Raw genomic sequence first — 57,671 nt, 5'->3', positions numbered from 1 at the left:
TGACACAGCAGCCTTGGCCTTGCCTTTAGCGGTCGGAACCGGCGTTTCACCGCCGTCGTCGTCAGCAACGTCTTCCGCTGCTGCTTCCAAGCCTTCTTCGGCCTCGTCTTCGTCGCCTACTTCGAGGTCGTCGTTTTCCAGATCATCGTCGCTCATGTTCTACCTCATGACTTGCGAAAAGCAGATTAGTTATAGCCCAGCTTCGCCATCTGTCGAAGGCCGCCGGAAAAAAATCAACAGCCGCTGGCAACCAGCGGCTTATGCCCCTTCACCGTGCACGGTGGCGAGGACTTTACGGGCACCGCCAAAATCACGGTGCTCGCCCAGATAAACGCCTTGCCAGGTCCCCAACGCCAGTCGGCCCGCCGAAATCGGCAAACTGAGCTGACAGCCAAGCACGCTGGCCTTGAAGTGCGCCGGGAGGTCGTCCAGGCCTTCGTCGTTATGCTCATAGCCGTCTGTTCCTTGTGGGATCAGACGATTGAAAAATCGTTCGAAGTCGCGACGTACCGCCGGATCGGCGTTCTCGTTGATGGTCAACGACGCCGAGGTATGCTGCAGCCACAAATGCAACAGACCGACCCGACACGCCTTGAGTTCAGGCAAGCCGGCGAGTAACTCGTCCGTTACCAGATGAAAGCCCCGGGGCCTTGCCCGCAGGGTAATCAGAGTCTGTTGCCACATACAGTTCTCCGCACGTTCGGGGCGCATTCTAGCGCGCTCTGGGAAAAAACAAAGGCCCTAATATTCCTGCATTGCTGTAAGTTTTTCGCCCCAGAAAAACGCTCGTCGTAAACACGACTTAAGCCGTAGGAAAAAACCTTTCAGCTACCTCTTTAATGACAAATCCCGGACAAAAAAATGCCCGGCAAGCCGGGCAAGTTTTTTTCTGCGCGTCTTACAAGTTGTAGCCGCGTTCGTTGTGTTGTGCCAGATCGAGGCCGACCGCTTCTTCTTCGTCGGTCACACGCAGACCCATGACGGCGTCCAGGACCTTGAGGATGATGAAGGTGACGATCGCGGTGTAGATCACCGTGAAGCCCACGCCTTTGGTTTGAATCCAGACTTGTGCGGCGATGTCGGTGACGGTGCCGAAGCCACCCAGGGACGGTGCAGCGAACACACCGGTCAGGATCGCACCGAGAATACCGCCGATACCGTGCACGCCGAAGGCGTCCAGGGAATCGTCATAGCCGAGTTTGCGTTTCAGGGTGGTGGCGCAGAAGAAGCACACCACGCCAGCCGCCAGGCCGATGATCAGCGAGCCCATCGGGCCCACGGTGCCCGCAGCCGGGGTAATGGCGACCAGACCGGCAACCACACCCGAAGCGATACCCAGTGCACTGGGTTTGCCGTGGGTGATCCACTCGGCGAACATCCAGCCCAGTGCAGCGGCAGCAGTTGCGATCTGGGTGACCAGCATCGCCATACCGGCCGTGCCGTTGGCCGCTGCAGCGGAACCGGCGTTGAAGCCGAACCAGCCGACCCACAGCATGGCGGCGCCCATCAGGGTGTAACCGAGGTTATGCGGTGCCATCGGGGTGGTCGGGAAGCCTTTGCGCTTGCCCAACACCAGGCAGGCAATCAGGCCCGCCACACCAGCGTTGATGTGAACCACGGTGCCGCCCGCGAAGTCGAGCACGCCCCAGTCGCCCAACAGCGAACCCGGACCGCTCCAGACCATGTGCGCGATTGGCGCATAAACCAGGGTGAACCAGACGCCCATGAAGATCAGCATCGCGGAGAACTTCATCCGCTCGGCGAACGCACCGACGATCAGCGCCGGGGTGATGATCGCAAAGGTCATCTGGTAAGTAACGAATACTGCCTCAGGGAACAGCGCCGCCGGGCCGGTAATGCTGGCAGGCGTGATGCCCGCGAGGAAGGCCTTGGCAAAGCTGCCGACAAAGGAGTTGAGGTTGACGACGTTGGCTTCCATCCCCGTGGTATCGAACGCCATGCTGTAGCCATAAATGAACCACAGGATGGTGATCAGACCGGTAATGGCGAAGCACTGCATCATCACGGAAAGAATGTTTTTGGAGCGAACCATGCCGCCGTAGAACAGCGCAAGGCCCGGAATGGTCATGAACAGCACAAGGGCAGTCGAGGTCAACATCCAGGCGGTATCGCCGGAATTGAGGACTGGAGGCGCCACCGGATCTGCCGCCAAAGCCAGGCCGGGCATTACGATGGACAACAGGGCTCCTAGCCCTGCGAATTTACGCAGAGTCATATTGTTTTCTCCTGGGGCGTTGGGGTTTGTGGCGGCTTAGATTGCGTCGGTATCGGTTTCGCCGGTACGGATGCGAATCGCCTGTTCCAGATTGACCACGAAGATCTTGCCGTCACCGATCTTGCCGGTGTTGGCTGCCTTGGTTATCGCCTCGATAACCCGGTCAAGATCCTTGTCGTCAATGGCGACATCAATCTTCACCTTGGGCAGAAAATCGACCACGTACTCCGCGCCGCGATACAGCTCGGTGTGACCCTTCTGCCGACCGAAGCCTTTGACCTCAGTAACGGTAATGCCCTGCACGCCGATCTCGGACAACGACTCGCGTACATCGTCCAGTTTGAACGGCTTGATGATGGCAGTGACTAGCTTCATGAAAACTCTCTCCCGAATTGGTGGACTTGCCCCAGGAAAACAAACCCGTCTCAAGTCTAAGCGCAGTGCCTGGCTTTGTAACGCATCGTCGGCCCAACCTGCCCGTCCGACGCCAGCTAACCACTCCGTACGAAACTTCCCCGTTTCGTGTGGCGCACTGCATTCGTCACAGCGACTGCATCAGTGCATGGGTCAAGGGTGACTAAGCAGAAACCTTGCCATCTCGCCAAAACTCACTGAATTCAACCCCTTGGTCACTGCTGCAAGCTGCTTTCCACAAATGCCAATGGCATTACGCACAACAACAGTGCGCTGCCGTCCGTCCGCCTGCGCGAAAAGCGTGCATCCCTGCCTGCGGGATTGACTATAGACACTGCGTGATACACTGCCCGCCATTGTTTCCAGGACCTTTCCCATGCTCGCGCCCAAAGACTTCCTCGACGCCCTGAGCGGCACCGCCTCCCGCCTCTTCAGCGGCGACACCCCGCTGCCGAAAAGCGAAATCGAAAGCCAGTTCAAAGCCTTGTTGCAGAGCGGCTTCAGCAAACTGGATCTGGTGAGCCGGGAAGAGTTTGATAGCCAGATGGTGGTGTTGGCGCGCACTCGGGCACGATTGGAAAGCCTTGAGGCGAAGGTTGCTGAGCTGGAAGCCAAGCTCAACCCGCCAGCCGACGCGGAGTAACTGATAGTTCCCACGCTCTGCGTGGGAATGCCGCCAGGGACGCTCCGCGTTCCGCTCTATGTCCTGCAGGAGCTGCCGAAGGCTGCGATCTTTTGATCTTGCGCCTCGCAACAATCTCGGCAACGTCCTACAAAGATCACTACCGCCGTCCGATAGCGTCGCAAAGCGCCGGGTCCTAAGCTCATTCTCAGCTGACTTGTTCAGCACTGGGTTTGGCGACCTGGAACCAAGCTATGCACGCAACCACATCCGATTATGGGTATCTCTCCCAATTCGAAATATGGCGGCTGCGTGTGGGAGACCTTCGGGTCTGCCGGTATTCGCTTGGCCGGTTCGCCAACCCGCACGCAGCTGCCACCCTTATTGTTTGGCGACGATAAGTGGCAGTGATCTATCAAGCGAATTTGAGAACTGTTTATGGACGACAACTATCTAGTCCCCCACGTCTTCACCCGCCACAAACTCCACCTCCACGCCCTCCTCCTCCAAAACCAACCCTGGTTCAGCGCCCGCGACCTCGGCCGCCTCCTGCGCCTCTACCTCGACGAACGCGCCGTGCGCAAACTCGACCCCGACCAACACCAGACTCTGAAAATGCTCAGCCACGGCACCGTCGAAAACACCCTGCTCATCAGCGAATCCGGCGTTTACGCACTACTGATCTACCACTACTGCCCCGAATACCGAGGCCTGCGCGAATGGCTGACCCACGACGTCGTCCCAGCCCTCAGAGATGCCCAACAATCGACCACAACCGAACGCCCGATTTTGAGCCTGCTGAACTGGCCAGAGATGTCATTGAGCTTGCTGCACTGGAATAACCAGCCGTGGATTCGGTTACAGGATGTGCCGCATATGCTGTTGGAGGGTGAGCGGCCACGGCGTGCGGTGAATGCGCCTTGGTGGAAGCGTGCATCGCGAATGCTCCAGGCATTTTGAACGACACAAAAAACCCCACGTTTGTAGCGTGGGGTTCGTTCTAGAGCAGAGAATCAGGCGCAGTGCGCAAGACGCTCAACCTGATCCCGAATCGCAGCCCCTCGTTCAATCTCGGCTTTACGCAAATCGTAAGTCGATTGCAGGTTCAGCCAAAACTCGGGAGTCGTGTCCAGGCAGATAGAAAGCCTAATAGCCATATCAGCACTGACACCACGACGCTGAAGCACGATGTCATTCACCGTAGGCGTCGAAACGCTCAATGCCCTGGCCAACGCCGCTGCTGTAAGGCTCAGAGGCTCCAGGTATTCCTCTTTGAGGATCTCGCCGGGGTGAACCGGGCGCATACCGTTTTTAGTCATTACTCATATTGCCTCTGGCACCGACAACGAATATTCAGCGTTGAATGACGGAGCAAACTTGAAACATGTAGCTCTTAACTTTCATACAGATCGAAAAACCGCCCCAGCCGAAGCCAGGGCGGTTTCCACCGGGTCAATCCTTACTGCGGATCATCCCAGCGGTCCCGCAGAAACTCGTACAGGCGAAAAGCCCATAACGCGTTTCTAACGAGGCTCCACATATGTTTAAGAAACTTAGACATACTTTGGCCCTCCTTGCGTGAGGCCAAACCTCCAGTGCGCTTTCCGGTGTACGCGCACCTTTGGGAATACATGTGAGTGCATTCATTGAGGCGGCCGGGTGTGGGTTCCTCAAAACCTGCACCGGCACGACTCTCACACCGTGTCGAGGAACATGAAAATCTTTACGCTCCCAGCCACACTTCGCGACTCACTCACTCATCGAGCCTCATCGCGGCGAATGCTATCGCAGTTCTTTCAATGCGTACCTTTCAAATCTGTTAACGAGTTGTATCAAATCATGAAGTGGCGAAATCCTTTTCCGGTTCATCGCCGTTGTTAGTTCCTACCATCAGCAGATTGTTATCGACGCTTGCCTGGAGGAGAAAATTTGAATAGGCTTCCCACCGTGAGTGTGTTCATTGAGGAAGTGCAGGCCTCGGCCTCACCGAAGCCTGCAAATAAAAAACCGTCTACTCAAGGCGGTTTTTTTTCGCCTTCGATTCGGCTTTCACCGACGTCCTTCATCGATCCAGGCAACGTCCTACAACAACCTCATCCCACGACTGATTACGCCGGTACCCCTCGCTCGCTTACGCTTCATCACCAGATCACAGAGCATCTGGCCATGAGGTGTCCATGAAAGACAAAAAACGAAGGGCAAAGGCGTTATTGGTCGTCGAATATCATGTTCAGGCACGCCAGTTAGCCGGCCAAGTGTCAGCCAATCAGCGTCGATTTCTGGAAGTCGGCGCAACGCGTGGAAAGGAACGGGAACCTCCCGGTCTACAAGCGGGCGCACGCCTGATTTGTCCTTCAAAAGAAACGGTCAACCCATAGCTGCAACGGACTCGCAACATCCTGCGAAAGTTTGGCGCCTGCGCCGCCACACGACCCGGCTACCCTTCAAAAACCGCAGGAAGCGGTTCCCGTAAAAGCTCAAGGAACGACCATGTCCCTCTCCATCGTCCACAGCCGCGCCCAGATTGGTGTCGATGCCCCCGCCGTTACCGTAGAAGTCCATCTGGCCAACGGCTTGCCGTCGCTGACGATGGTTGGTTTGCCCGAGGCGGCCGTGAAGGAAAGCAAGGACCGGGTGCGCAGCGCGATCATCAATTCCGGCCTGCAATTTCCGGCGCGGCGCATCACGTTGAATCTCGCCCCGGCGGATTTGCCGAAGGATGGCGGGCGGTTTGATCTGGCGATTGCCTTGGGGATTCTGTCGGCCAGCGTGCAGGTGCCGACGTTGACGCTGGATGACGTGGAATGTCTCGGAGAATTAGCACTATCGGGCGCAGTGCGGGCGGTTCGCGGTGTGTTGCCGGCCGCGTTGGCAGCGCGCAAGGCCGGGCGGACGCTGGTGGTGCCGCGGGCGAATGCCGAAGAGGCTTGCCTGGCGTCGGGGTTGAAGGTGATTGCGGTGGATCATCTGCTTCAGGCAGTGGCGCATTTCAATGGTCATACGCCCGTTGAGCCCTACGTCTCCGATGGATTGCTATACGCCAGCAAACCCTATCCCGACCTGAATGAAGTGCAGGGGCAACTCTCTGCCAAGCGGGCGCTGCTGATCGCGGCGGCGGGCGCGCACAACTTGTTGTTCAGCGGTCCGCCAGGCACGGGGAAAACCTTGCTGGCGAGCCGCTTGCCAGGGCTGTTGCCACCCTTGGCCGAGACGGAAGCGCTGGAAGTCGCGGCGATTCAATCAGTGGTCAGTTGTATGCCGTTGAGTCATTGGCCGCAGCGACCGTTTCGCCAACCCCACCACTCCGCATCAGGCCCGGCGCTGGTCGGTGGCGGCTCAAAACCGCAACCCGGCGAAATCACCCTCGCCCACCATGGCGTGCTGTTCCTCGACGAACTCCCAGAGTTTGATCGCAAAGTCTTGGAGGTGTTGAGGGAGCCGCTGGAGTCCGGCCACATCGTGATATCCCGTGCCAAGGACCGAGTGCGCTTCCCGGCACGCTTCCAACTGGTGGCCGCAATGAACCCCTGCCCCTGTGGATATCTTGGCGAACCCAGCGGCAAATGCAGTTGCACACCGGACATGGTCCAGCGCTACCGCAACAAACTCTCCGGCCCGCTGCTGGATCGCATCGACCTGCACCTGACCGTCGCCCGGGAAGCCACGGCGTTGAATCCTTCGCCCAAACCCGGTGATGACACCGCCACCGCCGCAGCGCTGGTCGCCGCCGCACGGGAACGGCAACACAAACGCCAAGGCTGCGCCAACGCCTTCCTTGATCTGCCGGGCTTGCGTCGGCACTGCAAGTTATCCACAGCCGATGAAGCTTGGCTGGAATCCGCCTGCGAACGTCTGACGTTGTCACTGCGGGCGGCTCACAGACTGCTCAAAGTCGCCCGTACGTTGGCGGACCTTGAACAGGTTAACGGGATCAACCGCGAGCACTTGGCGGAAGCGTTGCAATATCGACCTGCCTCAACATAACCAATGGGCATCACCGCAAATAATTTATGCAGATCACTATTTACAGGGAGCATCAGAAATACATGGATCTACTAAAAAGTCATTGGATCAGATTTGTTTATTGCCTGTTAAGCATTGCTATCGTATGGGCGGCGCTCTTACAGCAGGAATTTGTTGTTGGCTCCCCGACCACCCTGAATAACTTTTCCTACATTGGCACTGTAATTACGATCGTCGCGCTCATCATTTCAATATCTGAAGTTTTGCACACTGTTCGTTACTCACGCAGTATCAGTGCAGAAGCCAACAGAATACTCAAGGACGCAAAAGCCGTAGAGGGCGCCTCAGCCGTCAGTGAATGCATTGCGACGCTCAATGAAACAGCAGGTTATGTTGACACCGAAAACTACCCATTGGCGCTGAAGTGCTATCAGCATTTCAGGATTCTGTTTGCCAAAATACCCGGTACAGGTCAGGAGTTCGAAAGGATTGACACTATCCTTGGAGAAACAGAAATCAGTATCAGAAAAGGAGTTTTCGCGACGGCAACCACCCCGCTCGAAAAGCCGGTCAGAATCCTTCTTCATCACAATCTTGAAAACATCAAAGAAAACCTAGAAAAAGTTAATCCAGCCAGAGGGCGCCAATATGCTACCGCCTAGATTTTTCGATTTCATCAAAGCACTCACCGCGAGAACGGAGCGGGGTGAATTCACCTGGAGTTACGACGACAACAATTCGTTTGTGAAACTCAAAGAAAAGGAATTTTCTCTTTCATTGCGTTACAGCTTCAACGCCGATGAGAAGTATGCGGAGTACGTCATTTATTACATCGATGAGATCAGAAATAAGGAACACCGGTTTTATACCAACCAAACCTGGAATGACTTCGATTTCATCCGGCGTCTGTTCGACGCTGCACAAGCCTCAGAAATGAGACTCCCCTTCTAGCCCTTTAATGAGCAGCGGAAACTGGTATCCACCGCTCATCTCGTAAGGCCGCTTATTCTTTGGACAAATCCACCAACGGCGCCTGCCTCACCTCAGTCGCCCGCCCACCCTGAATCTCATTCACCCGCGCCAATGCCTTATCCACAGCCCCTTTATCCGCCAACAAGCTATAGCGAATCTGAAACTGCTTCTGCTCTTTCACCCCAATCGTCGGCACCAAACCGAGCGGCCGTTGATACCGGCGGTTGTAGGAAAAACTTGTTCCCGGTTCCAGCCCGGTGACATAGCCCTGCCCTTGGGTATCGGTGTTTTTCCACAACGAGAACACCGGCAACTGCTGAGTATTGAAGCCCACCGAAATCCCAAGGCTGCCCGCCTTGTTGTGCAGCACGGTCAAGGTGTCGCCCTTGGCGTCGCCGTACGGCACGACGTTGTAAACCGTTTCGTCGTAATCCTTGGTCGGCGCACGGTAAGTCTGCCAGTCCGGCAAGTCACCCTTGGCCTTGTCGTTGAACGGCGAAACCTGTTTCACCGGTGCGACAAAACGGGCGCCTTGTTCAAGGAACGGAGTGCTGAAATTGCTGTGGTACAGCGCCTGATACTCCTTCGGATAGTCGCCGTTGTTGGTCAAGGTATCGTTGAGGGCAAACGCCACGCTGCCGGGCTCGGTGACCAGTTCGGTATGCACCGAGAAATCGACTTTCTTGAACGCCTGTTCCTTCAACTCGCCGCGCAGGCTGATGGCGTACGGCGGCTTTTCATCTATATGCAGGGTGACTGTGCTGGCCGGGATGTTGGCGGCGCGACCGTGCAGGGTCAGCAGTTCGCCGTTGTCCAGGCCGGGGTGGCCGACCCATTCGTAGCCGCAGCGGGCGACGAGTTCGTTGAAACCTTCCAGCCAGCCCAGGCCGCCGCGACCATTGAGTTCGATGAAGGAAGGATTGACCACGTCCTTGACCGGCGAATCCCAACCCATGCGCACATTGCCTACAGACGCTTGCAGGACGTTCATCCCGCGAGTCGGCACCACCGAGAGTTTCAGCGTGCCGTTGTCGATGTCGACGATGCTGACGCCCTCCTGCCGACCACCGTGCAAGGTTCGCAGGGTCACGGAGAAGGGTTTGTCGGTTTTCACCCCCAGTTGCTGGCTGGTGATTTGCCAGTTCTGGGCAGCTTTGTCGGTGTCGAGGAGGACGTAATCCCAGGCCATGGCGTGGGAAGCGGCGGACAGCGCGCCAAGGGTGATGACAAGTTTGAGCGGGGTCATGGGGGAAGCCTTTCTTGGATTTGTGTATTTTTTATAGCGCTGATGAAACGATTCAGCAAGGTTAAAAAATGCACACGTCCCGGCGCTCCCCAGCAAATACACATCAACCTCAAGCAGCCTCTTGATTCTTGCACTAGTCTCAAACGGTTTTGGACCATCGACTGATTGACGGCGACATCATAATGACATTAAGGTCGCCAGCTAAATGCAGGAGCAAGTACAGACATGTTTGTCTGTCATTTTGCGCAACGGATCATATGGAGTTTGGATGCGCGGGGCACTATTACGCAGCGGTAAGAGCGGGTCATTCACTGCCCTGGGCGAAACAGGTCAACCGGTCTACCGGGCAGCCCTGCAATTGCGCGAAGCCATTCGCCGCAAGAACCCTGAGCTGGTCGATCACCTGGCCATTCCTCAAAGCGATGAACTCGGTAACCAGATCGACTGGTACAGCGGCCTCGACGGCGATGTGATCCCGTGGAGCAGCGCCACCGAAGAGGAGCGCGCGCCTGCCCGTCGCCAACTGGAAGCCCTGAAGACGGCGCTCGACGAGTTGAGCCTGCGTTTCCTGGGCACTGACCCGGCCGAACAGCAGCAAGGCGATAAAGCCGTGTTCGGCAAGTTGCTCAAGCGCGTCATTCATTTCCCCGACGAAAACTTCGTTTACCTGGTGCAAGGCAAACCGGTGCTGACTTTCTGGGGTTTCGAGCATGCCGGTGCCGACCGCAATCGCGATCCATTGCACTGCCTCTATTCGGTTCCGCCCGTATTCACCCTGCCACCGGTGGTCGAAGCGCCGGTGGTTGCGCCTGTCGTGCCGGTGGTGATCGCTCGTCCGTGGTGGCGTCGCTGGTGGTGGCTATTACTGCTGCCCTTCTTGCTGCTGCTGTTGTGGCTGTTGCTCGGCTTGCGCGGTTGCGTGCCGATTCCGCTGGTGGCGGTTGATCTGCTGCCAACGGGCCTCGTCCCGGTAGATAACCAACGGGAAGAACCACAACTGACCGGCACAGCCACGACGCTGAATGGCGTTCCCGTGACCGGCACCGTCACAGGCTCTTCCACCGCTGCTGCCGTGGAAGGCACCCACGGTGTGGAAGCGCCAGCGGTCGAAGGCGACGAGGCGGACGCTGCGCCTGCCGACATCACCCAGGACCCGGCAGCCGAAGCCCCGGCCACGCCACCTGAAAACAAAACTGCGCCGCCCGCCGTCACACCGCCCGACGCGGAAAAAGCCGCTGCCGCCAAACCCGGCCCGGCGCTGAGCATTCCACCGGACGCCGCCGACGGTGCCGCCGACTTCCTCGATGGCCAGTACCGCGCGGGCGCCGGCATTCAGGACCGCCGCACCGGCAAGCCGCTGCGCCTGGAATACCAGTTCAAGGACGGTAAAGGCGAAGTCACCGTGCACCAGGCCGACGGCTCGAAATGCAGCGGCCCGGTCACCGCCGCCATGAAGGGGGGCAGTCTGGCCATCGACAGCCAGGGCCAGGCCGTGTGCGGCGATGGCAGCACCTACGACATGCCCAAGGTCAACTGTCGCAAAGGGGCGACTACGGTCGCGGACTGCACCGGCGGTTACGGAAAAGATCAATTCCCCATGTCCATGCGGCAAGCGGGCGAATAAATACGGAATAACCTGACATGTTGCCTGAAGTCACCCAATTCGAAGACACCGTCACCCTGGTCAGCGACACGGGTATCCAGTTCATGGATTTCGCCCTGCGCCTGGATCCTCGCAAGGAACCGGCGGGCGAGTTCGCGCCGATGATCAGCGGGCTGATCTGCCGGCTGATGTACAACGAAGAGAAAGACTTCTACTTCTACGAGCCCGAACCGGAAAAGGTCGAGAAGGCCAAACCGGCGTTCAGCGTCGACATGAAAAGCAGCCTGGAGCTGCTCGACGGTGTCTGGCTGCCGATCCCGTTTTTCCGCTTCATGCCGCCGTACCGCTTCGACGAAGGCCCGAGCAACTGGTCGCGCATGCGCCTGGTGAAACTGGCCACACCCGATATCGACGGCAACACCCACCGACTGACCATGGCCTTCGACAGCCGCGTCATGCCCAAGCGTGACGGCACCGCCTACCTGGCGCCGAACGAAGAAGACATCAGCTCCGGCGTGTCCTTCAAACTGGCGACCAAAGCCAGCGAAACCCGTTGGTTCCTGTCCCAGCCGTGGGTCAACGAATGGCTGCTCGAAGTGTTCAACGAAGGCAACGCCCACCGCTCCCGGGAAGAGCTGGACATCGACATCCGCGCCAACCATCACCTGGCGCACTACCTCAATTTGCTGAGCCTGTTGAGCAAACCGTCAGTGGCCGCGCAGTCGACGGCGCGGCCGAAGGTCGAAATCCCCGAACTGAAAGTGGTCGCCAACGACAGCAATGGCCTGGTCAAGCCGATCCTGGTGGACCTGGTACTGGACGTCGGCAACTCTCGCACCTGCGGCATCCTGATCGAAAACCACGGCCAGGCCGGCTCCGGGCTTAAGCAGAACTACGTGCTGGAACTACGTGACCTGATCACCCCCGAGCACACCTACAACCAACCGTTCGAAAGCCGTGTTGAATTCGCCCAGGCGAATTTCGGCAAGGACCATTGCTCGGTCAAGAGTGGCCGCCACGATGCGTTCCAGTGGGCAACCATCGCCCGGGTCGGTAATGAGGCTGGCCGCCTGGCCAGCCGCCGTCGCGGCACCGAAGGTTCCACCGGGCTGTCGAGCCCGAAACGTTACCTGTGGGACGAAAACGCCTACGGCCACGGCTGGCGTTTCAACTGCTCGTACATCAAGACCGACAACGAACCGTACGCCACGGCGGCGCCGTTCTCGCACCTGATCAATGAAACCGGCGAGGCGCTCTACAGCCTTGAAGAAGACGATCGCCTGCCGGTGTTCATGCCCCGTTACTCGCGCAGTTCGCTGATGACCTTCATGCTCGCCGAAGTCCTGGCCCAGGCGCTGTCGCAGATCAACAGCCCGGCCCAGCGCTCGCGCCAGGGTCACACCCGTTCGCCGCGCCAGCTCAATAGCATCACTCTGACCGTGCCGCCGGGGATGCCCCAGGCCGAGCGCAGCATCCTCAACGAACGCATGTTGCAAGCCATCGGCCTGGTGTGGAAAAGCCTCGGCTGGCATGCCGGCGAGGAAGATCCGCATCAGGACCCGGCCATCAGCACGCGCACGCCGATCCCGAGTATCCGCGTCGAATGGGACGAAGCCTCCTGCGGCCAATTGGTGTACCTGTACACCGAGGTCAACGAGAACTTCGCCGGTCACCCGGAAGAGTTTTTCGACACCATCGCGCGCCCCGACAAGTCCGACCGCGAGCGCATCACGCTGGCGACGATCGACATCGGCGGCGGCACCACCGACCTGGTGATCACCGACTACCGCCTCGACCGCGCCGGCAACACGGGCAGCGGCAGCAACGTGCACATCGTGCCGGAACAGCGTTTCCGCGACGGTTTCAAAGTCGCTGGCGACGACATCCTGCTGGACGTGATCCAGGACTTCATCCTGCCGAGCTTCGAGAAAGCCTTGCAGAACGCCGGGGTCAAGGCCCCGGATTCGCTGATGTCGCGCTTGTGCGGCGATGAATCGGTCAGCGCCCAGGACATGATCCTGCGCCAGCAATTGAACCTGCAGGTGTTCTCGCCGCTGGGTCTCGCATTGCTCAAGGCCTACGAGCATTACGACCCGCAAGTGCCGCAGGAAGTCAGCCCGCAAAGTTATCGCCAACTGCTGGGTGACAACGCGATCAGCCAGACCGTGCTCGATTACGTCAACGCCGCCGTACGCCGCGATGTTGGCGGCCAGAGCGGTTTCGACCTGTATGAAGCGTCGATCAGCTTCGACCTGCAAAAGCTCCACGCCGCGTTCCTCAACGATCAGATCAACATCACCAAGATCCTCGGCGCACTGTGTGAAGTGGTCGCGCATTACCCCTGCGACGTCCTGCTGCTGACCGGCCGCCCTTCGCGCCTGCCCGGCATCCAGGCCTTCATCCGCAAGGTGTTGCCGCTGCCACCGGGGCGCATTCTGGCGTTGCAGAACTACCGCACTGGCGGCTGGTATCCGTTCCACAAGAATGGCCGGATCGACGACCCGAAAAGCACCGCGTCGGTCGGCGCGATGCTGTGCCTGCTGTGCGCCAACCACAGCGTGCCGAACTTCTATTTCCGCTCCTCGGCGCTCAAACCGTATTCGACGGTCAAGCACATCGGCGTCATCGACCTGAACAACGTGATCAAGGATGCCGACGTGCTGTACCGCGACATCCAGTCCGAAGACTACAAAATCAAGCTGCCGGAAATCGGCACGGGCGACGACGCCGACACGCCGCAACTGGAAATGCGCGGCGACCTGCGCCTCGGTTTCCGCCAGTTGGCCGCCGACCGCTGGGCCGCCTCGCCGCTGTACACCTTGCGCTTTACCAAAGCCGGCCGGGAGAAGTTCTCCCGCGCGGTCGGTGAAAACGGCAGCGCGCCGCTGCTCAAGGTGCGCTTCGAGGTGAAACCGGCGGACAAGTACACCCGCAAGCAGGATCTGGTCAGCGACCGCCTCTCGGTACGCGACATCGAATCCAACAGTAACAACGTCAACTTCAACCCGCGCAGCGACCTCGAGCTGGAACTCAACACCATGCTCGACGCCGGCCTGAGCGAGACCAAGTACTGGCTCGACAGTGGAAGTGTGAAACGCAAATGAATGACCTGACCCCCGATCAACAAAAGCTCTCTGCCAGTTGGGCCGCTGTTTATGAAGGTGCCGGTCAGGCGCTGGAATGGATTGGCCAGACGCGCGTCAACGCGCCCCGCCTGGACAGCGAAGCCGACAACCTGAACATCCGCCTGCACCGCGCCCGCAACCTGGCCCACAGCCTGGGTCGCGTGGCCTGCACGCCGATGACCATTGGCTTCTTCGGTTTGTCCCAGGCAGGCAAGTCCTACCTGATCTCGGCCCTCGCGGCCGGGCAGAACGGCAAGCTGGAAACCCATTACGGCGGCCAGCGCCTGGACTTCATCAAGCACATCAACCCGGTGGGTGGCGGCAAGGAAGCCACCGGCCTGGTGACGCGCTTCAGCCGTCGTGCCACGCCGAGCACGGACGATCAGTTTCCGGTCGAGCTCACACTGTTCAAGGAAATCGAACTGGCGAAGATTCTCGCCAATTCCTGGTTCAAGGACTTCGATCTGGAGAGGATTTCCTACGAGATCGACGAAGAACGCATCCAGCGTGTGCTCAAGCCGTTCGAAGGTCGGGAAAACGGGCCGATCCAGCCCGGGGTCAACGCTGACGACCTGGTGTCGTTGTGGGATTACCTGCGGGACAACTTCCGCAACTCGGTGAAGAAACTCGAACACCTGTATTGGCCGAAGGCCTTGCAACTGGCACCCCGCCTGAATTTCCAGGAGCGCGCCGAACTGTTCGCCATCCTTTGGGGTGAACAGAGCGAGTTGACCCGGGTGTACCAGCAACTGGCCGGCGCCCTGCACAAGCTGGGCCTGCCCGAGACCGTGTTCGCACCGTTGAAGGCCTTGGTGAGTTTCGAAAACGACACCTACAGCCAGCGCGACAGCATCATGAACGTCGACATCCTCGAACGCTTCGGCAGCCCGCGGGACTTGCCGATCGACGTGCGGCCCCGGATCGACGGGCGCCTGCAAAACAGCCAGGGCATTCCCGTCGCGCAACTGGCGGCCTTGACCGCCGAAATGACCTTCTGCCTGATCGAAGCCCCGGCCGACGACATCGTCAACCAGGTCGATCTGCTGGACTTCCCCGGCTATCGCGGGCGCAAGAAGTTGCACGAAATCGCCGACTCCAACGACCCGGAATCCGCGACCAAGGACAATTCCGTCTCGCAGCTGATCCTGCGCGGCAAGGTCGCGTACCTGTTCGAACGCTACACCGACAACCAGGAAATGAACGCGCTGGTGGTGTGCACCGGTTCGACCAAGCAGAGCGACGTCAACGACGTGGGCCCGGTGCTGACGCGCTGGATCGAGAAAACCCAGGGCGCCGACGCCGCCGCGCGCAGCAAACGCAGCACCGGCCTGATCTGGGCGCTGACCATGCTCGACCTGCGCATCACCAACTCCCTGAGCCTGACACCGGATCAGTACGACGAGAGCTGGAACGGCATGGTCAAGCTGACCATGCTCGAGCGCTTCGGCAGCCTGAGCTGGATGAACGACTGGGCCGGCACGCCGTTCCAGAACACCTTCCTGGTGCGCAAACCGCGCATGGATGCGGCGTTCATCGGCCAGGACGCCAGCGGCGCCGAAACAGGGATCAATGCCGGCTATCAAGAACGCATCGATGCCCTGGGCAGCAGTTTTGCGAGCAACGCACTGGTGTGCAAACACATCAACGCCCCTGCCAACACCTGGAAGGAAATGCTGCGCAACGACGACGGTGGCATCAGCCACTTCAGCGGCAGTTTCAAGGGCGTGGCCAACATCGATTTCAAACTGCAACGCATCCGCGAGCAACTGGACGAGTGCCTCGAAGGTCTGACCACCCACGGCCTGAGCACCTGGTATCACGCTGACGGTGATGGCGCCGCCGCCGCCAAGAAAGCCCAGGCGCAGATGATTCTGTCAGGCCTGGGTCGTCGCCCGGCGGTACTGGGCGAGTTCATCGATCAACTCGACATGCCGAGCGAAGAGGTACGCGACCTGTACCTCAGCGGCGTGTACGAAACCGAGGACGAATCCGCCGCCAGCGATGAACCGGTCGCTCCGACCGCAAACCAGAGCCTGTACGGCAATGACGCCGGTTTCGACTTCGATTTCGGCGACGACCTGGGCCACGACACACCGCCCAGCAGCAAGACCGGCGCCCCGGCACCGGAACTGCAAAGCAACGAACACCGCTTTGCCAAAGCCGCGTTCAAGGCCTGGATCGCGCACCTGCGTGAACTGACCACCCGGCAAAGCCTGCTCAACCTGCTGGGCCTGGAAAAAGCCTTGCTCGAAGCGGTGGTCGACGAACTGATCACCGCCGGTTACCGCCAGGACCTGCCGGGGCAACTCAGCCGTGCCGTGCTCAAGCGTGCGCAAAGCGGCGCGCGAAGGGATCAACTGGTCGAGCGCCAGGTCCTGGAAGTGCAACGGGTCCTGCGGGATTTCGTGTCCTGGTTCGGCTACATCCAGAAACCGGTGAGCGAGCGGCCGATCAGCCGCGCCGGGGCCAAGGCACCGTTGTTTTCGTTCTACTCCGACATCGGCCCGGGCCAGGTGCCCGTGCTGCCGGCGCAACCGGCGAACCAGGCGCAGCGGTTCCTGGGCGACTGGCTCTCGGGTCTGGCCTACATCACGATGGACAACGCCGGCCATGGTGCCGGTCGCGAAATCACCCCTGAACAGAACGAACGGCTGGGCCATGTGCTCTCAGCCTTCGCAGCGAGATAAGCAATGCCAATTCGTGTCGACCTGCTCGCCTTAGAGCCCAATGTGCCTGGCCAGGCCAACCTCACTGTGAAGAAATGGCAGGGTGGCGAAGAACGGCTGGAGTTTTCCATCCAGCGTAATCAGGACGGCTTCTACCTCCAGGACAAAAAGGCCTGGAGCAACAATCCGTTCTGGTTCCAGGTCGCACGCTTCAACGTCGCGGCCAGTGGCGAAGCCCTCGAAACCCCGGTCGGTGCGGATGTGCTCGACCCGTTGCTGGAAGGCAGCGCCGGTTCGCAATTCCAGATCGAACTGCGTGAACAAGGACTCGGGCATTCCGACAAAGGCGTGGTGCGCCCTGGCGTCGGGCTGCTGCCGTCCACGGCTGGCGGCCAGACCCGCTCGACTTACGGCGGCGCAGAATTGACGGCGCCAAAGGAGCCGGAACCCGAGATCCCGGAACTGCCTGAACTGATCCTGCCAACGGCCGAGCCGGAAGCGGAGCCGGAACCGCTGGTTGCCGAACCCGTCTACACCCCGCCACCGGCCCCGGTGAAAAAGAGCAACAAAGGCCTGATCGCCCTGTTGATCGTGGTGCTATTGCTGCTGGCCGCGGGCGCCGGGTTCTGGTTCTACAAACGCACCCCGGCGACTGCCCCGGTGGTCGCAGCTGCCGCACCGGCCACGGCCAACGCCGAAGCCTGCACCCTCGACAGCATGAACAGCCTGCCCGAACTGACCTTCGTCCAGACCTGCATCAAGGCCGCGCCCGACAGCGCCAAGCTGCTGGAGATCATCAACCAGGCCAAGGCCGGCAAACACTGCGGCGTCGCCCAGCGCCTGTACGCCAACCGCGCCCAGGCCGGTGATCCGCTGATCGCCAATGCCTATGCCCGCGAGTACGACCCGAAATACCTGAAGGCCAGCGAGTGCTTCCCGGTCGCGGACAACGCCACTGCTGCCTATTGGTACGAAACCATCCTGACCCAGGACCCGAACAACGCCGAAGCCAAGCAGCGTTTCGAGGAGTTGCAGAAGTGATGCGTTCGCCCCTGAGTCGTTTCCTGTTGAGTGGCGCCGCGTTGCTGGCGCTGTGCATCAGCCCGTTGTCCCAGGCCGATGACAAGCCGCTGATCCAGGCCGGTAAAAAGACCTTGTTCCAGCGCGTACTGACCACCCCGGGCTGCAAAATCAGCCCGACGGCCGGTGGCGCGGCAGGTGATGCGCAACCGGTGTTCAGCCGTTTCTACGTCTACGAACGGGCCCAGGCCGCCAATGCCGAATGGCTGAAAGTCGGCCCCGACAGCTACGGCAAGACCATTGGCTGGCTGCCCGCCGCGTGCACCACCGACTGGAAGATGCAACTGACCCTGGCCTTCACCAACCCGGCCAACCGCGATCGTTTGTTGTTCTTCAAGGAACGCGCCACCGTCGAAGGCATCCTCGATGCGCCGGACCCGGTGAGCAAAGTCGCCCCGCTGCGGGCAACGCTGAAGAAGGGCCAACAAGCCCCCGGCGTGCTCGCCGAAGAACCGGAATACTTCGTCGACCTGCAAAAGCAGTTCTACCTGTTGCCGGTGCTCAGCGGCGAAGAAGTCATGACCGAGGGCGGTTTCCGCACGCGCCTGCTGAATGTGGCATCGGTGAGCAAGCCCGATGACAAGGATCCCAAGGGTGGTGCAGCCAAAAACGGCGCCACCGGTAGCAAAGAGGCTGATGAAAAAGCCGCCAGTCAACTGAAGGAATTCAGTGCGGCGGTGGTGTTTGTCATCGACTCGACGATTTCCATGGACCCGTACATCGACCGCACCCGCGAGGCGATCCGCAAGGTCTATCAACAGATCGAATCGCAGAACCTCGGCAAGCAGGTCAAGTTCGGCCTAGTGGCGTTCCGTTCCAGCACCCAGGCGGTGCCGGGCCTGGAATACACCACCAAGATGTACGCCGACCCGACCCAGGTGAAGGACAGCTCCGACTTCCTGGCCAAGGTCGCCGACCTCAAGCAAGCCAAGGTGTCGAGCAGCAGTTACGACGAAGACGCCTTCGCCGGGGTCATGCACAGCATCGACAAGATCGACTGGAGCCAGTTCGGTGCGCGCTACGTGGTGCTGATCACCGACGCCGGCGCCATCGAAGGCGACGACAAGCTCTCGCAGACCGGTTTGAGCGCTTCCCAGGTCCGCCTCGAAGCCGCCAATCCTGGCGTGGCGATTTACACCCTGCACCTGAAAACCCCGGCCGGGGTCAAGGATCACGCCAAGGCCGAGGCGCAGTACCAGAATCTGTCGACCTATCCGGGCACCAACACCTCGCTGTATTACCCGGTGAATGCCGGTGATGTGCAGGAGTTCGGACGCAAGGTCGATGCCCTGGCCACGGCCATCACCTCCCAGGTGAAAGCCGCCTACATGGGTGAAGACGCCATCGGCAGCGCGGCGAATGCCAAGCAGGATCCGGCCGAGAAGAAAATGCTCGAAGACGCCGCCCTGATCGGCCACGCCATGCAACTCGCTTATCTGGGCGAACGCACCAACAGCAAGGCCCCGCCGGTGTTCAAGGCGTGGATCACCGACCGTGACCTGATCAAGCAGAACATCCCGACCACCGATGTACGGGTGCTGCTGACCAAGTCCCAGCTCAGCGACTTGAGCGACGTGATGAAGCAGATTCTCGACGCCGCCAACGAAGGCCTGATCTCGCCAACCGAGATGTTCGATCGCCTGCGTGCGGTGGCCGCGACCATGGGTGCCGATCCGAACCAGCTCAAGCAGAACGGCAACGCCAAACTGGCGGACATGGGCGTACTCGGCGAGTACCTCGAAGACCTGCCGTACCAGAGCGAAGTGCTGAACCTGGATGAAGAGACCTGGAAGAGCTGGGATGGCCTGGCCCAGGAGAAATTCATCCGCACGCTCAACACCAAACTGCGGCACTACCAGCGCTACAACGCTGACGTCGACCGTTGGGTGGCTTTAGCCAAGGACAGCGACGCACGGGACAACGTTTACCCCGTGCCCCTGGAAATGATGCCTTAACGAGACACCGATGCTCGATATCAAGAACCTGCTGGTGCGCCGTGGTGAAGGCGCGCTGGCCCATCATGTGCGCCTGCCGCACTTGCAGGTGGGTGCCGGGGAAATCCTCGCCATCACCGGCGAGAGCGGCAGCGGCAAAAGCACGTTGCTCGAAGCCATCGGCCTGTTGCTGGCACCGGTCGAGCTCGAGCGCTTTCGCCTGGGTCCGGCGCGGGCGGGCGGGCACGAGGCGCAGGACATCGCCCGACTGCTGGCCAGCGACGACCAACCGGCCCTGGCGGCGGTGCGTTCGCGGCATTTGGGATTCATTTTGCAGAGCGGCGGTTTGCTGCCGTTTTTGAGCGTGCGCGACAACATCAGCCTGCCCCGGCGCTTGCTCGGGATGTCGACGCAGAGCGCGCACATCGACCACGCGGTCGAGGTGCTGCGCCTGCAAGGCTTGCTGGATAAACACCCCCAGGCGCTGTCGATTGGCGAACGCCAGCGGGTGGCCTGCGTGCGGGCGATTGCCCACGAACCATTGCTGTTGCTGGCCGACGAACCGACCGCCGCGCTCGATCCCCACAGTGCCCGGCGCTTGTTCGAGTTGCTGCTGAGCCTGGTGTCGAGCATGGGCCTGAGCGCGCTTGTTGTGTCCCACGACTGGGCCCTGCTGAAGGATTTCGGCTTGCCGCGACTCGGCGCTATCAGCCGTCAGGGAGAAACACTGTTTGAACCGATGGACTGATCGCCTGCGCCTGCTGGCCACCCTGGCCCTGCAAGATCTGTGGCACGACCGCAAGGTGTCGTTGTGCATCGCCGCCTCGCTGGTGGCGGTGATCGCGCCGCTGTTGCTGCTGTTCGGCCTCAAACACGGAGTGGTCAGCCAGTTGCAGGACGAACTGCTGCGCGACCCACGCAACCTCGAAGTGAAGATGCTCAGCAACGGCAATTACGACGGTGCCTGGATCGAGCGTTTGCGCCTGCGTCCCGAGACCGGGTTTGCCCTGGGCCAGACCCGCTCGCTCAACACCCAGGCCGACTTATTGATCGGCCTGACACGCTTTGTCGAAAGCGCGGAAATCATCGCCACCGAACCCGGCGATCCGCAGTTGAACCTGCCGCAATTCAATCCCGTCGGCCATCAAGTAATCCTCAGCGCCCGCGCCGCGCAACGCTTGCAGGCCAAGGTGGGCGACAGCGTGCAACTGCGAGTGCTGCGGCGCCTGGACGGTGCCAATGAGCGCGGCGAACTGACCTTGACCGTGCTCGCGGTGCTCGACGGTGCCCGTTTCGGCCGCGCGGCGGGGTTTGTCGCCCCGCCGCTGCTGCTGGAGCTGGAGCGTTTTCGCGACGGTTATCAGGTCGCCGCGTTCGGCATCGCCACCGGCAAACCGATTGGCGACCTGCCACCGCTGTATGCCCGGGCCCGGGTCTATGCGCGGGATATCGATCAAGTCGCGCCGCTGGAGCGCTGGCTCAACGAACAACACATCGAAACCTCGAGCCGACTGGCCGACATCGACAACGTCAAAGCCATCAACCATGTGCTGGGTCTGATCTTCGGCGTGATCGCACTCGCGGCGCTGATCGGCTGCGTGGCATCGATGGTCGGCGCGTTCCTGGCCAATATCGACCGCAAGCGCAAAAGCCTCGCGGTCCTGCGCCTGCTGGGCTTCAAACGCACGGCGGTCGGCGGTTTCGTGGTCCTGCAAGCGCTGCTGCTGAGCCTGGCCGGCTACCTCGGCGGGCTAGCGTTTTATGCAGTCGGCAGCCATTTGTTCGACTACCTGCTCGGCAGCAGCCAGGCCACCGGCACCTTCGTCTGTCACATCACTATCTGGCATGGCCTCGCCGCCCTGCTCCTGACCTTTCTGGTCGCTGCACTGGTGGCCGTGATCGGCGCCGTGCGAGCCATCAGCATCCAACCTGCGGAGAGTCTGCGTGAGCTATAAACGTTTTGGCTTGCTGTTGCCCCTGAGCCTGGGCTACGTGCTCGACGCCTCGGCGGCGGGCTGGGAAGAGAAGTATTACAACCCGATGCCCGAGGCCAGCGATGTGGTGCTGCCGATGCCATGCGAAGGCTCGATGGTGTTTCGCAAGGTGTTCATCCCGGTGGCCGGCCCCCTCGACGACTACCCGATCAACATCGGCCAGGACGGCGCGGAATACGGCTACGTGGAGCAAACCCGGCCGACGTTTATCGCCGGCAGCTTCACCGGCGCCAAGACCGACAAGTCCCGCTATTACCTGATGGCCAAGTACGAGATGAGTCAGCTGCAATACGCGGCCTTGACCGAAGACACCTGCCCCACCGCCGCCACCAAAATGCGCTTGCCGCAGGTGTCGGTGAGCTGGGTACAAGCCGTCGAAGCGTCCGACAAGTACAACCTGTGGCTGCGCAAAAACGCTGCCGACAAACTGCCGAAAGAAGATGGCGCGCTGGGCTTCCTGCGCTTGCCGACCGAAGTGGAGTGGGAGTTTGCGGCCCGTGGTGGCCTGGAAGTCGGTGCCGCGGAATTCCGTGATACGCGCTATCCGATGCCCGAAGGGATCAACGCTTACGAGTGGTTTGCCGGGGCGCAATCGTCCAACGGCAAATTGCAGTTGTCGGGCCTGCAAAAGCCCAATCCCCTGGGCCTGCACGACATGCTCGGCAACGTCGACGAGATGATGTTCGAGCCATTTCGCCTGAACAAACTCGACCGCCAGCACGGTCAGGCCGGCGGCTACGTGGTGCGTGGCGGCAACTACCTGACCGCCCAGGCCGACCTGCGTACCGCGTTGCGCAAGGAAGAGCCCTACTACAACGCCGACGGCCAGGTGAAGAACAAGACCACCGGCCTGCGCCTGGTGCTGGTCTCGCCGACCCTGACCTCCCGCGAACGCGTGGCCAGTCTCGAAAGCAGCTGGAAGAAACTCGGCACCGGCAGCAAGGAAACCGAGTCGGCGGACAAAGGCACGGTGCAGTCGCTGAACAACCTGGCCTCGGGCGTCGAGGACAAAGCCCTCAAGGAAAAACTCCAGGCCCTGGAAAACCAGTTGCGCGCCAGCAACCAGCAGCAGGAAGAAACCCGCGACCAGGCGATCCGCGCCAGCCTCAACCTGGGCGCGTTCCTGTGCACCAAGATGCTCGACGACGGCCAGTACGTGGATTTCCTGCAAAAGAACTACAAGCTCAATTGCGAATCCGCCGACAAGGACGCCAGTTGCGACATGCGCAAAGGCAAGCTCGACGAGCAGAAGGATCGCCTGCACAAACTCAGCCGCTACTACGCCAGCAGCCTGGTGGAATCGGCCACCTTGTACGGCCAGCCACTGCTGGAAGCGCAAGTGCCGGTGATGGAAGAAATCATCACCCGCAACAAACAACTGCAAGACCTCAAACCCTACTTGCGGACCCACTGGGCGAACCAGAAGACCTTCCTGCAAAAGCAGAAGATCGACACGGACGCCTGGCTGACCAGTTGCAAAACCGTGACTCAATAATTCTTCGAAAAACAACACGCCAACACCGCCACCAAGGAGTTTCACCATGTCGCGCAGCCTTTGGACTCGCTTCAAGCTACAGATCGCTTTCGTCCTCGCCGGCAGTTTGCTGCTGAGTGGTTGTGCCAACACCGGCAGTTCGATGCTCGGGGGCAGCGACGGAACCGACCCGCGCCTGACCCAAGGCAATGACGCCCAGTTCTTCAGCAAATCCGGTTACCAGGCCTGCGCCGTCGGCGCCGGTGTCGGCATCCTCGGTTGCGCCCTGTCCAACAGCAGCAACAAGGCCGTGTGCGCCATCGCCGCCGGAATCACCGCCTGTGGCGTGGCCATGGGCGCGAATTACTACCTGGATCAGCGTCGCAGCGAATACTCCGACACCACCACCCGCCTGGCGAAGATGAACAGCGACGTCGAGCAAGACACCCAGAACGTGATCGCCCGTACCGCGACCGCCCAGCAGGTGATCAACGACGATCAGGCGCGCATCGCCCAGATCAAGAAGGACATCGCCAGCAAAAAGGTCGACAAGACCAAGGCCCAGGCGCAAATCGCCGAGATCGACCAGAACATCGCGCGCCTGCGTAAAGACCTGGGCAACATGCGCACCAAAGTCACCGAGTACACCAAAGTGGCCAACGCCGAGCGGACCCAGGGCAGCAGTGCCGAAATGAAGCAAGTGGACGTGAGCATCCTGAAAATGAACGAGAAAGTCGCCGCCTTGCAAAAGGAAGTCGACGGTCTTTACAGCCAGCGCTCCGCGATCACCCTGGGCTAAGCACATGACTCTACGACAACTGGCGGTCCTCACCGCCGTTCTGGCCTTGAGCGGTTGCGCGACCAAGCCTGGCGAATGCGATGCGACCAATCGCGACAGCAGCATGCTGACCAAGATGAACTGCGACTACTCCGGTGGCTACAGCGACCAGGTCAAGCAAAAGGAACTGGCCCTGGCCGCGTCCCGTCAGGAAAACGCAATGTTCCGCCAGGTGTACGAGAACATTCAGGCCCAGCAACTGAGCACCAGGACCGACCTGGCCAGCCAGCAGAAATCCCAGGCGGCATTGAATCAGTCGCTGGGGCAATTGCTGAGCTCGCTGAAGTCCCGGCACGGCAATGAAAGCCAGATCCAGAAGCAGATTGCCGGGCTCGAACAGCAGCTCCAGGCAACACAGGTGGCCCCCACGACCAAGGCCACGCCCGCGTCGCTGGCTGCCAAGCAGGAACAGCTGAAAACACTGCAGAAGAAAGTCAATCAACTGCAATTCAGCCTCGGTTACGAAGAGTAACTTTTCACCCCCGCAGGCCTCCCTCTGGAGGCCTGCACCTTTTTCCAGGAATCGTCGTCATGCAGCGGGTCATCAGGGATGCGCAAGCCACACCGGAGGGGATGAGTGCGCTGCAAGCCAAAGTCGCCCTTATCCAGAAACACTTTCCACCGAACGTCGCCAGCCTCTTCGCCATTCCGCGAATGGGCAGCGGCGAGGTGCTGGAATGGTGGACCGAACTGGGTGGCCAACCCACGCCCTATGCCGAGCTCAACGAAGACGCGCAACGACGTTTGCTGGACACCTACGAAGTACGCCAGAAGTCCCTTGAACTGCTGGCGGACGAACTGCAAAAACGTGGGCAGCCGACCGTAGCCGACGAGTTGCGCAGCCTGCTCGGCGCGCCCGAACTGGACAAACTCTACAGCCTCAACGGCGAACCGTTGGCGGTGCGCTGGAACCAGCGTCCGCCGAGGCCGATTCCGCCGCCGGTGATTCCGGTGGCCCCCGTGGTGCCGGTCGTGGCGCCGTCGCGCCGTGGCTGGTGGGTCGCCGCCGCCTTGCTCGCGCTGCTGTTGCTGCTGTTGGCGTTGTGGCTTTACTGGTTCCTGCACCGTGAACCTGTGGTCGTGGTTGAACCCGTAGCGCCAGTGGTGACACCCGTCGAGAAACCGGTGGTCCCGGCCCCCGAGCCTGAACCCGTCGTGGTGCCCGCTCCAGAACCCGAACCGGAACCCAAGCCCGAGCCAGTCCCGGCACCCGCGCCCGTTCCACCGCCAAAACCCGTGGTCGCCGCCCCGCCACCGGCGCCAACGCTGGATAACTTCGCCTGCCGTAAAAAAGCGCCGGATACCAAGATCCCGCAATTTGTGGTGGTGCTCGACACCTCGGGCTCGATGGACATGAACATCAAGTCGGTGAAGGCCGATGAGGACTGGTTCTTCAGCAACGAGCTCAACAAGTACCTGGACCCCAACCGCACCGTGCAGATCTTCGCCAAACCCACGCGCATGGACGTGGCCAAGGATTCGCTGGCGGGCATGATCCACGGGCTCGACCCGAAGATCGACACACGCCTGATCACCTACGAAGGCTGCAACAGCACGCCGGACCAGGGCGTCTTCAAGTTCGGCGACCGCCAGCGCCTGATCAACGGCATTCGCGGCCTGCGCCCCAACGACGGCACACCCCTGGCCGACAGCCTGGCCAAAGCCGCCAGCACCGTGGATGGGCGCAATAACGATGCAGTGATCGTGATGTTCGTCGACGGCGAGGACAACTGCCAGAAAGACGTATGCGCCGTCTCCCGCCAGATCGCCCAGAACCAACCGCGCCTGCGGGTCAACGTGGTGAACATCGGCACCGGCGGCCCGTCGCGCTGCATCGCGCAAAACACCGGCGGCCGGGTTTACTCCAGCAACGACGCGGCGGAGTTGGGCAAGCAATTGAAACTGGCGAGTAAGGAAGTGGCGAGTAATGCCAAGTGTAATTAGGCATTGCCGGAAATTTCCGACAACTACTCGGCGACTTGCATACGCCACTTCGGCCGCTACGGCGTCCCGGTGTTCAAATGGGTTATTCACGGGTATCGCATTGTTTGGTGTTGATGTGGTTTGAATGAGTATGCTGTTCCAACCGCAACGCAAAGGTGTATTCCCTATGCTGGGCCAGATAACGAAATCGGAGAGAAACCTGTGAGGCTCGACAAGTTGCGCGTACAGAACTTCATCGTTACGACCCATAGTCCTCAAGTGCTGAGTACCGTACGGCGTGAAAACATCCGCGTCATCGGGAAAGACGCCCAGGGCCAATTGATTGCATCACAGCCGCTTGCCATGACCTACGGTGAGCCCAGCAATAGCGTGCTGCACGGTGTGATGCAGGTTGATCCGCAGCCTCCGGTGAGTGAGAAGCCGGATTTGCTGCAGCTCACCTAATGGTGAGCGCGACGCCCCTCATTTGCGCTGAACAGATTCGATCAGTTAACCCACTGGGTCCACAGCCTGAAAACCTCAACGGGCGCCCACCTGGGCGGGACACCCTGATTGAACCTCAACGAAACCGATCAACCTCATGCCGCAGGCCTGCCGCCAGGGATTCCAGCTCCTTGGCGGTGATGGCCAGGTTCGACACCACTTCGCGCTGCTCGCTGTTGGCCAGCGCAATGCTCTGCAAGTTGCTGCTGAGCAAGGTCGCGGTGCTGCTCTGTTCCTGGGTCGCAGTGGTGATCGCCGCGAACTGCTGACCTGCCGAACGACTCTGCTCATCAATCCGCTCAAGTGCCGAGGCGACGTTGGCATTTCGGGACAAGCCTTCCTGCATCAGCACGTTGCCCTGCTCCATGGTGCTGATGGCGTTGCCGGTTTCCTGCTGGATGCTCTGGATCATTCCGGAGATTTCATCGGTCGCTTCACGGGTGCGTGACGCCAGGTTGCGCACTTCATCGGCCACTACCGCAAAACCCCGGCCCTGCTCGCCCGCACGGGCGGCTTCGATGGCGGCGTTCAGCGCCAGCAGGTTGGTCTGGTCGGCAATCGCGGTAATTACCCCGACGATCCCGCCGATTTCCTGGGAGCGCTGCCCGAGGGTGTTGATCACCGTTGCGGTGCTGTTCAGTGCGCCAGCGATTTGCTCCAGTGAAGAAGAAGCTTCCTGCATCGATGTACGACCGATCTGAGTTTGCTGTGCGTTTTCCTGGGCCATGCGCTGGGTGTTGCCCATGTTGTCGGCGATGTTCAGGGACGTGGCGCTGAATTCTTCGACGGCGCCGGCCATGCTGGTGATTTCGCCGGACTGCTGCTCCATCCCTTCATAAGCACCGCCGGACAGACCGGACAAGGCCTGGGCGCGGCTGTTGACCTCTTCCGACGCCTTGCGGATGTGCTCGACCATGGTCGACAGGGCCTGGCTCATCTGGTTGAAGGCCCGGGCCAATTGACCGATTTCGTCGTTGCTCGACACATTCAGGCGCACGCTCAAATCACCGGCGCCCAAGGCTTCGGCTTGACGTACCAGGTCGCCCAGCGGTGCCAGTTTGCTGCGCAACAACCAGACCGCCGAACCGACTGCGATCAACATCGCCAACAGGCTGCCGATGGCCAGTTGAATGCCGACGCTCCAGGTCACGGCGCTGATTTCGGCTTTCGGCATGCTCGCCACTACCGACCACGGCCCGCCTTCGAACGGCACGGCCAGGCTGTAGAAATCTTCGGATTTGTCGCTCCAGAACTCGCCTTTACCCGGCGTCTTCGCCAAGTCGGTAACGGTTGGCACCGCCTTATCCAGTGCTTGCACACCGGCAATCGGCACCAGCCATTTGCCCTGTTCATCCAGCAACGCCAGGGAACCGGTCTTGCCGATGCGGAAGCGCTTGAGGTTTTCGAACTGCGCGTTCTGCGCGTCGGTGTAATCGAATCCTACGAACAGCACGGCAATCACCTTACCGCCGCTGTCACGTACGGGGGTGTACTGAGTCATGTAGGAACGTTCGAACAGCAAGGCGCGACCGACGTAGCTCTGGCCCGCGATCAAGCGCGCGTAGGCCGGGTGGGCGTGATCGAGCAAGGTGCCGATGGCCCGGGTGCCGTCCTGTTTGCTCAGGGAGGTGCTGACCCGAACGAAGTCTTCGCCGCTACGTACGAACAAGGTCGCGACGCCGGCGGTCATTTGCTTGAACTCGTCAACTTCCTTGAAGTTGTTGTTCAGCACCTCGCTGCCCAGGTGCAGGCCCGGGGTCTGCACGCCGGCCACGGTCACCGGCTCATCCGGGTGCACGCTGAGGCCGGCGCTGAAGCGCTTCTCGAACAGACCACTGAGACGCTGGGTGCTTTCCCGCAGCGTGCCGTGGAACGTGCTGAGCTGATCGGCGAGCAGGCGGGCCTCACTGGCCAGATGCTCTTCGCGGGTGGCGAGGTTGGCGGTGTCCAGCGAGCGCAGGGCGAACACGGTGCTGCCGCTGATGACAATCGCCAGAATCACGGCAAGCGCGAGACCAAGCTGTGAGGCGATCCGGGCACGGGGTTGAGACATGACAGCTCCTGGCCAAGCGACCGGATCCTCCTTGATCAGGCTCTGCGCTCAGCAAAATTTCGAATAATGGGAAAAACGCGAAACCGGCACGAAGGTTCCACCTGCAGATTTTCGGCGGCAAACCTGAATACTTGAGTCTTGGGCCAGGTTATAGCGCAAAGCCACTATCGCTTTTTCAACTCAGGCGTTCAACGTCCGGCAATTCCATGGCCCGCACTTCGCCCTGTAGGAAATCGCTGAGCCGGCGCATACGCTCACCACCGGGACGGGTTTTCGGCCAGACCAGGTAATATTTCTCACCGCTGGCAACGGCGGTCGGCCACGGCAAACTCAGACGCCCCTGCGCCACATCCTCGGCCACCATCAGCAAATCCCCCATCGACACGCCATACCCCCGGGCGGCGGCGATCATGCCCAGCTCCAGGGTATCGAACACCTGCCCGCCCTTGAGCGACACCTGATCGGCCAGTCCCATGCGCTCCAACCAATTGCGCCAGTCACGGCGGTCCGGCGCCGGGTGCAGCAGTTCGGTGGTGGCCAGTCGGGCGACGTCCCAGGGCTGGTCGTCCAGCAGATTGGGCGCGCCGACCGGGATCAGTTCTTCCGGGAACAGCAACGTCGTCTCCCAGTCCGGTGGGAAATTGCCTCGACTGAGGATCACCGCGCAATCGAAGGGTTCGTGGTTGAAGTCCACGGTGTCGATGTCCATCCAGGCGCTGGTCAGTTGCACTTCGTTGCCCGGTTGCAGGTGCCGGAAGCGACTGAGCCGCGCCAGCAGCCAGCGCATGGTCAGGGTCGACGGGGCTTTCATGCGCAGGATGTCGTCTTCGGCGCGCAAGGTATTGCAGGCGCGCTCCAGCGCGGTGAAACCTTCACGAATGCCCGGCAGGATCAGCCGCGCCGACTCGGTCAATTGCAGGTTGCGCCCGCTGCGGTGAAACAGCCGGCAGGCAAAATGCTCTTCGAGCGTACGAATATGCCGACTGACCGCACTTTGGGTAATCGACAGTTCTTCCGCCGCGCGGGTAAAGGAGCTATGCCGCGCCGCCGCTTCGAATGCGCGCAGGGCATACAAGGGAGGAAGCCGACGAGACATGCAGAAAGCTCCTATAGCGGGATGGGGCCAACTTATCAGAAAGTCCGCTGGATGAGTTTTAATCATGCCACCCATCCTTTTTATCCCTTTGTGCAAACCCCGCAGAGCGCCGAGAATCGAGCCTTTCCCATTAATACTGCCAATGGAGCGTGATGACCATGCAGCATCCAGCACGTACCGAACTCTGGGCCATCCTGCGGCTGGCGGGGCCGTTGATTGCCTCGCAGTTGGCGCACATGTTGATGGTCCTCACCGACACCCTGATGATGGCGCGCCTGAGCCCCGAGGCGCTGGCCGGCGGCGGCCTGGGCGCGGCGACTTACTCGTTCGTGTCGATTTTCTGCATTGGCGTGATCGCGGCAGTCGGCACGTTGGTGGCGATTCGTAAAGGCGCGGGCGATATCGTCGGCGCCGCGCGGTTGACCCAGGCCGGGTTGTGGCTGGCGTGGTTGATGGCGCTGGTGGCCGGGCTGCTGCTGTGGAACCTCAAACCGGTGTTGCTGCTGTTCGGCCAGACCGACACCAACGTCCACTCCGCCGGGCTGTTCCTGACGTTCCTGCCGTTCGCCCTGCCCGGCTACCTGAGTTTCATGGCCCTGCGCGGTTTCACCAGCGCCATCGGCCGGGCAACGCCGGTGATGGTGATCAGCCTGTGCGGCACCGTGGCCAACTTCGCACTCAATTACGCGTTCATCACCGGCATGTTCGGCTTGCCGAAAATGGGTCTGGTGGGGATTGGTCTGGTGACTGCGATTGTCGCCAACCTGATGGCTGTGGCGTTGGCGCTGCACATTCGGCGGCATCCGGCTTACGACGCTTACCCGTTGCGCCAGGGCCTGTCGCGGCCGAACCGCCAGTACCTGAAAGAACTGTGGCGCCTGGGCCTGCCGATTGGCGGCACCTACGCGGTGGAAGTCGGGTTGTTCGCCTTCGCGGCGCTGTGCATGGGGACGATGGGCAGCACGCAACTGGCGGCGCATCAGATTGCGCTGCAAATTGTGTCGGTGGCGTTCATGGTCCCGGCGGGGTTGTCGTATGCGATCACCATGCGCATCGGCCAGCACTACGGCGCCGGGCAATTGCTCGATGCGCGGCTGTCCGGTCGGGTCGGGATCGTATTTGGCGCGGCCTCGATGGTGGCCTTCGCCATGGTGTTCTGGCTGTGGCCGAATCAGTTGATCGGTTTGTTCCTGGACCATAACGACCCGGCCTTCCGCCCGGTCATCGACCTGGCCGTGAGCCTGTTGGCGGTGGCGGCGTGGTTCGAGCTGTTCGACGGCACGCAAACCATCGCCATGGGCTGCATCCGGGGGCTCAAGGATGCCAAGACTACATTCCTGGTCGGGCTCGGTTGCTATTGGCTGATCGGCGCGCCGGCCGCGTGGGTGATGGCGTTCAATCTGAACGGGGGGCCGACGGGGGTCTGGTGGGGCTTGGCGCTGGGATTGGCATGTGCGGCGGTGAGTTTGACGCTGGCGTTTGAGTGGAAGATGAAGCGGATGATTCGGCGCGAGCCTGCGGTGCAGGCCAGTTTCAGGGTGATTCAGCCAGATTAGGATCCCTGTAGGAGCGAGGCTTGCCCGCGAAGGTGTCGTGTCAGTTAACAACGATGTCGACTGATACGACGCCTTCGCGGGCAAGCCTCGCTCCTACAGGGGTCGGCGTTAGCTCACGATTTCGAGGGCGGGCTGTTGGCTGCTGCCAAACGTCAGATACTCCACCAACTCCGCCAACGGCAACGGCTTGCTGATCAGATAACCCTGCACCTGATCACACCCAAACCCGCGCAACAAATCCAGCTGCTCCGGGGTTTCCACACCTTCAGCCACCACTTCGAGGTTGAGGTTGTGCGCCAGGTTGATCATCGCGTGCACCAGTTTGCGGTTCTCCTCCCGCTCTTCCATGCCGCCGACAAAGCTCTTGTCGACCTTGAGCAAGGTGATCGGCAGGCTGTTGAGGTGCACGAACGAGGAGAACCCGGTACCGAAGTCGTCGAGGGAAAAACGCACACCGAGGCGGCCGAGGGCGTCCATGGTTTGCTTGACCAGGTCGCTGCGGCGCATCACGGCGGTTTCGGTCAGTTCGAATTCCAGCCATTGCGCTTCGACGCCGCGCTCAGTAATCAAGCGGCTCAACGTCGACAACAGCTGACTGTCCTGAAACTGGCGGAACGACAGGTTGATCGCCATGTGCAACGCCGGCAAACCCCGTTCGCGCAACGCCTGCATGTCGCGCAGGGCCCGGGAAATCACCCAGTAACCCAGCGGCACGATCAAACCGCTTTGCTCCGCCAGCGGCACAAATTCGCTCGGTGGCAGCAAACCCCGCTCAGCGTGACGCCAGCGCACCAAGGCTTCAAGGCCGACGATCTGGCCGTCTTCAAGATTCAGGCGCGGCTGGTAATGCAGTTCCAGTTCATCGCGACGCAAGGCCCGGCGCAGTTCGCTTTCGAGGTCGGCGATGCTGCGGGCGTTGCGGTTGATGCGTTCGTTGAAGATATGAAAGGTGCAGCCCTGGGTGCTCTTGGCCTGCTGCATGGCAATGTGCGCGTGCCACATCAACGGGTCGGCGCCGGCCTGGGCCCGGGCGTGAGCAATGCCGAGGCTGGAGCCGATCAACAGGCTTTCGCCATCGATCCAGTAAGGCTCGGCCAGCGCTTCGGTGATGCGTTCGGCCATCCACTCGGCCCGTTGCGGGGCGCGGCGGGTGTCGATCAACAGGGCGAATTCATCGCTGCCCAGTCGTGCCAGTTGATCCCCGGCCTCGAGTTGGCTTTTGAGTCGCGCGACCACTTGCAGGATCAATCGGTCGCCGGCCTGATGGCCGAGGGCGTCGTTGGCGTGCCGGAAATTGTCGAGGTCGAGGTGCCCGAGGGCCAGGCCGCGACCGTCGTTTTCCGCCAGACGCGCCGCCAGCAAGGTCTGGAAACCCTGGCGGTTGGCGATGCCGGTCAGCGGGTCTTGCTCGGCCAGGCGTTGCAGGGTGTTTTCCAGCACGCCGCGTTCGCGCACATGGCGCAGGCACCGGCGCAACATGCCAGGATCGAGCAGATCGCGCACCAGCCAGTCGCTCACACCGTCGGGCGGGGTCAGCGGTTCGTGTTCGAGCAGCAACACCATCGGCAGGCTGCACCGGCCGGGGGCGGGCTGAAGGGCCGGGATCGTCAACAACACCGCGTTGCGGTTGTCATCGAACAGACTGCTGACCGACTCCCAACTCGGCGCGCTGATCAGCACTGCCGAGCTCCCCATTGGAGCCAGACACTCGCGCAACAACGCTGTCCACGCTGGCTCTTCGGCCAGTAGCAGCAAACGCAAGGGTTCGACAGGCGTAGACAAGCTAGCTCCCTAGACTCTGCAATGATGTAGGCGGCGGGCATTATGCCGCGCCGGTAACCAATGACCAAATGACACCGGTTATCAAACACGGCTTTGTGTCTGGAATACGAACATTAGCCGCAAATTCTCCGCGCATCCTGCGTGAAAGTAACAAAACCGGCAAATAGAGATCGCGTGCTGCGTCACAAGTCGGAGAGAGCAGCACAATTCGCTGAGCCTGTTAAAATGCCGGCCCATTTCACAGATGACTCCCTGATTTCGTATGTCCCGACTCAATCCCCGGCAGCAAGAAGCCGTGAACTACGTCGGCGGCCCTCTATTGGTGCTCGCCGGTGCAGGCTCCGGCAAGACCAGCGTGATCACGCGCAAGATCGCGCACTTGATCCAGAACTGCGGCATCCGTGCCCAGTACATCGTCGCCATGACCTTTACCAACAAGGCTGCGCGGGAGATGAAGGAACGGGTCGGCACCCTGCTCAAGGGCGGCGAAGGTCGTGGCCTGACCGTGTGTACCTTCCACAACCTGGGCCTGAACATCATCCGCAAGGAACACGTGCGGCTGGGCTACAAGCCGGGCTTCTCGATCTTTGACGAGACTGACGTCAAAGCCTTGATGACCGACATCATGCAGAAGGAATACGCGGGCGACGACGGCGTCGACGAGATCAAGAACATGATCGGCTCGTGGAAGAACGACCTGATCCTGCCGCCCGAAGCCCTGGAAAACGCGCGTAATCCCAAGGAACAGACCGCCGCCATCGTCTACACCCACTACCAGCGCACGCTCAAGGCGTTCAACGCGGTGGACTTCGACGACCTGATCCTGCTGCCGGTAAAACTCTTCCAGGAACACGCCGACATCCTCGAAAAGTGGCAGAACAAGGTGCGCTACCTGCTGGTGGACGAATACCAGGACACCAACGCCAGCCAGTATTTGCTGGTGAAACTGCTGATCGGCACGCGCAACCAGTTCACCGTGGTCGGCGACGATGACCAGTCGATCTACGCCTGGCGCGGTGCCCGGCCGGAAAACCTGATGCTTTTGAAGGACGACTACCCGTCCCTGAAAGTGGTGATGCTGGAGCAAAACTACCGCTCCACCAGCCGCATCCTGCGCTGCGCCAACGTGCTGATCTCGAACAACCCCCACGAGTTTGAAAAACAACTGTGGAGCGAGATGGGCCACGGCGACGAGATCCGAGTGATCCGCTGCCGCAACGAAGACGCCGAAGCCGAGCGCGTGGCCGTCGAGTTGCTGACCCTGCACCTGCGCACCGACCGGCCGTACAGCGATTTCGCGATCCTCTATCGCGGCAACTACCAGGCCAAGCTGATCGAGCTGAAGCTGCAACACCATCAGATTCCTTACCGACTTTCCGGCGGCAACAGCTTTTTCGGACGTCAGGAAGTGAAAGACCTGATGGCCTACTTCCGCCTGATCGTGAACCCGGACGACGACAACGCCTTCCTGCGCGTGATCAACGTGCCGCGCCGGGAAATCGGTTCGACGACCCTGGAAAAACTCGGCAACTACGCCACCGAACGCAAGATCTCGATGTACGCCGCCACCGACGAAATCGGCCTGGGCGAGCATCTGGACACGCGGTTCACCGATCGCCTGTCGCGCTTCAAGCGCTTCATGGACAAGGTCCGCGAGCAGTGCGCCGGCGAAGACCCGATCTCGGCACTGCGCAGCATGGTCATGGACATCGATTACGAGAACTGGCTGCGCACCAACAGCTCCAGCGACAAGGCCGCCGACTACCGCATGGGTAACGTCTGGTTCCTGATCGAGGCGTTGAAAAACACCCTGGAGAAAGACGAAGAAGGCGAGATGACCGTCGAAGACGCCATCGGCAAACTGGTTTTGCGCGACATGCTGGAACGTCAGCAGGAAGAGGAAGACGGCGCCGAAGGCGTGCAGATGATGACCTTGCACGCCTCCAAGGGCCTGGAATTCCCCTACGTGTTCATCATGGGCATGGAAGAGGAAATCCTCCCGCACCGCTCCAGCATCGAAGCCGACACCATCGAAGAAGAACGCCGACTGGCCTACGTCGGGATTACCCGGGCGCGTCAGACTCTGGCCTTCACTTTTGCCGCCAAGCGTAAGCAATACGGCGAGATCATCGACTGCGCACCGAGCCGCTTCCTCGATGAACTGCCGCCGGACGACCTGGCCTGGGAAGGCAACGACGACACGCCCGTTGAAGTCAAAGCCGTTCGCGGCAACACCGCATTGGCGGATATACGCGCGATGTTAAAGCGCTAGAATCGACTACTTTTTAACCAGCCCTGGACGCACAGGCGTCCGTAGAGGAAAGCTTCATGGAAGCACTGCACAAGAAAATTCGCGAAGAAGGCATCGTGCTTTCCGATCAGGTCCTGAAAGTCGACGCCTTTCTGAACCACCAGATCGACCCGGCCTTGATGAAGCTGATCGGCGACGAATTCGCCACGCTGTTCAAGGACTCGGGCATCACCAAGATCGTCACCATCGAAGCCTCGGGCATTGCCCCGGCGATCATGACTGGCCTGAATCTGGGCGTGCCGGTGATCTTCGCACGCAAGCACCAGTCCCTGACCCTGACCGAAAACCTGCTGTCGGCGACCGTTTATTCGTTCACCAAGCAGACCGAAAGCACCGTGGCCATCTCCCCGCGCCACCTGACCAGCAGCGACCGCGTGCTGATCATCGATGACTTTTTGGCCAACGGTAAGGCGTCCCAGGCGCTGATCTCGATCATCAAACAGGCTGGCGCGACGGTCGCCGGTTTGGGGATCGTGATCGAGAAGTCGTTCCAGGGTGGGCGTGCGGAACTGGATGCACAGGGTTATCGCGTTGAGTCGTTGGCACGCGTTCAGTCGTTGGCTGGCGGTGTCGTGACCTTCATCGAGTAACCCCCGCAATGATCGTTCCCACGCTCCGCGTGGGAATGCAGCCCGGGACGCTCCGCGTCCCATCCAAGCCGAACGCGGAGCGTCCGAAGAGGCATTCCCACGCAGAGCGTGGGAACGATCAGCATGTCGTGCCAAATGTTGTAGTCGACATAACCCCTGTAGGAGCGAGGCTTGCCCGCGAAGGCGCCCTCACTGCTGGCCGGTGGCTTTCAGGCCGGTGAGCAGTAGCCGCTGAAACAAATCCTCTTTCAACCCGTCCGTGTCAGTCAGCTGCATCCGCTCCAGATGCTCCGGGTATTGCGATGCTTCAGGCGCATCCAGCGCAGCCTTGCCCAGTTCCAGAATCTCGCTCAGCTTGAACTTGCTCTTCAACCAGTTCAGCGCCCGCAACACATCCCGCTCCACCTCGGTGAAATCACAGCCCAGCGGATATTCCGGAAATAAATTCGGATGCCGCGCCTGGATCGCCTGCAAACGCTGTGGATGGTTGTCGGCAAAGCGCGGATCGAGGCGGAAGTTCTTCGGCAGTTTGCCGACGTTCTGCGCCTGTTCAATCAGCCCCGGCTGGAAGCGTGAATCGCTGATATTGAGCAACGCCTCGATCACCGCCGAATCGGTCTTGCCGCGCAAATCGGCGATGCCGTATTCAGTGACGACGATATCCCGCAGATGCCGGGGAATGGTGCAATGGCCGTACTCCCAGACAATGTTCGAACTGACCTCCCCGCCCGACTCGCGCCAACTGCGCAGGATCAGCACCGAACGCGCACCTTCCAGCGCATGGCCCTGGGCGACGAAGTTGTACTGCCCGCCGACGCCGCTGAGCACCCGCCCGTCTTCCAGCTGATCCGCCACACCGGCCCCCATCAGGGTCATGGTGAACACGGTGTTGATGAACCGCGCATCCAGGCGCTGCAAACGCTTGAGCTCTTCCTGGCCGTAGAGTTCGTTGATGTAGCTGATGCGGGTCATGTTGAACTCGAGGCGCTTGCTTTGGGGCAACTCGCGCAGGCGCTCGTAGAAACTGCGCGGGCCGAGGAAGAAGCCGCCGTGCACCGAGATGCCGTCGGTTTGCGCCGCTTCGTCGAGGGTGCCGTCGTTGGCCTGTTGCTGGGTCGGCACGTCCGGGTAGACCTTGCGCCGGATGATGCCGGCGTCGCCCAGCACCAGCAAACCGTTGACGAACATCTCGCTGCAACCATAGAGCCCCTTGGCGAAAGGTTCGACGCCGCCCTCGCGCTCGATCAACTGCGCCCACTGGCTCAGGTTCAGGTCAGCCAGCAGCGCCTTGTACCCGGCGTTATCCGCCTGGCGCGCCAGCAATGCCGCGGTCAGCGCATCCCCCATGGAGCCGATGCCGATCTGCAAGGTGCCGCCATCGCGCACCAGCGTACTGGCGTGCAGGCCGATGAAGTGATCCTGGAAACCCACCGGCATGTTGGGCGTCGAGAACAGCGTGGTGTTGTCCTTCTCGTCGATCAGCAGGTCGAACGCGTCCATGCCGACTTCGGCATCACCGGGCATGTAGGGCAAATCGTTGTGCACCTGGCCCACCAGCAGGATCGTCTCCCCCGCCTCACGCCGTTTGGCGATCATCGGAAACAGGTCGAGGGTGATGTCCGGGTTGCAGCTCAGGCTGAGGCGATCGGGATGGTCGCCATGGCTGGCCACCAGTTGCGCCACCAGATTCAGCCCGGCGGCGTTGATGTCCCGGGCGGCGTGGCTGTAGTTGCTGCTGACGTAATCCTGCTGGGCCTGGGCGCTGTGCAACAGGCTGCCGGGCTGCATGAAGAATTGCTGGACCTGGATATTCGGCGGCAGGCTGTCTTTTTGCAGCGGCGCCAGAAACTCCAGCTCTGGATAATCGCCGAAAACCCGTTCGATGAAGGGTTCGAGGAAGCGCTTTTGCAGGCCATCGCCCAAGGAGGGCCGGCCGAGGCACAGGGCGGTGTAGATCGTCAGCCGCCGCTCGGGCAGTTGCGCGATACGCTGGTACAGCGCGTTGACGAAGTGATTGGGCTTGCCCAGACCCAGGGGCAGGCCCATGTGAATATGCGCCGGCAACCGCGCCAGTACGTCATCGACCGCCTGTTCGATAGAACACAACTGCACCATCTGATCCTCCCGCACGTTCCGTGAATTGGGGTTGGACCGAGCTTGCCGGGTCTTTGCTGCAAAGAATAGTCGCGCAGGCAAATCGCAGGCACAAAAAAGCCGCTCGCAAGCGGCTATTTCGCTGAAGATGGGGGCTTATTTCAGGCCGGACATCTTCTCGATTGCGCCCTTCAGCTCAGGATCGGAGCAGTCGGCGCAGGTGCCTTTTGGCGGCATGGAGTTGATGCCGGTGATGGCTTTGGCCAGCAGACCGTCAAGCCCGCCTTGTTCTTTGGCACGTTTGCCCCAGTCAGCCGCATCGCCTATTTTTGGCGAGCCCAACAGGCCAGTACCGTGGCAAGCGTTGCAATGTTTTGCAATCACTTCATCAGGGGTCTTGGCCCCACCACCGCCGCCCGCCGAAGCCGCGACTTCCATCCCTTTGCACTCTTGACCCGTTACACAAACCTGACCCACAGGCTCAAGGCGTTTAGCAATATCGTCGTTCGTTGCAGCTTGTGCGCTCACAGCCCAAAGGGCCAATACAGTTGCTGGTGCAGCCAGCATTTTCATAATTAGGTTCACGCGTTCACCCTCAATGGTGGCTATTCACGCCCGCGGCCACGGTTCGCAGGCGGGCGCAAGTATAACGGCAAGCCCGCCACACTGAAACAACCCCAAAGTCGAAGGGGTCTTGTTGCGTGGCGTAAAACGGTTCAGGCGCCTTCGCAATGCTTACAGGACGCCTCTTTTTAGAAGTTCGCCGGCGTGGCTGCGCTGATTAGTCGCGCCGGTGCGTCGAACGGATTCCGGAAACGGTGCGGCTTGGTACTTTCAAAGTAGTAGCTGTCGCCGGCTTCGAGCACAAAAGTTTCAGCGCCGACCACCAACTCCAGCCGCCCTTCCACCAGAATCCCGGTTTCCTCGCCCTCATGGGTGAGCATCTCGTCACCGGTGTCGGCGCCTGGCGGGTAGATTTCATTGAGGAACGCGATAGCCCGGCTCGGGTGCGCGCGGCCGACCAGCTTCATGGTCACGGCGCCATCGGAGATATCGATCAGCTCGTTGGCCTTGTAGACGATCTGGGTCGGTTTTTCCTGCAGGATTTCTTCGGAAAAGAACTCGACCATGGACATGGGAATCCCGCCCAACACTTTGCGCAGCGAACTGATCGAGGGGCTGACGCTGTTTTTCTCGATCATCGAAATGGTGCTGTTGGTGACGCCCGCGCGCTTGGCGAGCTCACGCTGCGAAAGACCTTTGAGCTTACGGATGGATTGCAGTCGTTCACCGACGTCCAATGCTGGAGCCTCCAGGGATTCAGGTTGTAAGGATATTGAGCGTTATCATGGCGACAGCGTTCAGTATTTACAACACTTTGGCCTGAATCCCATTCGGCGAGGCGACTTCCGACGCGCGTCGTTTCGTCTCAAGCCCCGGAATAGAGCAGCGGCACCCGGCGCAGGTTGCAGAAGATCTGGTACGGAATCGTGTCGGCGGCCATGGCCACTTCGCTGGCCAGGATGTTTTTTCCCCACAACTCGACGGTCGAACCGAGCCCGGCTTGCGGCACATCGGTCAGGTCGATGCAGAGCATGTCCATCGACACCCGGCCCAGCAACTGGCTGCGTTGCCCGGCGACCAGCACCGGCGTACCGGTCGGCGCATGACGCGGGTAGCCGTCGGCATAACCCATGGCGACCACGCCAATGCGCATCGGCTTCTGGGTGATGAATTTGGCGCCATAGCCAACCGGCTCGCCGGCCGGCAGTTCGCGCACGCAGATCACTTTCGATTCCAGTGTCATCACCGGTTGCAGGCGCGAGGCCACGGCGTTGGCTTCTTCAAAAGGTGTGGCGCCGTAGAGCATGATGCCCGGACGTACCCAATCGCTGGGGATCTGCGGCCAACCGAGCACCGCCGGCGAGTTGCGCAGGCTGACCTCGGCGGACAAGCCCTGGCGCGCCGCCTCGAACACCGCAACCTGCTCGGCACTGGCCTGCTCATGCAGCTCATCGGCCCGGGCGAAGTGGCTCATCAAGACGATTTTTGCCACTTTGCCGCTCGCCAGGAGCCGTTGATAACCCGACTGGAAATCCTTTGGATGCAGACCGACCCGGTGCATGCCGGAATCGAGTTTGAGCCAGACCGTGATCGGTTTGCTCAGCGCGGCCTTCTCAATTGCTTCGAGTTGCCACAGCGAATGCACCACACACCAGAAGTCGTGCTCGACAATCAGCGACAGCTCATCGGCTTCGAAAAAACCTTCCAGCAACAACACCGGCGCCTTGATACCGGCGGCGCGCAGCTCCAAGGCTTCTTCGATGCAGGCCACGGCAAAGCCGTCCGCCTCGGCTTCCAGCGCCTGGGCGCAACGCACCGCGCCATGGCCGTAGGCATCGGCCTTGATCACCGCGAGGGCTTTGGCCCCCGGCGTGAGTTCACGGGCGATCTGGTAGTTGTGACGCAGAGCTTGAAGGTCGATCAGGGCACGGGCAGGACGCATGGCGGCAGACTTCTAGGCGGTCATGGGAATAAAAACCGGCGCTGGCTGACGGCGTGAACCGCCAACAGCACCGGGAGAGGGATAGTTACGACCGATTAAGGCAGTGCGGCAACCACTGACAGCTCAACCAGGATTTGCGGTTCGCACAGCTTCGACTCAACCGTGGCACGGGCCGGGGCGACGCCTTTTGGCAGCCACTTGTCCCATACCGAATTCATGCCGGCGAAATCGGCGTTGATGTCTTTCAGGTAAATCGTCACCGACAGTATGTGGTTCTTGTCGGTGCCGGCCAGGTCGAGCAACCGCTCGATGTTGGCCAGGGTTTCACGGGTCTGCTGTTCAATCCCGGCGCTCATGTCATCGCCGACCTGCCCTGCCAGGTACACCGTACCGTTGTGGGCGACGATCTGACTCATGCGTTCATTGGTGAGCTGGCGCTGGATTGCCATGCTTTGCGGACTCCTTGATTTTGCTGCCATAACGGGAAATATCGAGGCCTTCGGCGCTGATCTGCGGCGTTTTCTTCGCCATCAGGTCAGCCAGCAAACGACCGGAACCACAAGCCATGGTCCAACCGAGGGTGCCGTGGCCGGTGTTCAGGAACAAGTTGCTGAACGGGGTGGCGCCAACGATCGGTGTGCCGTCCGGGGTGGTCGGACGCAGGCCGGTCCAGAAACTCGCCTGGGCCAGGTCGCCGCCCTGAGGATAGAGGTCGTTGACGATCATCTCCAGGGTTTCGCGCCGACGCGGGTTAAGCGACAGGTCAAAACCGGCGATTTCCGCCATGCCGCCCACGCGGATGCGGTTATCGAAACGGGTGATCGCGACCTTGTAGGTCTCGTCGAGAATAGTCGAGGTCGGGGCCATTGCCGGGTTGGTGATCGGCACGGTCAGGGAGTAACCCTTGAGCGGATACACCGGGGCCTTGATGCCCAGCGGCTTGAGCAGTTGCGGCGAGTAGCTGCCGAGGGCGAGGACGTAGCGGTCAGCGGTTTCCAGCTTGCCGTCGATCCACACGCCATTCACGCGATCACCAGCGTGGTCGAGGCGCTGGATGTCCTGGCCGTAGCGGAACTCCACACCCAGCTTCACGGCCATTTCGGCCAGGCGGGTGGTGAAGATCTGGCAGTCGCCGGTCTGGTCGTTCGGCAGGCGCAGGGCACCGGCGAGGATGTCGGTGACAGCCGCCAGGGCCGGTTCAACCCGGGCAATGCCGGCGCGGTCGAGCAGTTCGAACGGCACGCCGGACTCTTTGAGCACGGCGATGTCTTTCGCGGCGCCGTCGAGCTGAGCCTGGGTGCGGAACAGTTGCGTAGTCCCCAGGCTGCGGCCTTCGTAGGCAATGCCGGTTTCGGCGCGCAACTCGTCGAGGCAGTCACGGCTGTACTCGGACAGACGCACCATGCGCTCCTTGTTCACCGCATAACGGTTGGCGGTGCAGTTGCGCAGCATCTGCGCCATCCACAGGTATTGGTCGATGTCGGCAGTCGCCTTGATCGCCAGCGGCGCGTGGCGCTGCAGCAGCCACTTGATGGCCTTGAGCGGCACACCCGGCGCGGCCCACGGCGAGGCATAACCCGGCGAGACCTGCCCGGCGTTGGCGAAACTGGTCTCCATGGCAGCGGCCGGCTGCCGGTCGACCACCACCACTTCAAATCCGGCACGGGCCAGATAGTAAGCACTGGCGGTACCGATGACGCCGCTACCCAAGACCATAACGCGCATTTTTGTATCCCTCATCGCGGCTTACCGCTGACGTGTGTTGTGCAGACCGAAGATGTGGGCAGTTTAAAAAAGATTAGCCAGTGCATTTCACTATATAAGTGCCTATATTTGGCGACAATTCTCGGCAAAAACCCTTTTCACGGAGGCGCATCCCCTATGCGTACCAACACTCAGACCAAACGTGAGCTGGACAAGATCGACCGCAACATCCTGCGGATCCTGCAAGCGGACGGGCGCATCTCCTTCACCGAGCTGGGGGAAAAGGTCGGCCTGTCGACCACGCCCTGCACCGAGCGGGTCCGTCGGCTGGAGCGCGAAGGAATCATCATGGGCTACAACGCCCGGCTCAATCCGCAGCACCTCAAGGGCAGCCTGCTGGTGTTTGTCGAGATCAGTCTCGACTACAAATCCGGCGACACTTTCGAAGAGTTCCGACGCGCCGTGCTGAAACTGCCCCACGTGCTGGAGTGCCATTTGGTGTCAGGGGACTTCGATTATCTGGTGAAGGCGCGGATTTCCGAGATGGCGTCGTACCGCAAATTGCTGGGCGATATCTTGCTCAAGCTGCCGCATGTGCGCGAATCCAAGAGCTATATCGTGATGGAAGAGGTGAAAGAGAGTTTGTGTTTGCCGATTCCGGATTGACCTCACGCCGATCGTTCCCACGCTCTGCGTGGGAATGCCTCAACGGACGCTCCGCGTTCGGCTCTTGGGACGCAGAGCGTCCCGGGCTGCATTCCCACGCGGAGCGTGGGAACGATCACACGAGGACCTGCCGCGTCGAAGCCATGTACTCATGAATCTGCTTCTCCACCCGCGGATGAATCAGCTCCACCGGCCCACGCCCGTTGGGGCATGGCAAGGTCTTGGTGGTGCCGAACAGCCGGCAGATCAGCGGCCGCTCGCCATACACGGTGCAGCCGTCGGGCCCCAGGTGGACGCAATTGAGCTCATCCATCGCCGCATCCTGCTCGGCGCGGGTCTTGCGCGGCAGGCGGGACATTTCTTCCGGTGAGGTGGTGACCGGCCCGCAGCAGTCATGGCAGCCCGGCACGCACTCGAACGAGGGGATTTGCTGGCGCAGGGTGCGAATCTTCTGACTGTTGCAGCTCATCGAAGTGGTGACCAAAAGCGGAATAGAGCGCGATTCTGACGCATCCGGCCCGATCCATACAGCCGCAACTGACCAGTGTTGCCCGCGTCGGAAGGTCCGGCTTATGCTCCGTCAACTTTTTCAAACACACGCATCAGGAATCCACGCATGAATGCCCCTGCCCGGCACACCGCCTCTTATTACGCCGCCAGCAGCCTGCCGCAGCCCGATCATCCGGCGCTGCAAGGCGAGTTGACGGCGGATGTGTGCGTGGTCGGCGGCGGGTTTTCCGGGCTGAACACCGCACTGGAACTGGCGGAACGCGGCCTCAGCGTGGTGCTGCTGGAAGCCCACAAGATTGGCTGGGGCGCGAGCGGGCGCAACGGCGGGCAATTGATTCGCGGGGTCGGCCATGGCCTCGATCAGTTCACCAACGTCATCGGTGCCGACGGCGTGCGTCAGATGAAACTCATGGGCCTGGAAGCGGTGGAAATCGTCCGACAGCGAGTCGAGCGTTTTCAGATTCCCTGCGACCTGACCTGGGGTTATTGCGATCTGGCCAACAAACCCCGGGATCTTGAAGGCTTCGCCGAGGACGCCGAAGAACTGCGCGGCCTCGGTTACCGCTATGAAACCCGACTGCTGCAAGCCAACGAGATGCACTCGGTGGTCGGCTCCGACCGTTACGTCGGCGGCTTGATCGACATGGGTTCCGGGCATCTGCACCCGCTTAACCTGGCGCTCGGCGAAGCGGCAGCCGCACAGCAATTGGGCGCAAGACTGTTCGAACAGTCGGCAGTCACTCGCATCGAGTACGGCAGCGAAGTGAAGGTCCACACCGCCCAAGGCTCCGTCCGCGCCAAAACTCTGGTGCTGGGCTGCAACGCCTACCTCAACGACCTCAACCCCGAACTCAGCGGCAAAGTGCTACCCGCCGGCAGCTACATCATCGCCACCGAGCCGTTGAACGAAGAGCAGGCGCACGCCTTGCTGCCGCAGAACATGGCGGTGTGTGATCAACGGGTAGCGCTGGATTACTACCGGCTCTCGGCGGATCGGCGCTTGCTGTTCGGCGGTGCCTGCCATTACTCGGGTCGGGACCCGAAAGACATCGCAGCGTATATGCGGCCGAAGATGCTGGACGTATTCCCGCAGTTGGCCGGGGTGAAGATCGACTATCAATGGGGCGGCATGATCGGCATCGGCGCCAACCGACTGCCGCAGATCGGCCGGCTCAAGGACCAGCCGAACGTCTATTACGCCCAGGCCTATTCCGGTCACGGGGTGAATGCCACGCACCTGGCGGGCAAGTTGCTGGCTGAAGCCATCAGCGGCCAACACAGCGGAGGGTTCGATCTGTTTGCCCAGGTGCCGCACATCACCTTCCTGGGCGGCAGGCATTTGCGTTCGCCGTTGTTGGCGTTGGGGATGTTGTGGCATCGGATGAAAGAGTTGGTCTGATAGCTCTTTAGCGTCTGTAAGGGCGCCTTCGCGGGCAAGCCTCGCTCCTACAGGTTACGCGTCGTTCGTTGGATCAACGCTAAACCGCAGGAGCGAGGCTTGCCCGCGAATGGATCGAAAGATTGACACAAGACTCAGATCCGCCAGAACGGCTTAAGCCCCTCCGCCAATGCCTGCTCCCGACTCAACCCAACATCCCGCAACTGCTCCGGGGTCAGGCTCAGCAACGCCTTGCGCGTGTGCAGACGATGCCAGAACAGACCCCAGCGCCCCAGGCAGGACGGCGCGTTGCGCATTTGCGCCTCACGGGTGCCGTGGTTCTGCCCTGCCGCCAGTTCCTGACTGTGTAACGTCAGCCGCACATCGCTCAAGCCGTTCATGTTGATCGCTCCTGTTTACTTGGGTAGCCAGAGGTTTCATCATGCGCGGACGGCGAAAAGCATTACAGATTCAAAGCCGCTGTATTATTTCCATACAGATTGACCGCTTAAACCTCTGAATCACGTATTTTTGCCCCATCTGTACTGGTTAACCGAATCACCCGCATCGAGGCAGTGTCATGACCCTTTACGTCAATCTCGCCGAATTGCTCGGCACACGTATCGAACAGGGCTTCTATCGTCCCGGCGACCGGCTGCCGTCGGTGCGGGCGTTGAGTGTCGAGCACGGGGTCAGCCTGAGCACGGTGCAGCAGGCGTATCGGGTGCTGGAAGACAGCGGGCTGGCGACGCCGAAACCCAAATCCGGGTACTTTGTGCCGGTCAGTCGCGAGCTGCCGGAACTGCCCGCCGTCGGCCGTCCGGCACAACGCCCGGTGGATATTTCCCAGTGGGACCAGGTGCTGGAGCTGATCCGCGCCGTGCCGCGCAAAGACGTGGTGCAACTCGGTCGCGGCATGCCGGACATCACCACGCCAACCATGAAACCGTTGCTACGCGGGCTGGCGCAGATCAGCCGTCGCCAGGACATGCCCGGCCTGTATTACGACAACATCCACGGCAACCTCGACCTGCGCGAACAGATCGCCCGGCTAATGCTCGATTCCGGTTGCCAACTGAGCGCCGCCGACCTGGTGGTCACCACCGGTTGCCACGAAGCGCTGTCCACCAGCATCCGCTCCATCTGCTCACCTGGTGACATCGTCGCCGTGGATTCGCCGAGCTTCCACGGCGCCATGCAGACCCTCAAGGGCCTGGGCATGAAGGCCCTGGAAATCCCCACCGACCCGATCACCGGCATCAGCCTCGATGCGCTGGAACTGGCCCTGGAACAATGGCCGATCAAGGCCATACAGTTGACCCCCAACTGCAACAACCCCTTGGGCTACATCATGCCGGAGGCGCGTAAACGCGCATTGTTGAACCTGGCACAGCGCTTCGACGTGGCGATCATCGAGGACGATGTGTATGGCGAACTGGCCTACACCTACCCGCGTCCCCGCACGATCAAATCCTTCGACGAAGACGGCCGCGTGCTGCTGTGCAGTTCGTTTTCCAAGACGTTGGCGCCGGGGCTGCGCATCGGTTGGGTCGCACCGGGCCGGTATCTGGAACGGGTGCTGCACATGAAATACATCAGCACCGGCTCCACCGCGCCACAAGCGCAGATCGCCATCGCCGATTTCCTCAAGGCCGGGCACTTCGAACCGCATTTGCGGCGGATGCGCACCCAATACCAGCGCAATCGCGACATGATGATCGATTGGGTCACGCGCTACTTCCCCGCCGGCACCCGGGCCAGTCGTCCCCAAGGCAGTTTCATGCTGTGGGTCGAACTGCCGGAAGGCTTCGATACCCTGAAACTGAATCGTGCGCTGCACGACCAGGGCGTACAGATTGCCGTCGGCAGCATCTTTTCGGCTTCGGGCAAATATCGTAATTGCCTGCGGATGAACTACGCTGCCAAGCCAACAGCGCAGATCGAAGACGCTGTGCGCAAGGTGGGCGCGGCGGCGATCAAACTGCTTGCGGAAACTGATTGCCTCAACGACTGACCTTTATCCGAAAACCCGCGTCCATATGCCGACCCTAGCCAATCGGAACGACCCCACGTGAGCCTCAGACAGCCCCTACTCGCTCTGCTGTTACTCGCCTCGTTCCTCAGCGGTTGCGCCAGCCTCGACGTGCCCCGCGAACCGAGCCAGGCATTGCCCGCAGCCGACTCAAGCTTCGGCCGCTCAATCCAGGCCCAGGCCGCGCCGCATCAGGGGCAATCCGGCTTTCGCCTGCTGTCCAACAGCACCGAAGCCTTCATGGCCCGGGCCGAGTTGATCCGCAACGCCCAGACCAGCCTCGACTTGCAGTACTACATCGTCCACGACGGCATCAGCACGCGCATGCTGGTGGAAGAATTGCTCAAGGCCGCTGATCGCGGTGTGCGGGTGCGGATCCTGCTCGATGACACCACCAGCGATGACCTCGACCAGATTATCGCGACCCTGGCGGCCCATCCGCAGATCCAGATCCGCCTGTTCAACCCGCTGCACCTGGGGCGCAGCACGGGCGTGACGCGGACCATGGGCCGTTTGTTCGACTTGTCGCTGCAACACCGGCGCATGCATAACAAGCTGTGGCTGGCGGACAACAGCGCGGCCATCGTCGGCGGGCGAAACCTGGGCGACGAGTATTTCGATGCCGAGCCCAACCTGAACTTCACCGACATCGACATGCTCAGCGTCGGGCCGGTGGCCGAGCAGCTCGGGCACAGCTTCGACCAGTACTGGAACAGCGCCCTGAGCAAGCCGATCGACGAATTCCTCTCCAGCAAACCGACGCTCAAGGACCTGAAAAACACCCGCACGCGCCTGGAACAATCCCTGGAAGAAACCCGCAAGCAGAACCACGCGCTGTATCAACAACTGATGGTCTACGACAAATACCCACGCCTGGACATCTGGCGCCGGGAGCTGATCTGGGCCTGGAATCAGGCGCTGTGGGACGCGCCGAGCAAAGTCCTGTCCAAGGGCGAGCCCGACCCGCAGTTGCTGCTGACCACGCAATTGGCGCCGGAACTGCGCGGCGTGAGCAAAGAGCTGATCATGATTTCCGCCTACTTCGTGCCCGGCCAACCTGGGCTGGTGTACCTGACCGGGCGCGCCGACGCCGGGGTCTCGGTGAGCCTGCTGACCAACGCGCTGGAAGCCACCGACGTACCGGCGGTGCACGGTGGTTACGCGCCGTATCGCAAGGCCTTGCTGGAGCATGGCGTGAAGCTGTTCGAACTGCGTCGCCAGCCTGGCGCCGGCAGCGGCAGTGGTCCGCATCTGTTCCGGCGTTCGGCCTATCAGGGCTCGGATTCGAGCCTGCACAGCAAGGCGATGATCTTCGATCAACAGAAATCGTTTATCGGCTCATTCAATTTCGACCCGCGCTCGGTGCTGTGGAACACCGAAGTCGGCGTGCTGGTGGACAGCCCGGAGCTGGCCGCGCATGTGCGTGAATTGGCGCTGCAAGGCATGGCGCCGCCGTTGAGTTATGAGGCGAAACTGGAGAAGGGGCAGATCGTTTGGGTGACCGAGGACAACGGTAAGTTGCACACCCTGACCAAGGAACCGGGAAGCCTGTGGCGCCGGTTTAATGCGTGGTTCAGCACCACCGTCGGCCTGGAGCGGATGTTGTAGTCAAGGTTTACTGATCAATTGTGGCGAGGGGGCTTGCCCCCGCTGGGCGGCGAAGCAGCCCCAAAGTTGAAGACACGAATCTACCCGTTATGTCGCGCTGGATGGTTTTACGACTGCTGCACAGCCGAACGGGGGCAAGCCCCCTCGCCACACAAGCTCGCTTCCACAGGTTTTAAGCGGGCTCGGCCACCGCGCCAAACGCCCCTTGGCGCATCAGCAAAACCACCAACCCAAACGCCCCCACCGCCATTAGCAACGGCAACGCATGCCCGCTGATCCACTGGCTCCCCGCCCCGGCCGCCAAGGGGCCGATCAGGCACCCGATTCCCCACAACTGCGCGATATGGGCATTGGCCCGCACCAGCGCATCGTCGCGATAACGCTCGCCGATCAGGATCAGCGACAGGGTGAACAATCCACCGGCACTGGCGCCGAACAACACCCACAGCGGCCAGATCAGCAACGTATCGATCAGCAGCGGAATCGCCAGGCTGGACAGCAGCAAGACTACCGCGCAGCCCGTGAACAGACTGCGCCGGGACAACCGATCCGCCAGCGCACCGATGGGAAGCTGCAGCAAGGCATCGCCGACCACCACGGTACTGACCATGGCCAGGGCGATTTCCGCAGTGAAGCCTTGGCGCAGGCAATACACCGGCAACAAGGTCAGGATCATCGCTTCAAACGCGGCGAACAGCGACACCGCCCAGGCAATCGCCGGCAACCCTCGGCAGAAGGTCCACAAATCGCCGAAGGTCACGCTGCTGGCTTCACTGCTCGGTGCGCCGCTGCGGCCCAACAGCAGCAACGGTGCCGTCAGCAATAACCCGACGCCGACCCAGAAGCCGTAATCGTGTTCCGTGCCCAACGCGCCCAGCAGCAACGGCCCGCCCAGTTGGCTCAACGCATAGCTGCTGCCATACAACGCCACCAGGCGCCCGCGCCACTTTTCGATCACCAGTTGGTTGATCCAGCTTTCACCGAGGATAAAGACCAGGGTCAGAATCACCCCGATCATCAGGCGCAACACCAGCCAGATCGGATAACTCGGCAACAGCGCCAGCAATCCGATGGACACCGCCCCGGCCCCACAGGCACAGACGCATCAGATTCGCGGTGCCAAGACGCGCGGCCAGGTGACTGGAGATCTTCGCCCCCAGCAGCACACCAATGGCCGGCATCGCCGCCATCACACCAATGGCAAACGAACCGTAACCCCAGCTTTCCAGGCGAAACGACACCAGCGGCATGCTGACACCCAGGGCCAGGCCGACACTCAAGACCGACGCCAACACGGCGAAATAAGTCGCCCAACGCATGTTCCACGCTCCTGTGGATAGTGTTTTTCAAACAACAGAGACGACACAGCCGGACCTTCCTTTGAGGAAAGTCCGGCTGCGGCGATAGACCTGTGGTACCGCGTCGCCCCGCCCTACGCGATCTCTGTAGGAGCGAGGCTTGCCCGCGAAGGCGTGATCAGCAACACCGCAGGCTTGAGACTTACAACTTGATCCAGGTCGCCTTCAGCTCGGTGTACTTGTCGAACGCATGCAGCGACTTGTCGCGACCATTGCCCGACTGTTTGAAACCACCGAACGGCGCAGTCATATCGCCGCCGTCGTACTGGTTGACCCACACGCTACCGGCACGCAGGGCCTTGGCGGTCAGGTGTGCCTTGGAGATGTCCTTGGTCCACACCGCAGCGGCCAGGCCGTAGGGCGTGTCGTTGGCAATCGCAATGGCTTCTTCGGCGGTATCGAAAGCGATGACCGACAACACCGGGCCAAAGATTTCTTCCTGGGCGATTTTCATCGCGTTGTTCACGCCGTCGAAAATCGTCGGTTCAACGTAGGTGCCGCCGGTTTCCTGCAGGATGCGCTTGCCGCCGGCCACCAGTTTGGCGCCATCGGTGTGGCCGGATTCGATGTAGGACAGCACGGTGTTCATCTGCTGGGTGTCCACCAACGCGCCGACGTTGGTCGCCGGGTCCAGCGGATTGCCCGGCTTCCAGGTTTTCAGTGCTTCGATCACCAGCGGCAGGAAGGTGTCCTTGATCGAACGCTCGACCAGCAGACGCGAACCGGCGGTGCAGACTTCGCCCTGGTTGAAGGCGATGGCGCTGGCGGCGGATTCGGCGGCGGCTTGCAGGTCCGGGGCATCGGCGAACACGATGTTCGGGCTCTTGCCGCCGGCTTCGAGCCAGACGCGCTTCATGTTCGATTCGCCCGAATAGATCAGCAACTGCTTGGCGATCTTGGTCGAACCGGTGAACACCAGGGTGTCCACGTCGTTGTGCAGGGCCAGGGCCTTGCCGACGGTGTGGCCGTAGCCTGGCAGCACGTTCAGCACGCCTTTCGGAATGCCGGCTTCAACAGCCAGCGCCGCGATGCGGATAGCGGTCAGCGGGGATTTTTCCGACGGCTTGAGGATTACCGAGTTACCGGTGGACAGCGCCGGGCCGAGTTTCCAGCAGGCCATCATCAACGGGAAGTTCCACGGCACGATGGCGCCGACCACGCCGACTGGCTCGCGAGTGACCAGACCCAGTTGATCGTGCGGAGTGGCGGCCACTTCGTCGTAGATCTTGTCGATGGCCTCGCCGCTCCAGCTCAGGGCTTGCGCCGCGCCGGGAACGTCGATGTACAGGGAGTCGCTGATCGGCTTGCCCATGTCCAGGGTTTCAAGCAGGGCGAGTTCTTCGGCGTGCTGTTTGAGCAGGCCGGCGAAACGAATCATGGTGGCTTTGCGTTTGGTCGGCGCCAGGCGCGACCACACGCCGGAATTGAAGGTGGCGCGGGCGTTTTCCACGGCGCGCTGGGCGTCGGCGGCGTCACAGCTGGCAATCTTGCCCAGCAGACGGCCATCGACCGGGCTGATGCACTCGAAGGTCTCGCTGGAGACGGCATCGGTGTATTCGCCATTGATGTAGGCGCGGCCTTCGATCTTCAGATCGCGAGCCCGTTGTTCCCAGTCGGCACGAGTCAGGGTGGTCATTCGAGTGTCCTCCTCTTGTTGAATACGAGAGCCCCGCGTTCTTCGCGGGTACTGTCAGGAATTCTGCCCGGCACAGCCTACTATCGGCCCGAGGCACCTGCCACCCTAAACCAGTGGCCGGGGTTGTTTCAATATATTTGACACAAGGTCGGAAAACGGCCTTGCAGTGTTCATTTTAATAAACATAGACTTTGGGTCTTTTCAGCCATTGCGCCGCAATCACGGGGGATTACAACAAAATGAATATTCAGGATGTCGTCGACTTCAGCCAGGCCGCCACCCAGCCCGATCGCTATCGGCCGGACCCGGCCAAAGTCCTCAAGGGCGACCCCGAGCAAGCGGTGTACAACCACTACAACAGCCCGTGCGGGCAGATGAGCGCTGGTGTGTGGGAAGGCGAAATCGGCCAGTGGCTGGTGAATTACACCGAACATGAATACTGCGAGATCGTCCAGGGCGTGTCGGTGCTGCGCGATAACGATGGCAACAGCAAGACGCTGCGGGTGGGTGATCGTTTTGTGATTCCGGCGGGTTTTCGCGGGACCTGGGAAGTGCTGGAGTCGTGCCGCAAGATTTATGTGGTGTTTGAACAGAAGGCTTGAGGATTTGTGGATTTGTGTTGTCCGGGCCGGCCTCTTCGCGGGCAAGCCTCGCTCCTACAGTTCAGTGTGATCCGAGCGAGGCTTGCCCGCGAAGGCGTCCTGACAGGCAATGCATAACCCACAGGCAACAAAAAAGGCCCGTATCTCGCGATACGGGCCTTTTTTGTAAGAGAGAAAAATCAATTACTTGATTTTGCCTTCTTTGTACATCACGTGCTTACGAACGCGCGGGTCGAACATGCGCTTTTCGAGCTTGTCCGGGGTAGTACGCTTGTTCTTGTCGGTAGTGTAGAAGTGACCAGTACCGGCGCTAGAAATCATTCGAATCAATTCACGCATGATTAGCTCCCTTAGATCTTGCCAGCTTTGCGGATTTCGGCCAGCACGACAGTGATGCCACGCTTGTCGATGATACGCATGCCTTTGGCAGATACGCGCAGACGCACGAAACGTTTCTCTTCTTCAACCCAGAAGCGATGATGCTGCAGGTTCGGCAGGAAACGACGACGGGTTTTGTTGTTTGCGTGGGAAATGTTATTCCCAGTTACCGGACCCTTACCGGTAACTTGACAGACTCTCGACATGCCTCAGCCCTCTAAAACCACATGCCCAACCCGGCATGGGTTGGCCGCTTAATCTCTCAGTCATTTGGCGCCAGGCGCCGCGTTTCTTTAGAGGTCTTACCGGCTACACCTACAGTGAAGGAACCGGGCCCCTAGAAAAGAGCGCTGCTTTATACCAGAAAGACCAGAGAGCAACAACATTCAGTGTGCGATGAATTCACAAAAAGCCCATTTTCCGGGCTACGAGCGCCTTGGACAAAGGCTGTCGTCGATGGCGACCGCTCGTCGCAGAGCATCGGCCAACACGCCAATCAACGGCTTTATGAAACCACGCACACGCAAATAAGGCGCCTATAGTCGCCTCAAAATGAAAATGGGGATAGTCATTTGCAAAAGAGCCCACTAGGGTAGGCCTTTTCCAGACTGCACTTGCAGATGGGCCTTCGATCTGTAAAGGAATCCGACCATGCGCCTCGCTGCCCTACCGCTGCTGCTTGCCCCATTGTTACTGAGCCCGCTGGCCCAAGCCGCCGCCCTGACCGTCTGCACCGAGGCCAGCCCTGAAGGGTTCGACGTGGTGCAGTACAACTCGCTGACCACCACCAACGCCTCGGCCGATGTACTGATGAATCGCCTGGTGGACTTCGACACCGCCAGCGGCAAAGTGGTCGCCAGCCTTGCGGACAGCTGGGAAGTCTCGCCCGACGGCCTGAGCTACGTCTTCAAATTGCACCCGCAAGTGAAATTCCACAAAACCGAGTACTTCAGCCCGACTCGCGATTTGAGCGCCGAAGACGTCAAATTCAGCTTCGACCGCATGCTCGACCCGGCTCACCCGTGGCACAAAGTCGCCCAGAGCGGCTTCCCCCATGCCCAGTCGATGCAACTGCCGGCACTGATCAAAAAGATCGACGCCCTCGATCCGCTGACCGTGCGCTTCACCCTCGATCACCCCGACTCGACCTTCCTCGCCACCCTGAGCATGGGCTTCGCCTCGATCTATTCCGCTGAATACGCCGACAAACTGCTGAAGGCCGGCACGCCCGAAAAGCTCAACAGCCAGCCGATCGGCAGCGGCCCCTTCATCTTTACGCGGTTCCAGAAAGACGCTGTGATTCGCTACAAAGCCAATGCGGACTACTTCGGTGGCAAGCCGTCAGTGGATCCGTTGATCTTCGCCATCACCCCGGACGCCAATGTGCGTTTGCAGAAACTGCGCCGCAACGAGTGCCAAATCGCCCTGTCGCCCAAGCCACTGGATGTGGTGGCCGCCAAGCAAGAGCCGACGCTGAATGTGGAAAAGACTGACGCGTTCATGACCGCTTTCGTCGGCATCAACAGCCAGCATCCCCCGCTGGACAAACCTGAAGTGCGCCAGGCCATCAACCTCGCGTTCGACAAGGCCAACTACCTCAAAGCCGTGTTCGAAGACACCGCCGAAGCCGCCAACGGCCCTTACCCGCCGAACACCTGGAGCTACGCCAAGAGCCTGCCGGGTTATCCCCACGACGTGGCGAAAGCCAAGGCATTGATGGCCAAGGCCGGGCTCAAGGACGGTTTCCAAACCACCATCTGGACTCGCCCGTCCGGCAGCTTGCTGAACCCTAACCCGAGCCTCGGCGCGCAACTGTTGCAGTCCGATCTGGCGGAAATCGGCATCCAGGCCGAAATCCGCGTGATCGAATGGGGCGAGCTGATCCGCCGCGCCAAGGCCGGCGAGCATGACCTGCTGTTCATGGGCTGGGCCGGCGACAACGGCGACCCGGACAACTTCCTCACGCCGCAATTTTCCTGCGCGGCGGTCAAGTCCGGCACCAACTTCGCCCGTTACTGCAACCAGGACCTGGACAAGCTGATCAGCGCCGGCAAGACCACCAGCGAGCAAGGCGTACGCACCAAGCTCTACGAACAGGCCCAGGCGCAGATCCAGCAACAGGCGTTGTGGCTGCCACTGGCGCATCCGACGGCGTTCGCGTTGACGCGCAAGGATGTGCAGGGTTACGCCGTCAGTCCTTTCGGCCGGCAGGATTACTCCAAAATCAGCTTCAAGCCGTAAGCTGCAAGCTGCAAGCTGCAAGTTAGAGCAGGCCGTGCACTGCTTTAGCTGGCCGCTTGAAGCTTGAAACTTGCAGCTGCTTCTACATCCAGCCGTACTCCGCCATCGACAGCGGATCACCGTCGCCGACGATGAAATGGTCGAGCACTCGCACATCAACCAGCTCCAGCGCCTCCTGCAGCCTCTTGGTCAGCATTCGGTCCGCCTGACTGGGGTCGGCGTTGCCGGAGGGGTGGTTGTGGCACAGGATCAGCGCTGCGGCGTTGTGAGCCAGGGCACGCTTGACCACTTGTCGCGGATAAACGCTGGTGCTGTCGATGGAGCCGCGAAACAGTGCTTCGAACGCCAGCACCCGATGCCTGGAATCCAGAAACAGACAACCGAATACTTCGTGAGGCTCATGGCGCAGCATCGCTTTGAGGTAATCACGAACAGCCTGCGGGTTTTCCAGCGCCGACTTCTGCCGTGAGTGTTCCGCCAGATGCCGTCGCGCCATTTCCTGAACGGCCTGCAATTGAGCGAATTTCGCCGGCCCGAGCCCCAATTGTTTGCTGAATGTTTTTTGATCAGCCTCCAGCAGCGAACGCAGGTTGCCGAACTGACTCAACAAGTGTCGCGCCAGGTCCACCGCGCTTTTGCCGGAGACGCCGGTCCGTAAAAAAATCGCCAGCAGCTCGGCATCCGAAAGACTCGCCGGGCCCAACTCCAATAACCTCTCCCGCGGCCGCTCCGCCGCTGGCCAATCACGAATACTCATAACACCTCCCTGGTCTGTGGGCGCCGCTGTTCCGTAGCGGTCGCTGTGATATCGTAGCCCATCTTTTTTGCGGACGAATTCATCCCTGGGGAGGGGGTTTCGCCACGCAGTCATCAACGAAATGAAAGGCAGACCTATGCAGCGGCTGTATCGGAAACGCATCGTTCTGGGCGTCGGCGGCGGCATTGCTGCCTACAAGAGCGCCGACCTGGTTCGCCGCCTGATCGACCAGGGCGCCGAAGTGCGCGTGGTCATGACCCGTGGCGGCAGCGAGTTCATCACCCCGTTGACCATGCAGGCGCTGTCCGGGCACCCGGTCCATCTCGACCTGCTGGACCCCGCGGCCGAAGCCGCCATGGGACACATCGAGCTGGCCAAATGGGCCGACCTGGTGCTGATCGCCCCCGCTACTGCGGACTTGATCGCCCGCCTGGCCCAAGGCATCGCCAATGACCTGCTGACTACGCTGGTGCTGGCCACCGACGCCGTGGTCGCCGTGGCCCCGGCGATGAACCAGGCGATGTGGCGCGATCCTGCGACCCAGGCCAATCTGCAACTCCTCGAAAGCCGCGGCATCAAGTCCTTCGGCCCGGCCTCCGGCAGCCAGGCCTGCGGCGACGTCGGCATGGGCCGCATGCTCGAAGCCACCGACCTCGCCCAGTGCGCGGCGGACTGCTTCCAGCGCATGGCGCTGACCGGCAAACACGTGCTGATCACCGCCGGCCCGACCCAGGAAAACATCGACCCGGTGCGCTACATCACCAACCACAGCTCCGGGAAAATGGGCTTTGCCCTGGCCGAAGCCGCAGTGGAAGCCGGCGCCCGCGTCACGCTGATCACCGGCCCGGTGCATTTGCCGACGCCGGATCGCGTGACGCGCATCGATGTGGTCAGCGCCCGGGACATGCTCGCCGCCTGTGAAGCCGCGATCCCCTGCGACTTGTTTATCGCCTCGGCAGCGGTCGCGGACTACCGCCCGGAAGTGGTCGCCCCACAAAAACTCAAGAAAGATCCTACGAACGGCGACGGCTTGTTGCTTCAAATGGTGCGCAATCCAGACATTCTGGCCAGCATCGCCACTCGCCCTGACCGTCCGTTCAGTGTCGGTTTTGCCGCCGAAACCGAACACCTGCTCGATTACGCTGCGCGCAAGCTGAAAGACAAAAACCTCGATTTGATCGTCGCCAATGACGTCGCCAACCCGAGTATTGGCTTCAACAGCGAAGAAAACGCCTGCAGCGTGATCGACCGGGACCTGCACGCCACGCTTTTCGCCCAGACCAGCAAGAGCAAGATTGCTCGCCAGCTGATCACTTTTATCGCCGACCGTCTGAACCAGGTTTAATTTACATGCACGCTTTGCAAGCCAAGATCCTCGACCCCCGCATCGGTACCGACTTCCCGCTGCCACAGTACGCCACCCCAGGCTCCGCCGGCCTCGACCTGCGCGCCATGCTGGAAAAAGACACCGTGATCAAGCCGGGCGAAACCCTGCTGATCCCCACCGGCCTGTCCGTCTACATCGGCGACCCGGGCCTGGCGGCGCTGATCCTGCCGCGCTCTGGCCTGGGCCATAAGCATGGCATCGTGCTGGGCAACCTGGTTGGCCTGATCGACTCCGATTACCAAGGACCGTTGATGGTTTCGTGCTGGAACCGCAGCGACAAGGAATTCACCCTGGAAGTGGGTGAGCGTCTGGCTCAGTTGGTTCTTGTACCGGTGGTTCAAGCGCATTTCGAGATGGTCGAAGAATTCGTCGAAACCGAGCGCGGTGCCGGCGGTTTCGGCCATTCCGGTAGCCATTGATCCGATAGATGCCCCCTTTGTGGCGAGGGAGCTTGCTCGCGCTGGGCTGCGAAGCGGCCCCAAAAGCTTGGGAGCGCTGCGCACTCCAGCGCGAGCTAGCTCCCTCGCCACAAGTGCATTCCAGGGTACAAATTGCACAGCCGTCATCTGGAAGGTTTACCACTGAATATCAAGGGATTGGCGGGCCAAATGCGCGCCGATGCCGCGGTCATGGCCTTTGCACACCACGAACTCTCTGTGGAAAACGCCGTCATACCCTTCAGTTTGAGCCTGCCGACAAGTTAATTCCTGGCAGGTCCAGTCACTTTCGAAATGGAGCAATCCCACAGATGAGCAGTCCAGCCCAAGTCGCACCCAAGTTCCCCGACAGCATCTTCCGCGCCTACGACATTCGCGGCACCGTCCCGGAATTC

At 60.8% G+C, this 57,671-nt stretch carries 49 protein-coding genes and 2 pseudogenes (2 of these 51 cut by a window edge); 29 read left to right on the top strand and 22 right to left on the bottom strand.

The window, feature by feature from the left end; translation table 11 throughout:
• The 4 genes from sutA to glnK form a co-directional block, all read right to left on the bottom strand.
• Nucleotides 1-156, bottom strand: the start of a protein-coding gene (gene sutA / locus ACZ89E_RS23830) for a transcriptional regulator SutA (RefSeq protein ID WP_054617023.1). It extends 168 nt beyond the left edge of the window; the window shows 156 of its 324 coding nt (coding positions 1-156); it begins with the start codon at nt 154-156; the stop codon falls past the left edge of the window.
• A 102-nt stretch (nt 157-258) separates the two neighbouring features.
• Complete coding sequence (locus tag ACZ89E_RS23825) at nt 259-684, bottom strand: secondary thiamine-phosphate synthase enzyme YjbQ (protein WP_033060691.1); 426 nt, start codon at nt 682-684, stop codon at nt 259-261.
• Nucleotides 685-898: 214 nt separating this feature from the next.
• Nucleotides 899-2,236 carry an ammonium transporter gene (locus tag ACZ89E_RS23820; protein ID WP_123597492.1) on the bottom strand — a complete coding sequence of 446 codons (1,338 nt, stop codon included), beginning with the start codon at nt 2,234-2,236 and terminating at the stop codon, nt 899-901.
• A 36-nt stretch (nt 2,237-2,272) separates the two neighbouring features.
• The gene (gene glnK, locus ACZ89E_RS23815) at nt 2,273-2,611 is read right to left on the bottom strand and encodes a P-II family nitrogen regulator (protein WP_002555808.1); all 339 of its coding nucleotides are present in this window, start codon (nt 2,609-2,611) and stop codon (nt 2,273-2,275) included.
• Nucleotides 2,612-3,026: 415 nt separating this feature from the next.
• On the opposite strand from glnK, the gene ACZ89E_RS23810 reads away from it, so the two are divergent.
• Both ACZ89E_RS23810 and ACZ89E_RS23805 read left to right on the top strand, forming a co-directional pair.
• Complete coding sequence (locus tag ACZ89E_RS23810) at nt 3,027-3,293, top strand: accessory factor UbiK family protein (RefSeq protein WP_007894783.1); 267 nt, start codon at nt 3,027-3,029, stop codon at nt 3,291-3,293.
• A 417-nt stretch (nt 3,294-3,710) separates the two neighbouring features.
• The gene (locus ACZ89E_RS23805; protein WP_476256588.1) at nt 3,711-4,232 is read left to right on the top strand and encodes a BRO-N domain-containing protein; all 522 of its coding nucleotides are present in this window, start codon (nt 3,711-3,713) and stop codon (nt 4,230-4,232) included.
• Between the two features lie 53 nt (nt 4,233-4,285).
• Here ACZ89E_RS23805 and ACZ89E_RS23800 read toward each other — a convergent pair whose 3' ends face one another.
• Complete coding sequence (locus tag ACZ89E_RS23800; RefSeq protein WP_476256587.1) at nt 4,286-4,591, bottom strand: HigA family addiction module antitoxin; 306 nt, start codon at nt 4,589-4,591, stop codon at nt 4,286-4,288.
• A gap of 858 nt (nt 4,592-5,449) precedes the next feature.
• Between ACZ89E_RS23800 and ACZ89E_RS23795 the strand changes: the two genes are divergently transcribed.
• From ACZ89E_RS23795 to ACZ89E_RS23785, 3 genes are all read left to right on the top strand, one after another.
• Entirely contained in the window at nt 5,450-5,650 is a 201-nt protein-coding gene (locus ACZ89E_RS23795) for a hypothetical protein (protein ID WP_476256586.1), read from the top strand.
• Between the two features lie 112 nt (nt 5,651-5,762).
• Entirely contained in the window at nt 5,763-7,256 is a 1,494-nt protein-coding gene (locus tag ACZ89E_RS23790; RefSeq protein WP_476256585.1) for a YifB family Mg chelatase-like AAA ATPase, read from the top strand.
• Between the two features lie 62 nt (nt 7,257-7,318).
• Nucleotides 7,319-7,897 carry a hypothetical protein gene (locus ACZ89E_RS23785; RefSeq protein WP_149659511.1) on the top strand — a complete coding sequence of 193 codons (579 nt, stop codon included), beginning with the start codon at nt 7,319-7,321 and terminating at the stop codon, nt 7,895-7,897.
• Between the two features lie 341 nt (nt 7,898-8,238).
• Here ACZ89E_RS23785 and ACZ89E_RS23780 read toward each other — a convergent pair whose 3' ends face one another.
• On the bottom strand, nt 8,239-9,453 hold the full coding sequence (locus ACZ89E_RS23780) for an aldose 1-epimerase family protein (protein ID WP_476256584.1): 1,215 nt from the start codon (nt 9,451-9,453) through the stop codon (nt 8,239-8,241).
• A gap of 268 nt (nt 9,454-9,721) precedes the next feature.
• Between ACZ89E_RS23780 and ACZ89E_RS23775 the strand changes: the two genes are divergently transcribed.
• The 12 genes from ACZ89E_RS23775 to ACZ89E_RS23720 all read left to right on the top strand — a co-directional run bounded on the left by ACZ89E_RS23775 (nt 9,722) and on the right by ACZ89E_RS23720 (nt 26,555).
• Nucleotides 9,722-11,077 carry an SrfA family protein gene (locus ACZ89E_RS23775; protein WP_476256583.1) on the top strand — a complete coding sequence of 452 codons (1,356 nt, stop codon included), beginning with the start codon at nt 9,722-9,724 and terminating at the stop codon, nt 11,075-11,077.
• A gap of 17 nt (nt 11,078-11,094) precedes the next feature.
• Complete coding sequence (locus tag ACZ89E_RS23770) at nt 11,095-14,160, top strand: virulence factor SrfB (protein ID WP_476256582.1); 3,066 nt, start codon at nt 11,095-11,097, stop codon at nt 14,158-14,160.
• Nucleotides 14,157-16,868, top strand: a complete 2,712-nt coding sequence (locus ACZ89E_RS23765) for a putative virulence factor (protein ID WP_149659506.1) — start codon at nt 14,157-14,159, stop codon at nt 16,866-16,868. The genes ACZ89E_RS23770 and ACZ89E_RS23765 overlap by 4 nt, the downstream gene beginning before the upstream one ends.
• A gap of 3 nt (nt 16,869-16,871) precedes the next feature.
• On the top strand, nt 16,872-17,888 hold the full coding sequence (locus tag ACZ89E_RS23760) for a hypothetical protein (protein WP_476256581.1): 1,017 nt from the start codon (nt 16,872-16,874) through the stop codon (nt 17,886-17,888).
• Nucleotides 17,888-19,882 (top strand): vWA domain-containing protein, encoded by a 1,995-nt coding sequence (locus tag ACZ89E_RS23755; protein ID WP_476256580.1) that lies wholly within the window; start codon nt 17,888-17,890, stop codon nt 19,880-19,882. The genes ACZ89E_RS23760 and ACZ89E_RS23755 overlap by 1 nt, the downstream gene beginning before the upstream one ends.
• A gap of 10 nt (nt 19,883-19,892) precedes the next feature.
• Nucleotides 19,893-20,609 (top strand): ABC transporter ATP-binding protein, encoded by a 717-nt coding sequence (locus tag ACZ89E_RS23750; RefSeq protein ID WP_149659504.1) that lies wholly within the window; start codon nt 19,893-19,895, stop codon nt 20,607-20,609.
• Nucleotides 20,593-21,816 (top strand): ABC transporter permease, encoded by a 1,224-nt coding sequence (locus ACZ89E_RS23745; RefSeq protein ID WP_463258841.1) that lies wholly within the window; start codon nt 20,593-20,595, stop codon nt 21,814-21,816. Before ACZ89E_RS23750 ends, ACZ89E_RS23745 begins: the two co-directional genes overlap by 17 nt.
• Nucleotides 21,806-23,350 carry an SUMF1/EgtB/PvdO family nonheme iron enzyme gene (locus ACZ89E_RS23740; protein ID WP_463258842.1) on the top strand — a complete coding sequence of 515 codons (1,545 nt, stop codon included), beginning with the start codon at nt 21,806-21,808 and terminating at the stop codon, nt 23,348-23,350. Before ACZ89E_RS23745 ends, ACZ89E_RS23740 begins: the two co-directional genes overlap by 11 nt.
• Nucleotides 23,351-23,396: 46 nt before the next feature.
• On the top strand, nt 23,397-24,128 hold the full coding sequence (locus tag ACZ89E_RS23735; protein ID WP_133835417.1) for a hypothetical protein: 732 nt from the start codon (nt 23,397-23,399) through the stop codon (nt 24,126-24,128).
• Nucleotides 24,129-24,132: 4 nt separating this feature from the next.
• On the top strand, nt 24,133-24,639 hold the full coding sequence (locus ACZ89E_RS23730; RefSeq protein ID WP_463258843.1) for a hypothetical protein: 507 nt from the start codon (nt 24,133-24,135) through the stop codon (nt 24,637-24,639).
• Between the two features lie 59 nt (nt 24,640-24,698).
• Entirely contained in the window at nt 24,699-26,111 is a 1,413-nt protein-coding gene (locus ACZ89E_RS23725; protein WP_476256579.1) for a VWA domain-containing protein, read from the top strand.
• 201 nt (nt 26,112-26,312) lie between these two features.
• Nucleotides 26,313-26,555: a hypothetical protein gene (locus ACZ89E_RS23720; RefSeq protein ID WP_306108891.1), complete on the top strand. Its 243-nt coding sequence runs from the start codon at nt 26,313-26,315 to the stop codon at nt 26,553-26,555.
• 115 nt (nt 26,556-26,670) lie between these two features.
• Here ACZ89E_RS23720 and ACZ89E_RS23715 read toward each other — a convergent pair whose 3' ends face one another.
• Nucleotides 26,671-28,647 carry a methyl-accepting chemotaxis protein gene (locus tag ACZ89E_RS23715; protein WP_476256578.1) on the bottom strand — a complete coding sequence of 659 codons (1,977 nt, stop codon included), beginning with the start codon at nt 28,645-28,647 and terminating at the stop codon, nt 26,671-26,673.
• 175 nt (nt 28,648-28,822) lie between these two features.
• Nucleotides 28,823-29,743: a LysR substrate-binding domain-containing protein gene (locus tag ACZ89E_RS23710; RefSeq protein WP_169372517.1), complete on the bottom strand. Its 921-nt coding sequence runs from the start codon at nt 29,741-29,743 to the stop codon at nt 28,823-28,825.
• 158 nt (nt 29,744-29,901) lie between these two features.
• Here ACZ89E_RS23710 and ACZ89E_RS23705 point away from each other — a divergent pair, with 158 nt between their 5' ends.
• On the top strand, nt 29,902-31,299 hold the full coding sequence (locus tag ACZ89E_RS23705) for a NorM family multidrug efflux MATE transporter (RefSeq protein ID WP_149659497.1): 1,398 nt from the start codon (nt 29,902-29,904) through the stop codon (nt 31,297-31,299).
• 108 nt (nt 31,300-31,407) lie between these two features.
• On the opposite strand, the gene ACZ89E_RS23700 is transcribed toward ACZ89E_RS23705, so the two are convergent.
• Entirely contained in the window at nt 31,408-33,081 is a 1,674-nt protein-coding gene (locus ACZ89E_RS23700) for a putative bifunctional diguanylate cyclase/phosphodiesterase (protein ID WP_149659496.1), read from the bottom strand.
• A 262-nt stretch (nt 33,082-33,343) separates the two neighbouring features.
• Between ACZ89E_RS23700 and rep the strand changes: the two genes are divergently transcribed.
• Both rep and ACZ89E_RS23690 read left to right on the top strand, forming a co-directional pair.
• Nucleotides 33,344-35,353 carry a DNA helicase Rep gene (gene rep / locus ACZ89E_RS23695; RefSeq protein ID WP_092276241.1) on the top strand — a complete coding sequence of 670 codons (2,010 nt, stop codon included), beginning with the start codon at nt 33,344-33,346 and terminating at the stop codon, nt 35,351-35,353.
• 56 nt (nt 35,354-35,409) lie between these two features.
• Nucleotides 35,410-35,982 (top strand): xanthine phosphoribosyltransferase, encoded by a 573-nt coding sequence (locus ACZ89E_RS23690; RefSeq protein ID WP_020799401.1) that lies wholly within the window; start codon nt 35,410-35,412, stop codon nt 35,980-35,982.
• A gap of 189 nt (nt 35,983-36,171) precedes the next feature.
• Here the strand turns inward: ACZ89E_RS23690 and ACZ89E_RS23685 are convergent, their stop codons facing one another.
• From ACZ89E_RS23685 to dadA, 6 genes are all read right to left on the bottom strand, one after another.
• A complete protein-coding gene (locus ACZ89E_RS23685) occupies nt 36,172-38,097 on the bottom strand; it encodes an acetyl-CoA hydrolase/transferase C-terminal domain-containing protein (protein ID WP_149659495.1) in 1,926 nt (641 codons plus the stop codon).
• Between the two features lie 135 nt (nt 38,098-38,232).
• The gene (locus tag ACZ89E_RS23680) at nt 38,233-38,649 is read right to left on the bottom strand and encodes a c-type cytochrome (protein ID WP_149659537.1); all 417 of its coding nucleotides are present in this window, start codon (nt 38,647-38,649) and stop codon (nt 38,233-38,235) included.
• A gap of 179 nt (nt 38,650-38,828) precedes the next feature.
• Nucleotides 38,829-39,377 (bottom strand): cupin domain-containing protein, encoded by a 549-nt coding sequence (locus ACZ89E_RS23675; protein ID WP_047226150.1) that lies wholly within the window; start codon nt 39,375-39,377, stop codon nt 38,829-38,831.
• Nucleotides 39,378-39,505: 128 nt separating this feature from the next.
• A complete protein-coding gene (gene alr, locus ACZ89E_RS23670; RefSeq protein ID WP_476256577.1) occupies nt 39,506-40,582 on the bottom strand; it encodes an alanine racemase in 1,077 nt (358 codons plus the stop codon).
• A gap of 95 nt (nt 40,583-40,677) precedes the next feature.
• A complete protein-coding gene (locus ACZ89E_RS23665) occupies nt 40,678-41,031 on the bottom strand; it encodes a RidA family protein (RefSeq protein WP_149659493.1) in 354 nt (117 codons plus the stop codon).
• Nucleotides 41,003-42,307: a D-amino acid dehydrogenase gene (gene dadA, locus ACZ89E_RS23660; protein ID WP_463258851.1), complete on the bottom strand. Its 1,305-nt coding sequence runs from the start codon at nt 42,305-42,307 to the stop codon at nt 41,003-41,005. The genes ACZ89E_RS23665 and dadA overlap by 29 nt, the downstream gene beginning before the upstream one ends.
• Nucleotides 42,308-42,463: 156 nt before the next feature.
• Here dadA and ACZ89E_RS23655 point away from each other — a divergent pair, with 156 nt between their 5' ends.
• Entirely contained in the window at nt 42,464-42,952 is a 489-nt protein-coding gene (locus ACZ89E_RS23655) for an Lrp/AsnC ligand binding domain-containing protein (RefSeq protein ID WP_010465173.1), read from the top strand.
• A 115-nt stretch (nt 42,953-43,067) separates the two neighbouring features.
• Here the strand turns inward: ACZ89E_RS23655 and ACZ89E_RS23650 are convergent, their stop codons facing one another.
• Nucleotides 43,068-43,421 carry a YkgJ family cysteine cluster protein gene (locus tag ACZ89E_RS23650; RefSeq protein WP_149659491.1) on the bottom strand — a complete coding sequence of 118 codons (354 nt, stop codon included), beginning with the start codon at nt 43,419-43,421 and terminating at the stop codon, nt 43,068-43,070.
• 147 nt (nt 43,422-43,568) lie between these two features.
• Here ACZ89E_RS23650 and ACZ89E_RS23645 point away from each other — a divergent pair, with 147 nt between their 5' ends.
• A complete protein-coding gene (locus ACZ89E_RS23645) occupies nt 43,569-44,861 on the top strand; it encodes an NAD(P)/FAD-dependent oxidoreductase (protein ID WP_476256576.1) in 1,293 nt (430 codons plus the stop codon).
• A 134-nt stretch (nt 44,862-44,995) separates the two neighbouring features.
• Here the strand turns inward: ACZ89E_RS23645 and ACZ89E_RS23640 are convergent, their stop codons facing one another.
• Nucleotides 44,996-45,241: a DUF1127 domain-containing protein gene (locus tag ACZ89E_RS23640; RefSeq protein ID WP_149659489.1), complete on the bottom strand. Its 246-nt coding sequence runs from the start codon at nt 45,239-45,241 to the stop codon at nt 44,996-44,998.
• Nucleotides 45,242-45,420: 179 nt separating this feature from the next.
• Between ACZ89E_RS23640 and ACZ89E_RS23635 the strand changes: the two genes are divergently transcribed.
• The gene (locus ACZ89E_RS23635; RefSeq protein ID WP_463258853.1) at nt 45,421-46,854 is read left to right on the top strand and encodes an aminotransferase-like domain-containing protein; all 1,434 of its coding nucleotides are present in this window, start codon (nt 45,421-45,423) and stop codon (nt 46,852-46,854) included.
• A gap of 57 nt (nt 46,855-46,911) precedes the next feature.
• Nucleotides 46,912-48,480, top strand: coding sequence for a phospholipase D family protein (locus ACZ89E_RS23630; protein ID WP_476256575.1), 1,569 nt, complete (start codon nt 46,912-46,914; stop codon nt 48,478-48,480).
• A gap of 172 nt (nt 48,481-48,652) precedes the next feature.
• Here ACZ89E_RS23630 and ACZ89E_RS23625 read toward each other — a convergent pair.
• Together ACZ89E_RS23625 and ACZ89E_RS23620 are read right to left on the bottom strand one after the other, a co-directional pair.
• A pseudogene (locus tag ACZ89E_RS23625) lies at nt 48,653-49,799 on the bottom strand (MFS transporter).
• 181 nt (nt 49,800-49,980) lie between these two features.
• On the bottom strand, nt 49,981-51,474 hold the full coding sequence (locus ACZ89E_RS23620) for an aldehyde dehydrogenase (protein ID WP_054048467.1): 1,494 nt from the start codon (nt 51,472-51,474) through the stop codon (nt 49,981-49,983).
• Between the two features lie 239 nt (nt 51,475-51,713).
• Here ACZ89E_RS23620 and ACZ89E_RS23615 point away from each other — a divergent pair, with 239 nt between their 5' ends.
• Complete coding sequence (locus tag ACZ89E_RS23615) at nt 51,714-52,076, top strand: cupin domain-containing protein (protein WP_476256574.1); 363 nt, start codon at nt 51,714-51,716, stop codon at nt 52,074-52,076.
• 183 nt (nt 52,077-52,259) lie between these two features.
• Here the strand turns inward: ACZ89E_RS23615 and rpmG are convergent, their stop codons facing one another.
• The gene (rpmG, locus tag ACZ89E_RS23610; RefSeq protein WP_008150173.1) at nt 52,260-52,415 is read right to left on the bottom strand and encodes a 50S ribosomal protein L33; all 156 of its coding nucleotides are present in this window, start codon (nt 52,413-52,415) and stop codon (nt 52,260-52,262) included.
• Nucleotides 52,416-52,426: 11 nt separating this feature from the next.
• Complete coding sequence (gene rpmB, locus ACZ89E_RS23605; protein WP_007894701.1) at nt 52,427-52,660, bottom strand: 50S ribosomal protein L28; 234 nt, start codon at nt 52,658-52,660, stop codon at nt 52,427-52,429.
• 445 nt (nt 52,661-53,105) lie between these two features.
• On the opposite strand from rpmB, the gene ACZ89E_RS23600 reads away from it, so the two are divergent.
• On the top strand, nt 53,106-54,695 hold the full coding sequence (locus tag ACZ89E_RS23600) for an ABC transporter substrate-binding protein (protein WP_476256573.1): 1,590 nt from the start codon (nt 53,106-53,108) through the stop codon (nt 54,693-54,695).
• Between the two features lie 82 nt (nt 54,696-54,777).
• Here ACZ89E_RS23600 and radC read toward each other — a convergent pair whose 3' ends face one another.
• The gene (gene radC / locus ACZ89E_RS23595; RefSeq protein WP_476256572.1) at nt 54,778-55,452 is read right to left on the bottom strand and encodes a RadC family protein; all 675 of its coding nucleotides are present in this window, start codon (nt 55,450-55,452) and stop codon (nt 54,778-54,780) included.
• 136 nt (nt 55,453-55,588) lie between these two features.
• On the opposite strand from radC, the gene coaBC reads away from it, so the two are divergent.
• From coaBC to ACZ89E_RS23580, 3 genes and pseudogenes are all read left to right on the top strand, one after another.
• Nucleotides 55,589-56,797, top strand: a complete 1,209-nt coding sequence (gene coaBC / locus ACZ89E_RS23590; protein WP_149659536.1) for a bifunctional phosphopantothenoylcysteine decarboxylase/phosphopantothenate--cysteine ligase CoaBC — start codon at nt 55,589-55,591, stop codon at nt 56,795-56,797.
• A 5-nt stretch (nt 56,798-56,802) separates the two neighbouring features.
• Nucleotides 56,803-57,258: a dUTP diphosphatase gene (dut, locus tag ACZ89E_RS23585; RefSeq protein ID WP_123403789.1), complete on the top strand. Its 456-nt coding sequence runs from the start codon at nt 56,803-56,805 to the stop codon at nt 57,256-57,258.
• 350 nt (nt 57,259-57,608) lie between these two features.
• Nucleotides 57,609-57,671: pseudogene (locus tag ACZ89E_RS23580) on the top strand (phosphomannomutase/phosphoglucomutase) (its annotated part continues 1,314 nt past the right edge of the window); the annotation flags it as partial.

This window comes from Pseudomonas sp. TE3899 (assembly GCF_056279105.1).
The sequence above is the reverse complement of the archived record's forward strand: the minus strand, read 5'-3'. Positions and strand labels throughout refer to the sequence as shown.

Excerpts from the sequence above, each read along its gene's own strand:
- ACZ89E_RS23615 (WP_476256574.1), top strand. The coding sequence starts at position 51,714 with ATGAATATTCAGGATGTCGTCGACTTCAGCCAGGCCGCCACCCAGCCC.
- ACZ89E_RS23715 (WP_476256578.1), bottom strand. The coding sequence starts at position 28,647 with ATGTCTCAACCCCGTGCCCGGATCGCCTCACAGCTTGGTCTCGCGCTT.
- ACZ89E_RS23810 (WP_007894783.1), top strand. The coding sequence starts at position 3,027 with ATGCTCGCGCCCAAAGACTTCCTCGACGCCCTGAGCGGCACCGCCTCC.
- ACZ89E_RS23785 (WP_149659511.1), top strand. The coding sequence starts at position 7,319 with ATGGATCTACTAAAAAGTCATTGGATCAGATTTGTTTATTGCCTGTTA.
- ACZ89E_RS23780 (WP_476256584.1), bottom strand. The coding sequence starts at position 9,453 with ATGACCCCGCTCAAACTTGTCATCACCCTTGGCGCGCTGTCCGCCGCT.
- ACZ89E_RS23690 (WP_020799401.1), top strand. The coding sequence starts at position 35,410 with ATGGAAGCACTGCACAAGAAAATTCGCGAAGAAGGCATCGTGCTTTCC.
- ACZ89E_RS23600 (WP_476256573.1), top strand. The coding sequence starts at position 53,106 with ATGCGCCTCGCTGCCCTACCGCTGCTGCTTGCCCCATTGTTACTGAGC.
- ACZ89E_RS23800 (WP_476256587.1), bottom strand. The coding sequence starts at position 4,591 with ATGACTAAAAACGGTATGCGCCCGGTTCACCCCGGCGAGATCCTCAAA.
- ACZ89E_RS23820 (WP_123597492.1), bottom strand. The coding sequence starts at position 2,236 with ATGACTCTGCGTAAATTCGCAGGGCTAGGAGCCCTGTTGTCCATCGTA.
- ACZ89E_RS23765 (WP_149659506.1), top strand. The coding sequence starts at position 14,157 with ATGAATGACCTGACCCCCGATCAACAAAAGCTCTCTGCCAGTTGGGCC.
- rep (WP_092276241.1), top strand. The coding sequence starts at position 33,344 with ATGTCCCGACTCAATCCCCGGCAGCAAGAAGCCGTGAACTACGTCGGC.
- ACZ89E_RS23735 (WP_133835417.1), top strand. The coding sequence starts at position 23,397 with ATGTCGCGCAGCCTTTGGACTCGCTTCAAGCTACAGATCGCTTTCGTC.
- ACZ89E_RS23655 (WP_010465173.1), top strand. The coding sequence starts at position 42,464 with ATGCGTACCAACACTCAGACCAAACGTGAGCTGGACAAGATCGACCGC.
- ACZ89E_RS23620 (WP_054048467.1), bottom strand. The coding sequence starts at position 51,474 with ATGACCACCCTGACTCGTGCCGACTGGGAACAACGGGCTCGCGATCTG.
- ACZ89E_RS23725 (WP_476256579.1), top strand. The coding sequence starts at position 24,699 with ATGCAGCGGGTCATCAGGGATGCGCAAGCCACACCGGAGGGGATGAGT.
- ACZ89E_RS23755 (WP_476256580.1), top strand. The coding sequence starts at position 17,888 with ATGCGTTCGCCCCTGAGTCGTTTCCTGTTGAGTGGCGCCGCGTTGCTG.
- ACZ89E_RS23650 (WP_149659491.1), bottom strand. The coding sequence starts at position 43,421 with ATGAGCTGCAACAGTCAGAAGATTCGCACCCTGCGCCAGCAAATCCCC.
- ACZ89E_RS23760 (WP_476256581.1), top strand. The coding sequence starts at position 16,872 with ATGCCAATTCGTGTCGACCTGCTCGCCTTAGAGCCCAATGTGCCTGGC.
- ACZ89E_RS23790 (WP_476256585.1), top strand. The coding sequence starts at position 5,763 with ATGTCCCTCTCCATCGTCCACAGCCGCGCCCAGATTGGTGTCGATGCC.
- ACZ89E_RS23685 (WP_149659495.1), bottom strand. The coding sequence starts at position 38,097 with ATGGTGCAGTTGTGTTCTATCGAACAGGCGGTCGATGACGTACTGGCG.
- alr (WP_476256577.1), bottom strand. The coding sequence starts at position 40,582 with ATGCGTCCTGCCCGTGCCCTGATCGACCTTCAAGCTCTGCGTCACAAC.
- ACZ89E_RS23825 (WP_033060691.1), bottom strand. The coding sequence starts at position 684 with ATGTGGCAACAGACTCTGATTACCCTGCGGGCAAGGCCCCGGGGCTTT.
- dut (WP_123403789.1), top strand. The coding sequence starts at position 56,803 with ATGCACGCTTTGCAAGCCAAGATCCTCGACCCCCGCATCGGTACCGAC.
- ACZ89E_RS23805 (WP_476256588.1), top strand. The coding sequence starts at position 3,711 with ATGGACGACAACTATCTAGTCCCCCACGTCTTCACCCGCCACAAACTC.
- ACZ89E_RS23710 (WP_169372517.1), bottom strand. The coding sequence starts at position 29,743 with ATGTCTCGTCGGCTTCCTCCCTTGTATGCCCTGCGCGCATTCGAAGCG.
- rpmG (WP_008150173.1), bottom strand. The coding sequence starts at position 52,415 with ATGCGTGAATTGATTCGAATGATTTCTAGCGCCGGTACTGGTCACTTC.
- ACZ89E_RS23705 (WP_149659497.1), top strand. The coding sequence starts at position 29,902 with ATGCAGCATCCAGCACGTACCGAACTCTGGGCCATCCTGCGGCTGGCG.
- rpmB (WP_007894701.1), bottom strand. The coding sequence starts at position 52,660 with ATGTCGAGAGTCTGTCAAGTTACCGGTAAGGGTCCGGTAACTGGGAAT.
- ACZ89E_RS23680 (WP_149659537.1), bottom strand. The coding sequence starts at position 38,649 with ATGAAAATGCTGGCTGCACCAGCAACTGTATTGGCCCTTTGGGCTGTG.
- ACZ89E_RS23640 (WP_149659489.1), bottom strand. The coding sequence starts at position 45,241 with ATGAACGGCTTGAGCGATGTGCGGCTGACGTTACACAGTCAGGAACTG.
- coaBC (WP_149659536.1), top strand. The coding sequence starts at position 55,589 with ATGCAGCGGCTGTATCGGAAACGCATCGTTCTGGGCGTCGGCGGCGGC.
- dadA (WP_463258851.1), bottom strand. The coding sequence starts at position 42,307 with ATGCGCGTTATGGTCTTGGGTAGCGGCGTCATCGGTACCGCCAGTGCT.
- ACZ89E_RS23730 (WP_463258843.1), top strand. The coding sequence starts at position 24,133 with ATGACTCTACGACAACTGGCGGTCCTCACCGCCGTTCTGGCCTTGAGC.
- ACZ89E_RS23795 (WP_476256586.1), top strand. The coding sequence starts at position 5,450 with ATGAAAGACAAAAAACGAAGGGCAAAGGCGTTATTGGTCGTCGAATAT.
- ACZ89E_RS23775 (WP_476256583.1), top strand. The coding sequence starts at position 9,722 with ATGCGCGGGGCACTATTACGCAGCGGTAAGAGCGGGTCATTCACTGCC.
- ACZ89E_RS23665 (WP_149659493.1), bottom strand. The coding sequence starts at position 41,031 with ATGGCAATCCAGCGCCAGCTCACCAATGAACGCATGAGTCAGATCGTC.
- ACZ89E_RS23635 (WP_463258853.1), top strand. The coding sequence starts at position 45,421 with ATGACCCTTTACGTCAATCTCGCCGAATTGCTCGGCACACGTATCGAA.
- glnK (WP_002555808.1), bottom strand. The coding sequence starts at position 2,611 with ATGAAGCTAGTCACTGCCATCATCAAGCCGTTCAAACTGGACGATGTA.
- ACZ89E_RS23645 (WP_476256576.1), top strand. The coding sequence starts at position 43,569 with ATGAATGCCCCTGCCCGGCACACCGCCTCTTATTACGCCGCCAGCAGC.
- ACZ89E_RS23770 (WP_476256582.1), top strand. The coding sequence starts at position 11,095 with ATGTTGCCTGAAGTCACCCAATTCGAAGACACCGTCACCCTGGTCAGC.
- radC (WP_476256572.1), bottom strand. The coding sequence starts at position 55,452 with ATGAGTATTCGTGATTGGCCAGCGGCGGAGCGGCCGCGGGAGAGGTTA.
- ACZ89E_RS23750 (WP_149659504.1), top strand. The coding sequence starts at position 19,893 with ATGCTCGATATCAAGAACCTGCTGGTGCGCCGTGGTGAAGGCGCGCTG.